We start from the raw sequence: 49,514 nt of genomic DNA, 5'->3' as shown, positions 1-49,514 counted from the left end.
GTGAGGGTCAGCAGCTCTTCGCCGCTGACCAGCGACACCGGGCAGCCGTGGGTGGCGGTGTGGGCGGCGGTATCGGCGCTGTCGCCGTTGGGGTTGGTGGCTTGCTTCGGGGCGTCGTCGTGGGGTTCCTGCCGACTCAGGCGTGTCTTGGCGTCAGTTTTGTTCCGGGCAATGGCGACGGGATTTTCCACCAAAACATCCGCCGAACCTGCCGCACTGATGCGAAGCGGCACGGCCGGCGCAGGTTTCAGGGGGGCGTTTCGGGCCTTGACCATCAGCGGCTTGAGGGCGCCGGCGTGAGCGGTCAGATCAGAGCGGCTTGTCAGTTGAGCCAATCGCAGGGCCGCCGCAGCCAGCCAGCGCCGGGCACGCTCGGACTTGATCTTGCCCAGCACCCTGGTGCTCAAGCCGAGCTTCAGGCCGGCAGGACCGGTCAAGCACACCAGCAGGAAACTGATCAGCAACTCCGTCCGAATTTCCGCCACGACTTCGGCGATGTACTGCGGTGGCAACATCTTCAGCCAACTGGTGAATGCAGCCAAATGAATGAACATCAACGGCTCGTCGCTCAATACCAGCAACAGATTGGCGATGGCCTCGGTCGACGCATTCAGCAGCGCCTCAAGTTCGGCTTCGGTCAGGTATTCAAGGAGCCTGGTGCTGTTGGCCTGCAGGTCCGAGAGCAGGGCATAGAGCTGTTTAACGTCGTCCCACAATCCGTTGAGCGATTGCTCGAAGCCGCGCCAATCCGCGCGTTGCAGCATGCCGTAGCGTTGCGTGAAATCCGCTGTGGAAAACCCGGCCCACTGCGCTTGGAGCTCGCTTGTCCACTCGTCGCGCAACCAACCTTCAAGCTCGCCGATGACGCCTTGATAGGAGGCGTAAAGTGCCTTGACGTGATCACGGGTGACGTTGGGAAAGAAGGTGATGCGGTGACGATTGCCCCGCCAGCAATCGCGGACTTCGAGGATGCCGCTGGGGCCGATGGTGTCGTAAATCGGTTCACCGAACGTTGGCCCGTCCGGGCCTTCTGAAATCAGGGGTTCGAGCATCACCGGCGTATTGCCGATCGGCACGAAGCGCGCGGCTTCGAACATATGCACCAGGGTCAGCGGGCCGCTGGCGGGGCACATGGCGACGGTGGAACTGACGGGGGTGGTGGAGGCTTTCGGCGAGGTCAGGCGAACGTCGTTGCCAACCTTGAACACCTGGTCGACATCCAGTGCGCCGCCGGTCCAGAAGCTTTCCGCCCAGGCTTCGTAGTCGTTGAGACAAAGGCGGAACTCGGTGAGCAGCGCTTCGACATCCGGGTGTTCCGGATTCATGGCGGCGACTACCAGCAAGCCGATGGTGTTGTTCAGGGCCAGCAGCTTGTCAGGATCGAACATGCGCAGTGTTTCGCTCGGATGAAGGAGCGCGAAACTCTGCGGGGGATCAACGGGGAAAGAAGTCGGGAAAGGAGGTGTTTCGTGTAGGGAGATTCGCTAAATCATCAGCACCGCATCGAGCGAACCCGGGTTTTGCCCGTTGCTCTATGCCAACCGCGCTCGCTATGCTGCTGAAACCTTTAATCAGTCACTGAGCCGGCCGCACCCGAGCCGCCTGGGATGTCATTGAAAACGGATCAGATGCGATGAATGCAGCGCTCAATGAATTTGGCCCGATCAAGGCCGTGATTTTCGATATGGACGGCTTGTTGCTGGACACCGAGGGCATTTACACCGAAGTCACGTCCATCATTGCCGGGCGCTATGGACGCACCTTCGATTGGAGCATCAAGCAGAACATCATCGGTCGGGGCGCCGGTGACCTGGCGCGTTACGTGGTCGAGGCGCTTGAGCTGCCGATCAGCGCCGAAGAGTTTCTGGTGATCCGCGAACCGCTGATGCGCGAGCGTTTTGCTACCGCACAGGCGATGCCTGGCGCGCAGGAACTGGTGCGGCATCTGAAGGCCAACAACATTCCCATCGCGGTGGGCACCAGTTCGTCGAGCCAGTCGTTTGGTCAGAAAACCACGTTACATCGGGACTGGTTCGCTCTGTTCGACACCATCGTCACCGCTGATGATCCGGAAGTCGGCGCGGCCAAACCGGCACCGGATATCTTCCTGACCGCTGCGCGGCGCCTGGGAGTTGCCCCGCAGGATTGCCTGGTGTTCGAGGATTCGCCGTTTGGCGTCACGGCGGCGAAAGCGGCGGGGATGACGGCGATTGCCATTCCGGATGCGGCGATGGCCGACGAAAAATACGCACATGCCGATGGCATTCTTCGTACGTTGAAAGCGTTCAGGCCGAGTGCCTGCGGTCTGCCAGCGCTCGATTGGACTTGATGCAAAACCAACTGTGGGAGCGAGCCTGCTCGCGAAGGTGGTGTGTCAGACAACATTGATGTCGACTGAACTACCGCTTTCGCGAGCAGGCTCGCTCCCACAGGGGAGTGTGGTTGGCTCGCCTTTATCAGGCGCCGAAGCCACCGTCGATGGTCAGGCTTGCACCGGTGATGTAGCCGGCCTCCGGGCTGACGAGGTAGGCGACGAAACTGGCGATCTCTTCTGCCTTGCCGTAGCGCCCCACGGCCATCAACGGAATCAGGCTGTCGGCGAAGTCACCCTCGGCCGGGTTCATGTCGGTATCGACCGGGCCGGGCTGCACGTTGTTGATGGTGATGCCTTTCGGGCCGAGGTCCCGTGCCAGACCCTTGGTCAGGCCGACCAGCGCCGACTTGCTCATGGCGTACGGGCCGCCACCGGCGAAGGGCATGCGATCGGCGTTGGTACTGCCGATGTTGATGATGCGACCACCCTCGGTCATGTGCCGGGCCGCGGCCTGAGTCGCGATGAAGACGCTGCGTACGTTGATGGCCAGGGTCTGGTCGAAATCTTCGAGTTTGAAATCTTCCAGCGGTGCAACGGCCAGCACGCCGGCGTTGTTGACCAGGATGTCCAGTCGACCGAATGTTTCCACTGTCGCGTTCACGGCATTGCGGATGGCTTCGGCGTCGGCGCTGTCTGCCTTGATGGCCAAGGCTTTGCCGCCGTCGGCGATGATGCTGTCTTGCAGTGCTTCGGCCTTGGCTGTGGAGCTGACGTAAGTAAAGGCGACCGTCGCGCCTTCAGCGGCCAGGCGTTTGACGATGGCAGCGCCAATGCCGCGGGAGCCGCCCTGGATCAAAGCCACTTTGCCGCTGAGGTTCTGAGTAGTCATATCGATCTCCAAAGTCCCGAGGCAGGATGTCCCGGTTGATGGAGCCTAGTATCGATATCGGATGACACACTGTGTAGACGGTGATTGCGATAGTCTGTGTAAACCAAAAGTTTATAGTGGCGGCCATGGAAACCTTCAGCAGTATCGAATGCTTTGTCCGCAGCGCCGAGGTCGGCAGCTTCGCCGAGGCCGCGCGGCGCCTGAGCCTGACGCCGGCAGCCGTGGGTAAAAGCGTTGCCAAACTGGAAGCGCGGTTGGGTGTGCGACTCTTCCAGCGCAGTACCCGCAGCCTGACGCTGACCGAGGCGGGTCAGTTGTTTCTGAGTGAGGTCAGCGGCAGTTTGCACACCATCCAGAATGCCGTTGCCAACCTCGCCAGCGCCGGGGGACGTCCGGCAGGGACGTTGAAAGTCAGCATGGGCACGGTGTTCGGACGCTTGTACATCGTGCCGTTGCTCGGGGAGTTTTTGCGGCGCTTTCCGGCGATCAATCCAGACTGGCATTTCGACAACCGTCAGGTTGACCTGATCGGCCAGGGCTTTGACGCCGCCATTGGTGGCGGGTTCGAACTGCCCCAGGGGGTGGTCGCTCGCAGACTGACGCCGGCCCATCGTGTGTTGGTGGCTTCTGCCGACTATCTTGCGGCGCGTGAGGCGATCATTGAGCCGGACGATCTCAAGCATCACGAGGGCATCCTGATTCGCTCACCCCAGACGGGCCGCGTGCGTTCCTGGCAGTTGACCAGTCGTAGCCAACAGCACAATCCCTTGACCCTGAAAGCGCGGATGACCATGAGTGATTCGGAAGCAGCCTGCGCTACGGCCACTCAAGGCCTGGGCATCGCGCTGGTGAGCATGCCATTCGCCGTGGGCTATCTGGAAGCGGGGACGTTGCAGCGGGTGCTGCCGGACTGGTATGTCGATGATGGCAACATTTCCATCTATTACGCCGAGCACAAACTGCTGCCGGGCAAGACCCGGGCGTTTGTCGATTTCATTATTGAGCAGTTTGCGGAGCGGGGGTTGGGGCAGAGGTTCAGTGCCATTTAAGTCTGGCTCTGGATCGTGCAATGGCTATTCGCGAGCAGGCTCGCTCCCACAGGGGATGTGTGAACGGCACAGATCCAGCGTGGGAGCGAGCCTGCTCGCGAATGGGGGGACTCGGTTTATCGGGCAAACCGCTCCGCCCAGCCAATGATGCGTTTCGGCCGCGGCGTCGCATAGGTCCGCACCTTCGAGGTCGACAACCCCAACCGCACCAGCGATTCGGCAATGGTCACCGCCGCCGTCACACCATCCACCACGGGTACGCCGGTGCGCTGGCGAATTTGCTCGTCCAGCCCGGCCATTCCGCCGCAGCCCAGGCAGATCACTTCGGCCTTGTCCTGAGTCACCGCCAGTTCGGCCTGATGCACGATGGCCTCCAGCGCGCGTTGTGGCTCGTGTTCCAGTTCCAGCACCGCCAGGCCGCTGGCGCGCACCGAGGCGCAGCGGTCCCAGAGGCCGGATAGTTTGAGACGATCTTCAATCAACGGCACGGTACGGTCGAGGGTGGTGACCACCGAATAGGCATGGCCGAGGAACATCGCGGTACTCGCTGCCGCGTCGGTGATGTCCACCACCGGCACGTTGAGCAGTTCTTGCAGGCCTTCGCGGCCGTGTTCGCCGTAACCGGCCTGGATCACCGCATCGAAGGGCTGGTCGTAGGACATTACCCGGTCCATGACGGCAATGGCGGCCAGATAGCTCTCGAAGTTGCCTTCGACGGAATCGGCACCGAAGTGGGGTGTCAGGCCGACGATTTCCGTACCGGGAGAAGCGACGGCCTGCGCCGAGCGGGCGATAGCCTGGGTGATGGATTCGGTGGTGTTGACGTTGACCACGAGAATGCGCATGAGAAGTCCTTATAGCGGGGCAGTTCTGCAGCCCGATGCTGCCGGGCCGCGATGGAGTCAATGGCTGACGTTATCGACGGCGATGGATTCACCGCTGATGTCGGCGTAGTGGGGTTGGCGTTTGGCGATAATCAGATAAAGCATCCCGGCAATCCCGGCACCGATCAGCCAGGAGAAGGGCGAGACCAGGTGGAAGCCCGGCACCAGTGCCAGGACGATGGCGATCAAGGCGGCGGGAATGAACGCCGCCACGGCGCGCAAATTGACCCCGCGGCTGTAGTAATAAGCGCCGTTCGGGTCCTCGCTGTACAACTGCGGCACGTTGATCTGGCCTTTTCGCACAAGCCAGTAGTCGACCATGATCACGCCGTACAACGGGCCGAGCAGCGCGCCGAGGCCCGACAGGAAGTACACGATCACCAACGGGCTGTTGTAGAGGTTCCACGGCAGGATCAGCACGGCGATGGTGGCGCTGATGAGGCCGGCGCGGCGGAAGGTCAGATATTTGGGCGCCAGGTTGCTCAGCACGAACGCCGGGGCGACGAAGTTGGCCATGATGTTGACCGCCACGGTGACGATCAGGAACGCCAGGCAACCGAGCACCAGGAAGAAGGTGTTGGGAATGGAGGCGATGATCTCGGTAGGGCTTTCAATAATGTGGCCATTGATCTGGAACTGCGCGCCGCACAACAGGACGGTGATCGCCGCAAACACCAGAATGTTCACCGGCAAGCCCCAGAAATTTCCGACCTTGATCGTCTTGCGGCAAGGCGAGGAGCGGGCGAAATCGCAGAAATTCAGGATCAGCGTGCCGTAGATCGCGAGCCACAGCGCGCCGCCGGCAAAGATGTTGCGCCACATCTCACCGCCGGTCAGCGGTGCGCGGGTCGACCAGGCGATGGTTGCGTTGGCCTGGAAGTACATCCAGGCGGCGAGGGCGGCAACGGTCAGCAGAATCACTGGCCCGGCGAACGCCTCGTAGCGCCGCACCATCTCCATGCCGTAAGCAAGAATCGCCAGCTGCACGAACCAGATCGCCACGAAGCACACCCAGCCCAAGGTCGACAGACCGAGGATCGAGTCGTGGTCGTATTCGGCGAAGCCGGGGTGGACCGCCGTCAACAACACGCGAAACACCACCGAGGCCAGGTACGTCTGAATCCCGAACCAGGCGATGGCGATCACGGCACGGATCAACGCGGGAATCTGCGCACCGTGGATACCGAAACTGATCCGGCTGATCACCGGAAACGGTACGCCGGTTTTCTGCCCCATGTAGCCGGACAGGTTCATGAAGAAGTACACCAGCGCCGCGCCGATGCCTAGCGACAGCAGAATCTGCCAACCACCCAGACCCAGGGCGTACAGGCCGATGGCGAACGAGTAGTTGGCGATGTTGTGAACGTCGTTGGTCCACAGGGCGAAAATGCTGTATTTGCCCCAACGCCGGCCTTCGACCTTGGTCGGCGCCAGGTCTTTATTGTGCAGGCGCGGGCTGAGCACCACGGGGCAATCAAAGGTTTGATCGCCGGTTTGAGTGGAAGGGGAGGAGGGCAGATCCAGCGCAATATTGTTGTTGGAGAGACTTGTACGCATTCCGGCAGGCTCCTGATGCTCGACGCCGCGATGACTGTGCATGAGCGTTGGGCTCGGCAATCTTCGTCGCGGGTGGCGAATATCATTGGTTACGGGGCATCTGCAGCCTGTACGGGATAGGGCGCTTCAGGCTTGCGGATCTAAAGTGTTTTTATGTTTTGAGGTGATTGTATACAAAACATGTATGCACTTAAGCCAGATCTGTGCCAGTCCGGAATCTATGGAATCCGTGACTGATTTCGTTTTGTTATCAGCGGGCACTAAACCGCTGAAAACCGGGCGATATAAGCTGACCGATCGAGCAGGTATTTATTTTTGTGGGCCGGTTTAAGAAGGGTGTTGCGGGGGAGTGTCAGGCAGGAAAATGTAACTTTTGGGGGCGTAGAAACAAAAAGTGCACACATAAATGGCACCGATGGTGACATTTGTGTGTACACATTTTTAAGGCTGGATGCTGACACCTGTGGGAGCGGGCTTGCCCGCGATGGTCGTCAACGATAACGCTGGGAGCCTGATACCCCGCGGCGTTCTCGGGCTCATCGCGAGCAGGCTCGCTCCTACAGTGGGTTTACGCTTTCGACTTGCTGATGATGTTGCCAGCGTGCAGCCCGCATTCCTTCTGCGTGGCCTCTTCCCACCACCAGCGACCTTCGCGCTCGTGCTGGTTTGGCAGCACCGGTCGGGTGCACGGCTCACAGCCGATGCTGATGAAACCGCGTTCATGCAGGCTGTTGTACGGCAGCTCCAGCATGCGGATGTAACCCCAGATCTCCTCACTGGTCATCTGCGCCAGCGGGTTGAATTTGTACAGGGTGCGCTCCGGGGTGGAGAAGGCGGTGTCGATTTCCATCACCGCGACGGCGCTTCGAGTGCCCGGGCTCTGGTCACGACGCTGGCCGGTGGCCCAGGCCTTCACGCCGGACAGCTTGCGACGCAGCGGCTCGATCTTGCGGATGCCGCAGCATTCGCCATGGCCGTCCCTGTAGAAACTGAACAGGCCTTTTTCCTTCACGAACGGTTCAAGTTTGGTGTAGTCCGGCGACACCAGTTCGATGTCGATCTTGTAGTGCTCGCGCACCTGATCGATGAAACGGTAGGTCTCGGGGTGCAGGCGACCGGTGTCGAGGCTGAACACCTTGACGTTCTTGTTCAGCTTCCAGGCCATGTCCACCAGCACCACGTCCTCGGCGCCGCTGAAGGATATCCACAGGTCATCGCCGAACTCGGCGAACGCGAGCTTAAGGATGTCCTGGGCAGATTTGTTGGCATAGGTCGTGGCGAGTTCCACGACGTCGAACGTTGGGCTCATCAGGGCGGCTTCCTACAGGTCGGTGGCGCTGGGCGCTCTATATGGGGCCGATGGTAACAAAAAGCTGCGCCGGCCGGGGCCTCCTCTGCGTTGCGTGGCGGGAAGGGAGTCGCTAGAGTTCGGGCTCGCTCGACTCAATAAACAATACAAATGGGAGTGTCTTGTGGAAATTGCCTGTCTGGATCTTGAAGGTGTGCTGGTCCCGGAAATCTGGATCGCGTTTGCCGAAAAAACCGGGATTGAATCCCTCAGGGCCACCACCCGGGACATTCCCGACTACGACGTGTTGATGAAGCAGCGCCTGCGGATTCTCGATGAACACGGCCTGAAGCTCGCCGATATCCAGGAAGTGATCGCCACGCTCAAGCCGCTGGACGGCGCCATCGAGTTCGTCAACTGGCTGCGCGAGCGCTTTCAGGTGGTGATCCTGTCGGACACCTTCTACGAGTTTTCCCAGCCGCTGATGCGTCAACTCGGCTTCCCGACCTTGCTCTGCCATCGCTTGATTACCGACGATACCGGGCGGGTGACGGGCTATCAGCTGCGTCAGAAAGATCCGAAGCGTCAGTCGGTTCTGGCGTTCAAGAGTCTGTACTACCGGGTGATTGCCGCAGGGGATTCCTACAACGACACCACGATGCTGGGCGAGGCGGATGCCGGGATCCTGTTCCATGCGCCGGATAACGTGATCCGCGAATTCCCGCAGTTTCCGGCGGTGCATACGTTTGAAGAGTTGAAACAGGAGTTCATCAAGGCTTCGAATCGTACCTTGAGCCTGTAACACCCCTTGCAGGAGCGAGCCTGCTCGCGATGGTCGTCAACGATAACACGGGATGCCTGACACCCCGCTGCGTTCTTGGGGTCATCGCGAGCAGGCTCGCTCCTACAGGTTTTGCAGGGTATCGAGCAGCACTTTTACCTTGGTGATCGACTCCTGGTACTCGGCCTGCCATTCGGAATCGGCCACAATCCCGCCGCCCCCCCAGCAACACACCTGCCCATCCTTGACCAGCAAGCTGCGAATGGCGATGGAGCTGTCCATCTCGCCGCGCACGTCCAGGTATAACAGTGAGCCGCAATACAAGCCGCGTCGGGTCGGCTCCAGTTCGTCGATGATCTGCATTGCGCGAATCTTCGGCGCGCCGGTGATCGAGCCGCCGGGGAAGCTGCCGGCGATCAGGTCCAGCGCATCCCGGTCATCCGCCAGTTCGCCGGTCACGCTGCTCACCAGATGATGCACGTTGGGGTAGCTTTCCAGGCTGAACAACTCCGGGACACTGACCGAACCGGTGCGGCAGGTGCGACCGAGGTCGTTGCGCAGCAGATCGACGATCATCAGGTTCTCTGCGCGATCCTTGGGGCTGGCCAGCAGTTCGGCGGCGTTAGCGGCATCTTCGGCCGGCGTCAGGCCGCGAGGGCGCGTGCCTTTGATCGGGCGGGTTTCCACGTGACGTTCGCTGACTTTGACGAAGCGTTCCGGTGACAGGCTCAGCACGGCACCGCCATCAGGCAGGCTCTGGAAACCGGAAAACGGCGTCGGGCAGGCCAGGCGCAGCGCGGAATAGGCTGCCCAGGGATCACCTTCACAAGGCGCGCGGAAGCGTTGGGCGAAGTTGACCTGGTAGCAGTCACCGGCCTGGATGTATTGCTGAATGCGCTCGATTGCCTGGTGATACTGATCCGCGCTCAGGTCGGCCTTCATCGGCGCTTGCAGCTTGAACGGCTCGGGCGTTTCAGGCACTGCCTGGCTGAACAGCTGGATCAGGCGCTGGCGCTCGCTGTCGACCAGCGTCGGATGGAACACCAATTGGCTGGTGGCCTGGTGGTGATCGCTGATCAGTGCCCAGTCGTACACGCCGAATCTTGCATCCGGCAGTTGCAGATCATCCAGGGCCTGGCTTGGCAGATTTTCCAGGTGGCGGCCGAAGTCGTAACTCAGGTAGCCGATCAAGCCGCCAACGAATGGCAGTTCGTAAGGTGCGGGCAGGGAGGCTTCACCCAGTCGCGTCAGGTTATCGCGCAGGCGTTGCAGGAAATCGCCACCGCTTTCGTCAGGCGCCACTGCCAGTTGTTCCAGCGGCCAGGCGCTGAGCAGATCAAACCGGCCACGCTCGGCGCTGGGGCGGCCACTGTCGAGCAGCACGGCACCGGGGGCATGACGAATGGCCGCGAAGTAGTCGGCAGGGTTGGCGCGATAGGGCAACGGGTGTACGGAACAGGTCAGCATGGGGGGATTGGGTCGGCCATCGAGGCGGGGTGGCGATTGTAGTCCCCTCGGGGAATTGCTCCTAGAGGGGATGTCGGGGATTGGCAGATTGGGGGCAGGGCTGGAGATCGTGGTGACGGTCAGTCAGCTTTCGCGAGCAGGCTCGCTCCCACAGGGGATCGCGCAGTTCCTGTGGGAGCGAGCCTGCTCGCGAAGGACGCAACTCGGTCCAGGATCAACCCTCGACCGGCGGAATATGCCCAAACATCTCCTGCACAAACGCCACGCGCTCCTCGACGCTTTCAGTCACGCCGCGGGCCTTCATCTCTTCCAGTCGTGCCTCCACCGCATGGGTGCGCAAGGTCAGACCGCAATCATTGGCAATCTGGATGTTCAAGCCCGGTCGCGCATTGAGCTCAAGAATCAGCGGGCCTTTTTCCTGGTCGAGCACCATGTCGACACCGATATACCCCAGGCCGCACAGCTCATAGCACCCGGCGGCGAGTTTCATGAAACCGTCCCAGTAGGGCAGTTGCACGCCGTCCACCGCGTTAGTGGTGTCCGGGTGCTTGGCGATGATGTTGTTCAGCCAGGTGCCACGCAGGGTCAGGCCGGTGGCGAGGTCGACGCCGACGCCGATGGCCCCTTGGTGCAGGTTGGCCTTGCCGCCGGACTGGCGGGTCGGCAGGCGCAGCATGGCCATGACCGGGTAGCCCATCAGCACGATGATGCGGATGTCGGGCACGCCTTCGTAGCTGATGCTCTTGAAGATCTGGTCCGGAATCACGCGGTATTCGATCAGCGCCCGGTCGCGGTGCCCGCCGAGGGAGTAGAGACCGGTCAGGATGCTGGAAATCTGATGCTCGATTTCCTCGTGGCTGATGATCTTGCCGGACACGGTGCGATAGCGACCTTCAAAGCGGTCGGCGATCACCAGGATGCCGTCGCCGCCGGCGCCCTGGGCCGGTTTGATCACGAAGTCGCTGCGCCCGCCGATGATTTCGTCGAGCTTGTCGATTTCCTTCTCGGTGGAGATGATCCCGTACAGCTCCGGCACGTGGATGCCGGCGGCGATGGCGCGTTCCTTGGTGATGATCTTGTCATCCACAATCGGGTACAGGCTGCGCTTGTTGTACTTGAGCACGTAGTCGGCATTACGCCGATTGATGCCCATGATGCCCCGGGCTTCCAGGGCCTTCCAGGTCTTCCAGAAGCCGAACATCAAGCGTCAGCCTTTTTCAGGAAGGCCTTGAAACGCACCAGTTCGGTCAGGCGGTAGCCGCGATAGCGACCCATCGCCAACATGAAGCCCACCATGATCAGCAGGATCGCCGGGAAGGTGAACACGAAGTACACCAGCTCCGGAATGGTCATGATCAGGTGCGCCAGGGTCGCGGCGAACAGCGTGCCGATCGCCACTTTCATGGCATGGCCGGCGCCACGCTCTTCCCAGGTGATCGACAGGCGTTCGATGGTCATGGTCAGAATCACCATCGGGAACAGCGCCACCGACAACCCGCGCTCCAGACCGAGTTTGTGGCTGAGCAGGCTGATGGCCGCGATCAAGACCACCACGAACGTCAGCACCACCGACAGCCTCGGCAGCATTTGCAGCTTCAGGTGTTCAAGGTAGGAGCGCAGCGACAGCCCCAGGGCCGTGATGATCGTAAACAGCACGATACCGAAGCCGAGCTGGGTTTCGCGGAAGGCCAGGGCGATCAGCACCGGGGTGAAGGTGCCGAGGGTCTGCAGGCCGATCAGGTTGCGCAGGATCAGGATCACCAGCACGCCGATGGGGATCATCACCATGATCATGAAGGTTTGCTGGGTTTGCAGCGGCAAACCGTACAGCGAGTACTCGAGGAAATTGGCGTCGGTGTTTTCGTCGGTCAGCTTGGCCAGGCGAATGGCGTTCATTTCGCTGTTGTTCATGCTGAAGGTGACAGTGGCTTTCTTGCCGCCATCGACGGTGATCAGGTTTTCGTCACCGGTCCACCACAGCAGGCGGTCGGTCGGCAGGCCTTGTTCACCGGTTTCCGGGTTGAAGTACAGCCAGTCGGTGCCGTTGAAGCTGCGCAGCCAGAGTTCAGGCGTCTGCGGTTGATCGGACACCAGGCGAATGGTGTGGACTTTTTCCACTGGCACATGGGCGATGGACAGCACCAGTTCGACGATCCTGGCTTTTTGCGCCGTAGACGGATCGCCTGCCAACAGCAGCTTCACGTTGTCGTCGTTGACATTGTTGACACGTTTGATCGCTTCGCCGACGAAGGTTTCGACGTCGGCCGAATGCTGGCGGATCGGCGCGAGCAGGGCTTCGGCGGCGATTTTTTCAGGACCTTCGATGGCGATGCTGTCGCGGAAGGTCGGGCCTTTGATCTTGGACTTCTCGGCGCTGTAGCGTTTGGTCAGCACCAGACGGTAGTAAAGGGTCTGGTTGCCCTTGGCCCGACGTGCCGACCAGGTGACCTTGCGGTTGCCGTCGACCCGGTTGACCGCCACACCGTAGTTATTGGAAATGAAGCTTTCGTTGAGACTGACGTAATCGCGGCTCAGCGGCGGCACGAACATCTGAATCTTGACCGGGTCCTTGGCACTGGCGACGAACTCGACCTTGGCGTCGATGTTCCACAAGTCGTCGGTGGCGTCCTCGGTCACGGGAATGCCCAGCACGAAGATCTGATAGGCCGTGACTGAAATGCCCAGCACCACCAGGATGGCGATCAGCATTTTCAGATGAAGGGTAAGAGAGCGCATTGGAATTACTCTGCGGTATGAGCGTCGGTGGCGCAGGCGGGTTTGCCGGCAGCGTATTTAAGACTGGGGTCGACCAGCGCATCGAAGCGTTTGAGCGCTTCGGAGCCAATCAAAAGCGGATATTGGAACGCGCTACGGTCGGTCAGGTTCACTTCGATGCTGCGTAAGGCCGAGCCCATGCAGATATCCAGTTCGATCACCGGGCGGGCAGTGTACTTCTTGCCTTCTTCCGGGTCGTAGTCGCCGGCCCGGCGCTTGATCTTGCTGACGCGGGCCAGCGGGCGTTCGATCGGGTGCGAATGGGCCGCGTCGATGGCCAGGTAGAAGCGCACCCAGGATTCGCCATTGCGTTTGAAGCGCTTGATGTCCCGGGCACTCAGCGAGGCGGTTTTTGCCCCGGTATCGAGTTTGGCTGCCACTTCCAGGTCGATGCCGCCCAACGACGCGTACTCATTGAGGCCATACACAGTCTTTTCCCCCGCCACGGCGACGCCTGGCAGGCAAAGAAAATAAAGGAATGCAGGGAAGGGCTTGAGTCTCATAAATCCTGGTGCGCAGCGGTCCGTGTTTCGATTCAAGACCCTGGCATTGCTGCGCAAGCTCCTCGTATGCCTATCAGAGTTTTATGACAGACAGTGCAGATGTGACAAACAAATGCGGGCGGCATTCTAGCACGGTGTTTTTATGGCGCCAGCGCTGCCGGGCGACTATAAACAGGCTTGCTGCGTCTTTATGGTGCAGGTGGTTATTAGACGATTGTCGACAATATCCAATTATCCTTTGACTGTGGCGCCGGTATTCGTTAGTTTTTGCGGCATTGGCTTTCAAGGTGTCGACAATATGCTGGACCAACTCGAACCCCCGGTTTCACTTTCAGACGATACTGAAACGCTTTCCGAGAACGTATTCCGGCGTATTCAGGCGGCCATCGTCAAAGGTGAGATTGCCCCGGGCAGCAAAATCTCCGAACCGGAGCTGGCGCGTACCTATGGCATCAGCCGCGGCCCGCTGCGCGAGGCCATCCACCGCCTGGAGGGTCAGCGCCTGCTGGTTCGCGTGCCGCACGTCGGCGCACGGGTTGTGTCGCTCAATCACGCCGAGCTGCTGGAACTCTACGAAATCCGCGAATCCCTCGAAGGCATGGCCTGTCGCCTGGCCGCCGAGCGCATGAGCGTTGAAGAAATCGACGAACTGCGCCGCGTCCTCGAAACCCACGAGCGCGATGAAGCGTTTCAGGCGGGTCGAGGCTATTACCAGCAGGAAGGCGATTTCGACTTCCACTACCGAATCATCCAGGGCAGCGGTAACCGCACCCTGACGCAAATGCTCTGCGGCGAGCTGTATCAATTGGTGCGCATGTACCGCATTCAGTTTTCCACCACGCCCAATCGCCCGCACCAGGCCTTTGCCGAACACCACCGAATTCTCGATGCCATCGCCGACCGTGACGGTGAACTGGCCGAGTTGTTGATGCGCCGTCACATCGGCGCGTCCAAACGCAACATCGCCCGTCATTACCAGGACGGCGCCAATCCGACAGCCAAACGAGGTGAGTCATGAGTTCCAACAAGAGCACTCCAGGCCAGCGTTTCCGCGATGCGGTCGCCAGCGAGCATCCATTGCAAGTGGTCGGCGCGATCAATGCCAACCACGCACTGCTGGCCAAGCGTGCCGGTTTCAAGGCCATTTACCTGTCCGGTGGCGGCGTCGCGGCCGGCTCACTTGGTGTGCCGGACCTGGGTATCACGGGGCTGGATGACGTACTGACCGACGTGCGTCGCATCACCGACGTTTGCGACCTGCCGCTGCTGGTGGACGTGGACACCGGTTTCGGTTCCTCGGCGTTCAACGTCGCCCGTACCGTCAAGTCGATGATCAAGTTCGGCGCGGCGGCGATTCACATCGAAGACCAGGTTGGCGCCAAGCGCTGCGGCCACCGTCCTAATAAGGAAATCGTTTCGCAGCAGGAGATGGTCGACCGCATCAAGGCCGCCGTCGATGCCCGTACCGATGACAGCTTCGTGATCATGGCCCGTACCGACGCCCTGGCGGTGGAAGGTCTGGAGTCCGCACTGGATCGCGCTGCGGCCTGCATCGAAGCCGGCGCCGACATGGTGTTCCCGGAAGCCATCACCGAACTGGAAATGTACAAGCTGTTCGCCAGCCGCGTGAAAGCGCCGATCCTGGCCAACATCACCGAATTCGGCGCGACACCGCTGTACACCACCGAACAACTGGCTGGCGCGGATGTGTCGCTGGTGCTGTACCCGCTGTCGGCGTTCCGCGCCATGAACAAGGCTGCGGAAAACGTCTACACCGCGATCCGCCGCGACGGCACGCAACAGAATGTCATCGATACCATGCAGACCCGCATGGAGCTTTACGATCGTATCGACTACCACACCTTCGAGCAGAAGCTCGATGCGTTGTTTGCCGCGAAGAAGTAATGAACACCCTGTACCTGTAGGAGCTCGCTCGCGATGGACGTCAACGATAACGCTGTGTCCCTGATGCACAGCGGTGTGCCATCCAGCATCGCGAGCAAGCTCGCTCCTACAGGCAAGTTTCCCTAACAAATTCAAAAATTGGAGACAGCAATGGCCGAAGCAAAAGTACTCAGTGGCGCCGGGCTCCGTGGCCAGGTTGCCGGGCAAACCGCACTGTCCACCGTGGGCCAGTCGGGCGCAGGGCTCACCTATCGCGGCTACGACGTTCGCGAACTGGCGGCTGACGCACAATTCGAAGAAGTCGCCTACCTACTGCTTTACGGCGAACTGCCGAGCAAAACACAGCTGGCCGCCTACATCAGTAAGCTGAGCAAGCTGCGCGACCTGCCGCAAGCGCTGAAAGAAGTGCTGGAACGCATCCCCGCCGACGCCCATCCGATGGACGTGATGCGCACCGGTTGCTCGTTCCTGGGCAATCTGGAACCGGAGCACAACTTCTCCGAGCAACACGACAAGACCGACCGCCTGCTGGCCGCCTTCCCGGCGATCATGACCTACTGGTATCGCTTCAGCCACGAAGGCAAGCGCATCGAATGCGTGAGCGACGAGCAGTCCATCGGCGGCCACTTCCTGCACCTGCTGCACGGCAAGAAACCGAGCGAGTTGCACGTCAAGGTGATGAACGTTTCGCTGATCCTCTACGCGGAGCACGAATTCAACGCCTCGACCTTCACCGCCCGCGTATGCGCCTCGACCCTGTCCGACCTGTTCTCCTGCGTCACCGCAGCCATCGGTTCGCTGCGCGGTCCACTGCACGGCGGCGCCAACGAAGCAGCGATGGAAATGATCGAGCGCTTCTCGTCGCCGGAAGAGGCGATCCAGGGCACCCTCGGCATGCTCGAGCGCAAGGACAAGATCATGGGCTTCGGCCACGCGATCTATAAGGACAACGATCCGCGCAACGAGGTGATCAAGGGCTGGTCGAAAAAACTCGCTGAAGAAGTGGGCGACAAGGTGCTGTTCCCGGTCTCCGAAGCCATCGACAAGACCATGTGGGAACAGAAGAAACTGTTCCCGAACGCCGACTTCTACCATGCCTCGGCGTACCACTTCATGGGCATCCCGACCAAGTTGTTCACACCGATTTTCGTCTGCTCGCGCCTGACCGGCTGGGCCGCTCACGTGTACGAACAACGCGCCAACAACCGAATCATCCGCCCGAGCGCCGAGTACGTCGGCGTCGAACAGCGCAAGTTCGTGCCAATCGAACAACGCTGAATGGTGGGGGCTAGTGCGCTGGTTACTGAGTGAACCGGTGACCAATGTGGGAGCGGGCTTGCTCGCGAAGACGGACTGACATTCAACATTGATGTCGACTGATACACCGCTTTCGCGAGCAAGCCCGCTCCCACATTTGACCGAGTTCTCTTCAGTTTTGGCGCCAGGCCCCACCCTTTGTAATTACCGTGACCGAGTCCTGACGATGAACACTGAATTCCGTAAACCGCTGCCTGGCAGCCATCTGGATTATTACGACGTGCGTGCGGCGGTCGAGGCCATCCAGCCCGGTGCCTATGACACCCTGCCGTACACCTCCCGCGTGCTGGCGGAAAACCTGGTGCGTCGCTGCGACCCGGCCACGCTCACCGAATCCCTCAAGCAATTCATCGAGCGCAAGCGCGACCTCGATTTCCCGTGGTTCCCGGCCCGCGTGGTGTGCCACGACATTCTCGGCCAGACTGCGCTGGTGGACCTCGCCGGCCTGCGCGACGCCATCGCCCAGCAAGGCGGTGACCCGGCGCAAGTCAACCCGGTGGTGCCGACCCAACTGATCGTCGACCACTCCCTGGCCGTCGAGCGTGGCGGTTTCGATCCCGAGGCGTTCGAGAAGAACCGCGCCATCGAAGACCGTCGCAACGAAGACCGTTTCCACTTCATCAACTGGACCAAAAAGGCGTTCAAGAACGTCGACGTGATCCCGCCAGGCAACGGCATCATGCACCAGATCAACCTGGAGAAAATGTCTCCGGTGATCCAGGTGCGTGACGGCGTCGCGTTCCCCGACACCTGCGTCGGCACCGACAGCCACACCCCGCACGTCGATGCGCTGGGCGTGATCGCCATCGGCGTCGGTGGCCTGGAAGCCGAGAGCGTGATGCTCGGTCGCGCATCGTGGATGCGTCTGCCGGAAAGTGTCGGTGTCGAATTGACTGGCAAGCTGCAACCGGGCATCACCGCCACCGACATGGTGCTGGCGCTGACCGAGTTCCTGCGCAAGCAAAAAGTGGTGGGTGCGTGGCTGGAATTCTTCGGTGAAGGCGCCGCCGCGCTGACCCTCGGCGACCGCGCCACCATTTCCAACATGGCCCCGGAATACGGCGCCACCGCTGCGATGTTCTACATCGACCAGCAGACCATCGACTACCTCAAGCTGACTGGCCGTGAAGACGAGCAGGTGCAGTTGGTTGAGAGCTACGCCAAGCAGGTCGGCCTCTGGGCGGACAGCCTGAAGGGCGCGCAGTACGAGCGCGGCCTGACCTTCGATCTGTCCTCGGTCGTGCGCAACATGGCCGGCCCGAGCAATCCGCACGCCCGCGTCGCGGTGTCGGATCTGGCGGCCAAAGGCATCTCCGGGCAGTGGGAAGACGTTCCAGGCCAGATGCCGGATGGCGCGGTGATCATCGCCGCCATCACCAGCTGCACCAACACCAGCAACCCGCGCAACGTGATCGCCGCCGGCCTGCTGGCGCGCAACGCCAACAAGCTCGGCCTGACCCGCAAGCCATGGGTCAAATCGTCCCTCGCGCCGGGTTCGAAAACCGTGGCGCTGTACCTGGATGAAGCCGGCCTGACCGATGAGCTGGAACAGCTCGGTTTCGGCGTCGTGGCTTTCGCCTGCACCACCTGCAACGGCATGTCCGGTGCGTTGGACCCGGTGATCCAGCAGGAAATCATCGACCGCGATCTTTACGCCACCGCTGTGCTGTCGGGCAACCGTAACTTCGACGGTCGGATTCACCCGTACGCCAAGCAGGCATTCCTCGCTTCGCCGCCGCTGGTGGTCGCTTACGCCATTGCCGGTACCATCCGTTTCGACATTGAAAAGGATGTGCTGGGCGTGGTCGATGGCAAGGAAATCCGTCTGAAGGACATCTGGCCGAGCGACGAAGAAATCGACGCCGTGGTGAAAGCCTCGGTGAAGCCGGAGCAGTTCCGCCAGGTCTACATCCCGATGTTCGCCATCCACGAAGACACCGGCCCGAAAGTCGCGCCGCTGTACGACTGGCGCGAGATGAGCACCTACATCCGCCGTCCGCCGTACTGGGAAGGCGCACTGGCCGGGGCGCGTCCGCTCAAGGGCATGCGCCCGCTGGCGGTGCTGCCGGACAACATCACCACCGATCACCTGTCGCCGTCCAACGCGATCATGCTGGACAGCGCCGCTGGCGAGTACCTGGCGAAAATGGGCCTGCCGGAAGAGGACTTCAACTCCTACGCGACCCACCGTGGCGACCACTTGACTGCACAGCGCGCAACCTTCGCCAACCCGAAACTGTTCAACGAAATGGTCCAGGAGAACGGCAAGGTCAAGCAGGGCTCCCTGGCCCGCGTCGAGCCGGAAGGCAAAGTGATGCGCATGTGGGAAGCCATCGAAACCTACATGGACCGCAAGCAGCCGCTGATCATCATCGCCGGCGCCGACTACGGTCAGGGCTCGTCCCGCGACTGGGCAGCCAAGGGCGTGCGTCTGGCGGGTGTGGAGGCGATTGCCGCCGAAGGTTTCGAGCGCATCCACCGCACCAACCTGGTGGGCATGGGCGTGTTGCCGCTGGAGTTCAAGCCGGGCACCAACCGCCATACCCTGGCCATCGACGGCAGCGAGACCTACGACGTGATCGGCGATCGCACGCCGCGCGCCGAACTGACGCTGGTCATCCATCGCAAGAACGGCGAGCGCGTCGAGGTGCCGGTGACCTGTCGCCTCGACACCGCTGAAGAAGTGTCGATCTACGAAGCGGGCGGCGTGTTGCAACGCTTCGCCCAGGACTTCCTCGAAGAATCGGCGGTTGCCGTTTAACACAAGCAGTACAGACACGGGGCTTTTGAGTCCCGTGTCTGTTTTGAAGGAGCACTCATGTCTCACGCACCTCAGATTAAAATTCCAGCCACTTACATGCGTGGCGGCACCAGTAAAGGCGTGTTCTTCAGCCTCCAGGACCTGCCCGAAGCGGCGCAGGTTCCGGGCCCGGCCCGCGACGCCCTTTTGTTGCGTGTGATTGGCAGCCCCGACCCCTACGACAAGCAAATCGATGGCATGGGTGGCGCGACCTCCAGCACCAGCAAAACCGTGATCCTGTCGAAAAGCATCAAGGCCGATCACGACGTCGATTACCTGTTCGGTCAGGTGTCCATCGACAAGCCTTTCGTCGATTGGAGCGGCAACTGCGGAAACCTCTCGGCGGCGGTCGGTTCGTTCGCCGTCAGCAACGGTCTGGTGGACGCCAGCCGCATCCCGCACAACGGTGTGGCCGTGGTTCGCGTGTGGCAGGCCAACATCGGCAAGACCATCATCGCCCATGTGCCGATCACCAACGGTGAAGTCCAGGAAACCGGCGATTTCGAACTCGACGGCGTGACCTTCCCGGCGGCCGAAGTGCAGCTCGAATTCCTCGACCCGGCAGCGGAAGAAGAGGGCGCCGGCGGTTCGATGTTCCCTACCGGTAACCTGATCGATGAGCTGGAGGTGCCGGGCGTCGGGACGTTCAAGGCCACCATGATCAATGCCGGCATCCCGACGATTTTCGTCAATGCCGAAGACATCGGATACAAGGGCACCGAGTTGCAGGGCGCGATCAATGGCGATCCGAAAGCGCTGCTGATGTTCGAAACCATCCGTGCTTATGGCGCATTGCGCATGGGCCTGATTTCCAACATTGACGAAGCGGCCAAGCGGCAGCACACGCCGAAGGTGGCGTTCGTCGCCAAGCCTGCGGACTACGTTGCTTCCAGCGGCAAGGCGATTGCGGCGGGGGATGTCGACCTGCTGGTGCGTGCGTTGTCCATGGGCAAGCTGCACCACGCGATGATGGGCACGGCAGCGGTGGCGATCGGCACGGCGGCGGCGATTTCCGGCACCCTGGTCAACCTCGCGGCCGGCGGTGTCGAGCGCAATGCGGTGCGCTTCGGCCACCCGTCCGGCACCTTGCGCGTCGGCGCCGAGGCCAGCCAGGTCAACGGCGAATGGACTGTGAACAAAGCCATCATGAGCCGCAGTGCGCGGGTGTTGATGGAGGGGTTTGTTCGGGTGCCAGGCGATTCTTTCTGATCGAGCACTGAACCCTTGTGGGAGCGAGCCTGCTCGCGAAGACGGACTGACATTCAACATGGATGTCGACTGATACACCGCTTTCGCGAGCAGGCTCGCTCCCACAGTTGATCGAATTTCAAAATAAGAAAGTAGTCATTCGCTGAGATTGCCCTGAACCGAGGTCCCATCAACGAACCACTTGCAGAGTGAATCGAACATGAGCGCCAACGTTGACCTGAACAACCGTCCCGACTACGACCAGGTCCTGCAGGACATTGCCGATTACGTTCTGGACTACAAGGTCGAGTCCAGTGAAGCCCTGGACACCGCCCGTAACTGCCTGATGGACACCCTGGGCTGCGGCCTGCTGGCGTTGCGTTTTCCCGAGTGCACCAAACACTTGGGGCCTGTCGTCGAAGGTACTGTCGTTCCATTCGGCGCACGCGTGCCTGGCACCTCGTTTCGGCTGGATCCGGTCAAGGCAGCGTGGGACATCGGTTGCATCGTGCGCTGGCTCGACTACAACGACACCTGGCTTGCCGCTGAGTGGGGTCACCCGTCGGACAATCTGGGTGGCATCCTTGCAGTGGCTGACCATTTATCACAAAAGCGCCTGGCCAATGGCGATGCGCCGCTGACCCTTCGCTCGGTGCTTGAAGCGATGATCATGGCTCACGAGATTCAGGGGGTGATCGCACTCGAAAACTCCTTCAACCGTGTCGGCCTCGATCACGTCATTCTGGTGAAAGTTGCCTCGACGGCGGTCACCGCCAAACTGATGAGGGCCAACCGCGAGCAGTTGCTCTCGGCGTTGTCCCATGCCTTTGCTGACGGCCAGGCATTGCGCACTTACCGTCATGCGCCGAATGCTGGGTCGCGCAAATCCTGGGCGGCCGGCGATGCTTCAAGCCGTGGCGTGCGCCTGGCCGACATCGCGATGCGTGGCGAGATGGGGATTCCCGGTGTCTTGAGTGCCAAACAGTGGGGCTTTTACGACGTATTGTTCAGTCACACCAACAGCGATCTGGCACTCAAGCCCGAGGACAAGCGCGCCTTCAGTTTCTCCCGTCCCTACGGCAGCTATGTGATGGAAAACGTGCTGTTCAAGATCAGCTTCCCGGCCGAGTTCCATGCGCAAACCGCCTGCGAAGCGGCGGTGACGCTGCACCCGCAAGTGCGCAACCGTCTGCACGAGATCGACAGGATCGTCATCACCACCCACGAATCGGCGATCCGCATCATTTCCAAGGTTGGCCCGCTGGCCAATGCCGCCGATCGCGACCACTGCATCCAGTACATGACGGCGGTGCCGCTGGCCTTCGGCAATCTGGTGGCCGAACACTACGAGGATGATTTCCACAGGGCGCATCCGATCATCGATGTACTGCGCGACAAAATGGTGATCGTCGAAGACCCACGCTTTACCCGTGAATATCTGGAGGCCGACAAGCGCTCCATCGCCAATGCGGTGCAGGTGTTTTTCAAGGATGGGTCCAGTACCGGGAGCGTGGTGGTGGAGTACCCGATCGGCCATCGTCGGCGCCGTGTCGAGGGCATTCCGTTGCTGGAAGAGAAGTTCAAGGCGAACCTGGCGACGCGGTTCACGACGCAGCGAAGCGAGGAGATTTTTGCGTTGTGCAAGGACCAGGCGCGGCTTGAGGCAACGCCGGTGAACCGGTTTGTGGATTTGTTTGTGATCTGAAGGACAGCGTTATCGTTCTTCGCGAGCAGGCTCGCTCCCACAGTGGTTCCGCGTTGAATGCAAACTTTGCAAACAAAGATGAACCCTGAGGGAGCGAGCCTGCTCGCGAAGACGGCGGATCAAACGCAGAAAATTTACTTGAACCGCCGCTCGACGCCTTTCTCCACCAGAATCTTCGCGGAGATCTCTTCCACCGAGAAATGCGTGGAGTTGATATTCGGAATGTTCTCGCGGCGGAACAGGTTTTCCACCTCGCGCACTTCGAACTCGCACTGGGCGTAGCTTGAATAGCGACTGTTGGGCTTGCGCTCGTTGCGGATCGCGGTCAAGCGGTCCGGGTCGATGGTCAGGCCGAACAGCTTGTGCTGGTGGGCGCGCAGGGCGCTTGGCAGGGTCAGGCGCTCCATGTCGTCTTCGGTCAGCGGGTAGTTGGCCGCGCGGATACCGAATTGCATGGCCATGTACAGACAGGTCGGGGTCTTGCCGCAACGCGACACGCCCACCAGGATCAGGTCGGCCTTGTCGTAATAATGCGTACGGGCGCCGTCGTCGTTGTCGAGGGCGAAGTTGACCGCCTCGATGCGCTCCATGTAGTTGGTGTTGGCACCGATGGAGTGGGATTTGCCGACGGTATAGGAGGAATGCTCGGTCAGTTCCTGTTCGAGAGGGGCCAGGAAGGTCGAGAAAATGTCGATCATGAAACCATTGGAAGTCGCGAGGATCTCACGAATATCCTGATTGACGATGGTATCGAAGATGATCGGGCGAAAGCCGTCGGTTTCGGCGGCCTTGTTGATTTGTTGTACCATGGCCCGCGCTTTGTCCACGCTGTCGATGTACGGCCGCGTGACTTTGCTGAAGGTAATGTTTTCGAACTGCGCCAGGAGGCTTTGACCCAGGGTTTCGGCAGTAATGCCGGTGCCATCGGAGATAAAGAAAGCAGATCGTTTCATTTGCACCTTGGGCCTTAAGCTAATGAGCATTCTTGGATATGATAGGCGCGGTTTGCCGGCCGCCAATGGCCCGCATTCTCACTTATTTTCCAGGTCCAGGCCATACAGCTGGCAAACGCTCCCCCGAGCAGCCGGCTTCTGAGCTTTTCCAACACAGTTAGTGGAGAGATCACCTTGGTAGAGTACGTAGTTTCCCTCGATAAGCTCGGCAAACACGATGTTGAGCATGTGGGGGGCAAGAACGCATCCCTGGGCGAGATGATCAGCAACCTTGCAGGTGCCGGTGTATCGGTGCCCGGTGGCTTCGCCACGACCGCTCAGGCTTATCGCGACTTCCTGGAACTGAGCGGCCTGAACCAGCAGATTCACGACGCCCTTGATGCCCTGGATGTCGACGACGTGAATGCCCTGGCCAAGACCGGCGCCCAGATCCGCCAATGGATCATGGAAGCCGAGTTCCCTGAAAAACTGAACGCCGAAATCCGCGCCGCCTTCGCCACACTGTCCGCCGGCAATCCCGACGTGGCCGTGGCCGTGCGCTCTTCCGCTACCGCCGAAGACCTGCCGGACGCTTCCTTCGCCGGTCAGCAGGAAACCTTCCTGAACATCCGTGGTGTCGAAAACGTCATTCGCGCCGCCAAGGAAGTATTCGCCTCCCTTTTCAACGATCGCGCGATTTCCTACCGCGTGCATCAGGGCTTCGACCACAAGTTGGTAGCCCTGTCGGCCGGCGTACAGCGCATGGTCCGTTCCGAAACCGGTACTGCCGGCGTGATGTTCACCCTCGATACCGAATCGGGCTTCCGTGACGTGGTGTTCATCACCGGGGCCTACGGCCTGGGTGAAACCGTCGTACAAGGCGCGGTGAACCCGGATGAATTCTATGTCCACAAAGGCACCCTGGCCGCCGGTCGCCCGGCGATCCTGCGCCGCAACCTGGGCAGCAAGGCCATCAAGATGATCTACGGCGACGAGGCGAAGGCCGGTCGTTCGGTCAAGACGGTCGACGTGGACAAGGCCGAACGCGTGCGTTTCTGCCTGACCGACGCCGAAGTCAGCGAGCTGGCCAAGCAGGCGATGATCATCGAGAAGCACTACCAGTGCCCGATGGACATCGAATGGGCCAAGGACGGTGACGACGGCAAGCTGTACATCGTGCAGGCCCGTCCGGAAACCGTGAAGAGCCGCACCCAGGCCAACGTCATGGAACGTTACCTGCTGAAAGAAACCGGCACCGTGCTGGTGGAAGGTCGTGCCATCGGCCAGCGCATTGGCGCCGGCAAGGTCCGCATCATCAAGGACGTGTCCGAGATGGACAAGGTCCAGCCAGGCGACGTACTGGTCTCCGACATGACCGACCCGGACTGGGAACCGGTCATGAAACGCGCCAGCGCCATCGTCACCAACCGGGGCGGCCGTACCTGCCACGCGGCGATCATCGCTCGCGAGCTGGGCATCCCGGCGGTTGTCGGTTGCGGTAATGCCACCCAGCTGTTGAAAGACGGCCAGGGCGTGACCGTTTCCTGCGCTGAAGGCGACACAGGCTTCATCTTCGAAGGCGAGCTGGGCTTCGACATCAAGAAGAACTCCGTGGACGCCATGCCGGAGCTGCCGTTCAAGATCATGATGAACGTCGGCAACCCGGACCGCGCCTTCGACTTCGCCCAGCTGCCGAACGCCGGTGTGGGCCTTGCCCGTCTGGAGTTCATCATCAACCGCATGATCGGCGTGCACCCTAAAGCGCTGCTGAACTATGACGGCTTGCCGCAGGACATCAAGGAAAGTGTCGACAAGCGCATCGCCGGCTACAACGACCCGGTCGGCTTCTACGTTGACAAGCTGGTCGAAGGCATCAGCACCCTGGCCGCGGCGTTCTGGCCGAAAAAGGTCATCGTGCGTCTGTCGGACTTCAAGTCCAACGAATACGCCAACCTGATCGGCGGCAAGCTCTACGAGCCGGAAGAAGAAAACCCGATGCTGGGCTTCCGTGGCGCTTCGCGTTACATCAGCGAATCGTTCCGCGACTGCTTCGAGCTCGAATGCCGCGCCCTCAAGCGCGTGCGCAACGACATGGGCCTGACCAACGTCGAGATCATGGTGCCGTTCGTTCGCACCCTGGGCGAAGCGAGCCAGGTGGTGGACCTTTTGGCCGAAAACGGCCTGGCACGTGGCGACAACGGTCTGCGCGTCATCATGATGTGCGAACTGCCGTCCAACGCGATCCTGGCTGAAGAATTCCTCGAATTCTTCGACGGTTTCTCCATCGGTTCCAACGACCTGACCCAGCTGACCCTGGGCCTGGACCGTGACTCCGGGATCATCGCGCACCTGTTCGACGAGCGTAATCCGGCGGTCAAGAAGCTGTTGGCCAATGCCATTGCCGCGTGCAACAAGGCCGGCAAGTACATCGGCATTTGCGGTCAGGGTCCTTCGGACCACCCGGACCTGGCCAAATGGCTGATGGAGCAAGGCATCGAAAGCGTTTCGCTGAACCCTGACTCCGTACTGGAGACCTGGTTCTTCCTGGCTGAGGGTCAGGCTTCGGCTTGATCGTGTGTGAATCGGCTCGCTCTCTGTAGGAGCGAGCTTGCTCGCGATGGTCGCTAACGATGACGCGTTTTTCCTGGATGAACGCGTTGTCCCGGCCTCCTTCGCGAGCAGGCTCGCTCCCACATTGGCCGCAGCTTTGAGATTGAAGTAGGGCGGGCTCCTCTGGATGCCGCCCTTTTTTGTGCAAGAGATTATGCAAAGCAGCAGCAACCTATTTCCTGTCGCCCTGATCAGCGCCGAGCGGCGCGGTGATCTGAGCGAAGATGTCTATCGTTTGAAGCCTGCTAACAGCCCTGACGGGACTGTCGAGTTGGCAGTGACGCGCCTGGGCTTGGCCGATGAGCCAGCGGTGCGTGGTGTGCCGGTGATCCTGTTGCACGGCAGCTTTTCCAATCGACGCTTCTGGTTTTCCCCCAAGGGCCTGGGTTTGGGCGCTTATTTGACGCGCCTGGGGTTCGATGTGTGGATTCCGGAAATGCGCGGTCACGGCCTGTCCCGGCGCAACCAGGACTACCGCAAGAACCGTGTCGCCGACTATGCGCGCTACGATCTACCGGCCATTGGCGCATTTGTTCGCGAGCAAACCGGGCAGGTTCCGCATTGGGTCGGTCATTCACTGGGTGGCATTACCCTGGCGGCAGCGTTGGGTGGTGAGTACATCGGCGAGCCGGTGGTTGCGTCCGCGGCGTTTTTCGGCACGCAAATCAGCCGTACTTACTGGCCGTTGAAAATTCCCCCGGTCGAGTGGAGCGGGCGCTTCATTCTCAAGCGGTTTGCCCAATTGTCCGGTTCGCGGCTCAAGCGTGGTCCGGAGGACGAACCCATTGGCCTGGCCCTGGAAAGCATGCGTTGGTACGGCTTGTTCGGGCGCTTTGGCGATGCTGACAAAGACTGGTGGGCGGGTCTGGCCGAGGTCAAAATACCGGTGTTGGCGGTGAGTGCCGTGGGTGACCATCAGGACCCGGCCTGGGCTTGTCGCAAGTTGTTCGACCAGGTGGGGTCCGAGCACAAGCAATTTATCAACCTGGGCCGCGAGCAGGGCTTTGGCGATAATTTCGGTCATGTTGAGATGCTGGTCAGCAAGCCCGCTCAGGCCGAGGTCTGGCCTTTGGTGGCCCGCTGGCTGGCGGATCAACAAACGCCGCTGATGGGTGAACAAGCGGATTTGGCTGCGGCAATCTAAGCTGGACGCTCTATCAGGGGCATTTCGCTCTGATCGGCTTGCGGCTAAGATATGACGAATTGAGCTGTTCCGGTCATTTTCGATGATTGAATCATCAGTGATGTTCGTGCTGTCTTCCTCTTTTACAGGAGTTTTTCGATGATCCATTACCTTACGCCTGACCTGTGCGACGCCTACCCGGAGCTGGTACAGGTGCTGGAACCGATGTTCAGCAATTTCGGTGGCCGTGATTCCTTCGGTGGCGAAATCGTTACCATCAAGTGCTTCGAAGACAACTCGCTGGTCAAGGAACAGGTCGAACTCGACGGCAAGGGCAAGGTACTGGTGGTTGATGGCGGTGGTTCCCTGCGTCGCGCACTGCTGGGCGACATGCTGGCCGAGAAAGCCGCCAAAAACGGCTGGGAAGGGCTGGTGATCTACGGTTGCATCCGTGACGTCGACGTCATCGCGCAAACCGACCTGGGGGTTCAGGCGCTGGCCAGCCACCCGATGAAAACCGACAAGCGCGGTATCGGCGACCTTAACGTTGCCGTGACCTTCGCCGGCGTGACCTTCCATCCAGGCCAGTACATCTATGCGGACAACAATGGCGTGATCATCTCGCCAAGCCCGCTTGCCATGCCTGAGTAAGATTCAGCCGACTTTTTTGAAGAATGGAATGCGGATGTTCGAGGAAGAAAACGCGCAGTGGGGGTTGGTACATGCCCTGGTGCTGGACGGTAAAGGCGGTGCGCGTTCGATAGCCCGGACAGAACTCGATGACTTGCAGCTGCAGGCCCATGAAAGCCTGTGGTTGCACTGGGATCGCAGTCACCCGCAAACCCAGACCTGGTTGCGCAAGACCAGCGGTCTGAGTGAGTTCAGCTGTGACTTGTTGCTGGAAGAAAACACCCGTCCGCGTCTTTTACAGCTTTCGGACAGCGAACTGCTGCTATTTTTGCGTGGGGTGAACCTCAATCCGGGGGCCGAGCCTGAAGACATGGTGTCGGTGCGGATCTTCGGCTCCGCCCAGCGGGTGATTTCCCTGCGTTTGCGTCCATTGCGCGCCACCGAAGAACTGCTGGTGCAACTGGCCGACGGCAAGGGACCGAAAACCGCCTCCGAACTCATCCTTTATATGGCGCAATACCTCACCAACAAGGTGCAGGATCTGGTCAGCTGCCTCTCGGAAGTGGTCGATGAGGAAGAGGAAAAGCTGGATGCCGACGAACGGTATACACCCGAGCATGGAGAGGTATTACAGATCCGTCGCCGGGCCGCTGCGTTGAAGCGCTTTCTCGCTCCGCAGCGGGATATTTTCGGTCAGCTGACACGGATCAAGTTGCCTTGGTTCGTCGAGGACGACGGGGATTATTGGAACGAGTTGAACAACAGCCTGACCCGCTATTTAGAGGAGCTTGAGTTAACGCGGGAGCGGGTGGGGCTGGTCCTGGAGGCTGAGGACCGACGATTGAGCGTGCGTATGAACCGCACGATGTATCGCTTCGGGATCATCACCGGGATTTTTTTGCCGATGAGTTTTTTGACCGGTCTTTTGGGGATAAACGTCGGGGGTATTCCATTTTCTCAAAGCCCCTATGGCTTCCTCGTCGCCTGCCTGCTGATGGTTTCGGTAGCGCTCGGGCAGTGGTGGTTATTCCGACGTTTGCGCTGGGTTTGACAGTGAGCCATGTGACCCGACCAAATTTGACCGCGTCTTTCACAGACATCACGAGAGGTGCGTATGCACGATCCGTTTGAACAGTCTTTGCGTGACATGCTCAAGGCAACACCGTCCACCCGGGACGACGATGCCTGCCTTGGTCGTGTACTGAAAACCGCCAACCGCCAGGTCGGCGCCGGCGATCTGTTCAGCCTGCTGGGCCGCTGGCTGCCCGCGCTGATGATCGCCCTGAATAACGGATCGGCCCATGTGGCGCCGGTGTCCCGTCTTCGTAAACCTACCGCTCGCACTGCTGATAAGGCTGATTGAATATGGAACTTGATCTCTGGACACAGAGCCTCGTCACTGCAATGACTGCGTTATGGACCAAGGTTGCGAACTTCATTCCGAACCTGTTTGGCGCACTGGTTGTGCTGCTGTTGGGTTTCGTCGTGGCCAAGCTGTTGGACACGCTGTTGTCCAAATTGCTCGCCAAACTGGGCCTTGATCGCCTGATGGGCGGTACCGGCCTGACCAAGTTGCTGTCGCGCGCCGGCCTTCAAGTACCCATTTCCACGCTGATCGGTAAAATCGTCTACTGGTTCGTTCTGCTGATTTTTCTGGTTTCTGCCGCAGAATCCCTTGGACTTGAGCGAGTTTCAGCTACGCTGGATATGCTTGCGTTGTATTTGCCGAAGGTATTCGGCGCGGCGCTGGTGCTGTTGGTGGGTGTCTTGCTGGCGCAACTGGCCAATGGCCTGGTGCGCGGAGCGGCAGAAGGCGTAGGCCTGGACTACGCTTCCGGCTTGGGGCGAATTGCTCAGGGCCTGGTGATCATCATCAGTATCTCGGTTGCGATCAGCCAGTTGGAGGTCAAGACTGACCTGCTCAACCACGTGATCGTAATCGTATTGATTACCGTTGGTCTGGCGGTTGCGCTGGCCATGGGGTTGGGAAGCCGGGAAATTGCCGGTCAGATTCTTGCGGGAATCTATGTGCGTGAGTTGTACCAGGTTGGGCAACAAGTGCGTGTTGGCGAGGTCGAAGGGCAGATCGAAGAGATCGGCACGGTTAAAACCACATTGCTGACCGATGAGGGTGAGCTAGTCTCTCTTTCCAATCGGATTCTCCTTGAACAGCATGTGAGTAGCCGCTAACCCGGCAAACCCTGCTAATGTATGCCGCCGCAAAATGCCTGCTGATGCTGGCTGCGGCGGACATTGACCTGACTGTCGGCCCGACTTGTTTTGAATAAAGCCCAATCGCTATCCACGCGCTACGACCCCCGCGAGCTCTCTGATGAGGAGTTGGTCGCGCGCTCGCATACCGAGCTGTTTCATGTTACGCGCGCCTATGAAGAACTGATGCGGCGTTACCAGCGAACATTATTTAACGTCTGTGCACGGTATCTCGGGAACGATCGCGACGCAGATGATGTCTGTCAGGAAGTGATGTTGAAGGTGTTGTATGGCTTGAAGAACTTCGAGGGCAAATCGAAGTTCAAGACATGGCTATATAGCATCACGTACAACGAGTGCATCACACAGTATCGGAAGGAACGGCGAAAGCGTCGCTTGATGGACGCCTTGAGTCTGGACCCCCTCGAAGAAGCGTCCGAAGAAAAGGCGCCGAAACCCGAGGAGAAGGGCGGGCTTGATCGCTGGCTGGTGTATGTGAACCCGATCGACCGTGAAATTCTGGTGCTACGATTTGTCGCAGAGCTGGAATTTCAGGAGATCGCAGACATCATGCACATGGGTTTGAGTGCAACAAAAATGCGGTACAAACGCGCTCTAGATAAACTGCGTGAGAAATTTGCAGGCATTGCCGAAACTTAGTTCGGCGCAAATATCTCTTACGTGTAGGCAAGTTCTGTTAGACTTGCCGCCGAGTTGTCCCCCGGTTTGCGGGACTGCTTCACAATCACCAGATGGGGATTTAACGGATGAAACTGAAAAACACCTTGGGCTTGGCCATTGGTTCTCTTATTGCCGCCACTTCGTTCGGCGCTCTGGCACAGGGCCAAGGCGCAGTTGAAATCGAAGGCTTCGCAAAGAAAGAATACTTTGACAGCACCCGTAACTTCAAAAACGACGGCAACCTGTTCGGCGGTTCCGTTGGTTACTTCCTGACCGACGACGTTGAACTGCGTCTGGGCTACGACGAAGTTCACAACGTCCGTGCTGACGACGGTAAGAACGTAAAAGGCGCTAACACCGCTCTGGACGCTCTGTACCACTTCAACAACCCAGGCGACATGCTGCGTCCTTACGTCTCGGCCGGTTTCTCCGACCAGAGCATCGACCAGAACGGTTCGAACGGTCGTGACCGTTCCACCTTCGCCAACGTTGGTGGCGGCGCCAAGCTGTACTTCACCGACAACTTCTACGCCCGTGCCGGCGTTGAAGCTCAGTACAACATCGACCAGGGCAACACCGAGTGGGCTCCTAGCGTCGGTATCGGTGTGAACTTCGGTGGCGGCTCCAAGCCAGCTGCTGCTCCAGTTCCAGCACCGGCTGAAGTCTGCTCCGACAGCGACAACGATGGCGTATGCGACAACGTTGACAAGTGCCCGGACACCCCAGCCAACGTAACCGTTGACGCTGATGGCTGCCCAGCAGTTGCTGAAGTTGTACGTGTAGAGCTGGACGTGAAGTTCGACTTCGACAAGTCGGTCGTCAAGCCAAACAGCTACGGCGACATCAAGAACCTGGCTGACTTCATGAAGCAGTACCCATCCACCACCACTACTGTTGAAGGTCACACTGACAACGTCGGTCCTGACGCTTACAACCAGAAACTGTCCGAGCGTCGTGCAAACGCCGTTAAGCAAGTTCTGACCAACCAGTACGGTGTTGAATCGTCCCGCGTTCAGTCTGTTGGCTACGGCGAATCCCGCCCAGTTGCTGACAACAAAACTGACGCTGGCCGCGCTGTAAACCGTCGCGTAGAAGCGCAGGTTGAAGCTCAAGCTAAGTAATTAGCTCGCCGCTCCGAGAAAAGCCCGGCTCAGGCCGGGCTTTTCTTTGCCTGCGATTTGGTGGAAAGGTGTTCAATCAGGAAGATTCAGGCCGAATGAGCAGCCGTCATTGCGGGCAAGCACTGCTCATACAGGGACGATGTTGCTCGGGCAGCCACGGTTCCAATCACCAGAATGGCGGGGCTCTTGAGCTGGAAGTTATCGGCATCCTCTTCCATGGCTGTCAGATCACTGCGGCATTCGCGCTGATGTGGCAGTGAAGCGTTTTCAATCATTGCCACCGGCATGTCCGCGGCCATGCCTCCGGCCAGCAACTGCTCGCGGATTTCACTGAGTTTGGCCACCCCCATGTAAATCACCAGGGTCGTACCACTCTGGGCCAGTGCTTGCCAGTTCAGGCTGCTGCCGTCCTGGGTATGAGCAGTGACCAGTGTCACGCCTCTGGCCACGCCGCGCAGGGTCAAGGGGATATCGCATTGTGTGGCGCCAGCAAGCCCGGCGGTAATGCCGTTGACCAACTCGACTTCAATCCCGCGTTCGCGCAGCCACTGAGCCTCTTCACCGCCGCGCCCGAAAATGCACGGGTCGCCGCCCTTGAGGCGCACCACGCATTTGCCGTGGCGCGCGTAACGCAGCATCAGGCGATGGATGAACGCTTGTGGCGTTGAGCGGCAACCGCCGCGTTTACCCACGGGAATGATCCGGGCGCCGGTGCAGTGCTCAAGGACTGCATCATTCACAAGATCATCAATCAGCACGACGTCCGCTTCTCTCAACGCCCGCACGGCCTTCAGCGTCAGCAATTCCGGATCACCAGGTCCCGCACCGACCAGCCAGACTTTTGCGTTCATCGTGTTTTCCTCATGTGTAACGGTAATGGAGCAGGTCGAAAGCATTGCAGCGTCATTCAGTTCGTCTTCGCGAGCAGGCTCGCTCCCACAGGGGATTTTTGAGCGCTGAAGTTCCATTGTGGGAGCGAGCCTGCTCGCGAAAGACGCACCTCGGTCCTATCCATGAAATACAAAAAACAACAGCACCAGATTGATCAGCAGTGACCCCAACGCCAACGTCCGCCACACCTTCAACGGCTCTCGCTCCAGCAAGGGCCTGGGGCGTACGCTCAAGCTATGGCGCTCACCTTGTTCCATCAGCAGCAACCATTCCTCGGCTGTTTCAAAGCGCTGGGCCGGATCTGCCGCGACCGCCCGTTCCAGGCTTTGTGTCAGCCACTCCGGCAAGTCGGGTCGATAGCGGTTGGCACTCACCGGAGCCCCGAATCGTGGACGCTGGAAAGCTTCGATTTCGCCGTAGGGAAAATGCCCGGTAAGCAGGTAATACAGGGTCACACCGACGGCATACAGGTCCTGTTGCGGCGCAGGTCCTTCGCCGCGAAACGCTTCTGGCGCGATGTAGCTGGGCGTGCCGGGCAAGGCCGAGGGCTGGTCTTCGGACAAGCCGGAACACCAGGCAAGTCCGAAATCCAGCAGGCGCAATTCACCGTCGTCACCCAGCAGCAGGTTTTCCGGTTTGATGTCTCGATGCAGGATCTGCCGTCGATGCAACAGGCCGACAGCCTTGAGCAGGCGTTCGGCCAGGTCCTGCCACTGTGCCAGCGGTAACGGACCGATCTGTGCGAACAGTTGCGCAAGGGTCGAGCCAGAATATTCGCGCATCACGTAATACAAATGCTGCCGCTGACTGGCCGCATGGACTTCAGGGAAATGCCGTCCGGCCACACGCTTGAGAAACCATTCTTCCGATAACAATGCTTGCCCGGCCAAGTGATCATCGCGCAGCGCGCCGGGCAGGGTTTTCAGCAGCCAGGGTTGCCGCTGACTGTCGCGTACCCGATAGAGCAGCGACTGCTGGCTCTGGCCGAGCATGGCTTCAACCTGCCAGCCCTCGAAGTCCTGGCCTGGTTTCAGCGAAGGCGGCAGCGGCCATTGCTGCAAATGAATCAGCGCATCGCCGATGCTGGTTTCACCGAGGGCATCGACCCGCACCAGCAGGGCGCTGGCGTTATCCTGGCTGCCGGCCAGGTGGGCGGCGTTGACCAGGGTCTGCGCCGCGCTTTGAAGGTCCGGTTGATCGCGCAGAATCGCGGCAATCGCCGTATCGCCCAAGACCGCCCAGATACCGTCGCTGAGCAGCACGAAGCTCTCATCGAGGCGCAATTCACCGTCGAGAAAATCCAGTACCAGATGTTGATCGAGCCCTAGCGCCCGCTTGAGCACATGCTGCATGCCCGGCTGGTCCCAAACGTGGTCTTCGCTGACTCGCTGCAATTGTTCGGCATGCCAGCGATAGACCCGGCAATCACCGACATGGGCCAGGGTAAAACGTCGGCCACGCAAGACCAGGGCACTGACCGTGGTCAGCAAGGGTTGCCCGCTACCATTGGCCTGCAACCAGCGGTTCTGTGCCAGCAGCAGACGATCCAGTGCCTGGGCAACGCCCCAGGTTTCCGGGGTGGCGTAGTAATCCAGGGCCAGGGCCTGCAACGTCGAACGGGCGGCCAGGCCGCCATCGGCGCATTGGCTGACGCCGTCGGCGATGGCGAACAGGTAACCCTTGCTCGCCGCCAGGGCCGGGGCCGGTGTGACCAGGCGCAAGGCGTCCTGATTTTCCTCCCGCGGACCGGTGGCGCTGGCTTCGGCAAAACTCAGTTGCAGGCTCATGGCCGTGTCAAACCCGTGCAGCGGTCACGGCGGCCGAGCCCCAGGTGGTTCTCCAGCGACGTTTCACGCCGTGCAGGCCAAACCAGGCAAGGATCGCGAGACTGGCGAACAGCCACAGCGCCATCTGGTAGCTGCCGGTGCTTTGCTTGATCGCGCCCATGCCTGCGGCCAGCGCAAAACCGCCGATGCCGCCGGCCATGCCGATCAGGCCGGTCATCACGCCGATCTCCCGGCGGAAGCGCTGTGGAACCAGTTGGAACACTGCACCGTTACCTGCCCCAAGACCGAGCATGGTGCAGACGAACAGTGCCAGGGCTGCATAGGAACTTGGCAGGTTGAAACCCACGGCAGCGATGCAGATCGCCGCCACGGTATACATCCCCAGCAAGGTACGGATGCCGCCGAAGCGATCAGCCAGGGCGCCGCCCAAAGGACGCATCAGGCTGCCACCGAACACGCAGGCGGCAGTGTAGTAGCCGGCGGTCACCGGGCTCAGGCCGTACTGGTCGTTGAAGTAACCGGGCAGGGCGCTGGCCAGGCCGATGAAGCCACCGAAGGTCACGCTGTAGAAAAACATGAACCACCAGCTGTCGCGGTCACCCAGTGCCTTGAAGTAGTCGGCCATCGACTTGGCCTTCGGTCGCTCTGGGGCGTTTTTGGCCAGCCAGGCGAAGACGATCAGGGTCAGGATCAGCGGGATCAGGGCGAAGCCGAACACATTGCTCCAGCCAAACGCTGCCGCCAGCACCGGTGCAATCAACGCGGCCAGCACAGTGCCCGAGTTACCCGCCCCGGCGATGCCCATGGCTTTGCCTTGGTGCTGCGGCGGATACCATTGCGATGCCAGGGGCAGGGCGACGGCGAACGAGGCGCCAGCCATGCCCAGGAACAGCCCCAGGAGCAATGCTTGCTCGTAGCTGTGGATCCCGAGCTTCCAGGCGCCGAACAACGCGCATATGACGATCACCTGACCGATCAGTCCGGCGGTTTTCGGTGACAGGCGATCAGCCAGCATGCCCATCACAAAGCGCAGTATGGCTCCCGCCAGAATAGGCGTCGCCACTACCATTCCGCGCTGTTGGGTGGTCAGGTGCAGATCGCCGGCGATTTGCACCGCCAGGGGGCCGAGCAGGTACCAGACCATGAAGCTCAGATCGAAGTACAGGAAGGCTGCGAACAGGGTCGGGGTATGGCCGGATTTCCAGAAGCTTGAATTCATCGCGCACCTCAACTGATAGGAGTCTCGAACGGGAGTCATGCAGGTGGGGCGCCGCAGGGCCGCACCACCGGCCCCGGGCAATGGGGCCAAAACAAAAAAACGCCGCTACCCGATTCGCCAGGGGCAAATGGGGTGAGCGACGTCTTTGTCGTAGGTGGGGCAACCGCCGTTGGTTACCTGTGGTGATTACTTAGCGAGATTTGTGCCAACAGCTGAAATCGGGTTGTTGCCGTTCGCGAGCAGGCTCGCTCCCACAGTTGATTTGTGTGAGGTGCAATTCCCTTGTGGGGGCGAGCCTGCTCGCGAAGGCGATCGAAGATTCACCACAAGGCTTCAACCCAGCAACTCACTCATGGCAATGATCTGCTCCGCCACCTGGATCAACTTCTGCTGGCGGCTCATCGCCTGGCGGCGCATGAGGGTGTAGGCCTCTTCTTCGTTGCAGTCCTTCATCTTCATCAGCAGCCCCTTGGCCAGCTCGATACGCTTGCGCTCGGCCAGTTGCTGGTCGCGGGCGTGCAGCTGGGCGCGCAGGGCCTGGTCGCTTTCGAAGCGTGCCATGGCCACGTCGAGAATCGGCTGCAGGCGTTGTGCGTGTATGCCTTCGACAATGTAGGCACTGACCCCGGACTTGATCGCCTGGCGCATCACATCGGGGTCGTGTTCGTCGGTAAACATCACGATCGGCCGTGGCTGGTCGCGGCTCACCAGCACCACTTGTTCCATGACATCGCGGCCCGGTGACTCGGTATCGATCAGGATCACGTCCGGGCGCACCGTTTCGACGCGTTCGGGCAGGTCGATGGTCAATCCGGATTCGTCGATCACCTCAAAACCGGCCTCGATCAGGGCCGCTTTCAGGCGCCCGACTTTTTTCGCGGTGTCGTTGATCAGCAGGATACGCAACATGTTCGCAGTCTCCTGTCAGCGGCTGGCGAAAAGGGGCGAGCTGTCGCTCATGGCGTGCAGTTTGAAACTGCGGGCATAACCGGCCGGATCAGAACCGTCCCAGACCTTGCCATCGATCAACTGGCTGCTGCGCATTTCCTTGTCCGTAGCGGCAACGCCGACCGCGGTGGCCGCCTCTCGATACAAGTCTAGTTGCTGGACCTGACGGGCCACCGCCGGGTAATCCGGATCGTCACGCAACAACCCCCAGCGGCGGAACTGGGTCATGAACCACATGCCATCGGACAGGTACGGCAGATTCACCTCGCCTTCACCATGGAAACGCAAGGCGTGCGGGTCTTGCCAGCGATTGCCGAGACCGTCGGCATAATCGCCCAACAGGCGCGGTTCGATGCAGTCGAGCGGGGCGTCGAGGTATTGCGGCGCGCTGAGCAATTGCGCGGTGCTGCGGCGGTTCTCGGTGCTGTCTTCGATGAAGCGGCTGGCTTGTAGAATCGCCATCACCAACGCCCGGGCGGTATTGGGGTATTGCTCGACGAAGGCGCGGGTGCAGCCCAGGACCTTTTCCGGGTGATCGGGCCAGATGGTCTGGGTCGTCGCCAGGGTAAACCCGAGATCCTGCTGCACCGCGCTGGCGGACCATGGCTCGCCGACGCAGAAACCGTCGATGCGGCCCGCTTGCAGGTGCGCAACCATTTGCGGCGGTGGCACCACCACACTGTCGACATCCTGCAACGGATGAATCCCCTGACTGGCGAGCCAGTAATACAGCCACATGGCGTGAGTGCCGGTGGGGAAGGTCTGGGCGAAGGTCAGTTTTGGGCGAGTTTGGTGCACGTGCCGATGCAGTGCCTCAGGACCGGTCACGCCCAGGCCCTGTAAGCCGTGGGAGAGGTTGATGCTCTGGCCGTTCTGGTTCAGGCCCATGAGCACGGCCATGTCAGTCGCGGCCACGCCGCCGATGCCCAGGTGCACGGCGTAGATCAAGCCGTACAGGCTGTGGGCGGCATCGAGTTCGCCGCTGACCAGCTTGTCCCGCAAATTGGCCCAGGACGACTGGCGCTTGAGGTTCAGGGTCAGGCCGTAGGGCTGGGCAAAGCCCTGAGTGGCGGCGACCACTACCGAGGCGCAGTCGCTCAGGGCCATGAAGCCGAGGTTGATTTCGGTCTTTTCCGGGGCATCGCTGCCATTGACCCAGGCCAGAGGGCCGGCTGACGGTTCGTTCATCGCATGTTCACCTTGCAAAAAAAAGCGTCGTCCCGGGGCCTTGCACGCGCAAGGGCGGGTGACGACGCCATTGTCCTGGCACACATTCCGCCATTGGCATGGGTGCTGATGCCTGGACGGGTGCAAGGCATATGCCATCGTGGGCTGTTTTTCTTGTGCGCCTCGCCTGTGGACCTGTGCCCGGCTATAATCGCCGCCACTTTTCGCCGCCTGAGTCCAACTCGCCCATGTACACCCTGGCCCGTCAGCTGTTGTTCAAACTTTCCCCGGAAACTTCCCACGATCTGTCCCTGGACCTGATCGGCGCGGGTGGGCGTCTGGGGCTCAACGGCTTGCTGTGCAAGGCGCCGGCGAAGTTGCCGGTGAATGTCATGGGCCTGGACTTCCCGAACCCGGTGGGTCTGGCGGCCGGTCTGGACAAGAACGGTGCAGCCATCGACGGCTTTGCGCAGCTGGGTTTCGGTTTTGTCGAAATCGGCACCATCACTCCGCGCCCGCAGCCGGGTAACCCGAAGCCGCGTTTGTTCCGCCTGCCGGATGCCGAGGCGATCATCAATCGCATGGGCTTCAACAACCTCGGTGTCGATCACCTGCTGGCCCGCGTTGCGGCAGCCAAGTACAAGGGCGTGCTGGGCATCAACATCGGCAAGAACTTCGATACCCCGGTCGAGCGTGCGGTCGACGATTATCTGATCTGCCTGGACAAGGTCTATGCCCACGCCAGCTACGTGACGGTCAACGTCAGCTCGCCCAACACTCCGGGCCTGCGCAGCCTGCAATTCGGCGACTCGCTCAAGCAGTTGCTGGCTGACCTGGCCACGCGCCGGGCGGAGTTGGCGCTGCGTCACGGCAAGCACGTACCGCTGGCGATCAAGATCGCCCCGGACATGACCGACGAGGAAACCGCCCAGGTCGCCCAAGCGTTGATCGAAACCGGCATGGACGCGGTCATCGCCACCAACACCACCCTGAGCCGCGTGGGTGTCGAAGGTCTTGAGCATGGTGACGAAGCCGGTGGTCTGTCGGGCGCACCGGTTCGGGACAAGAGCACCCACACCGTGAAAGTGCTGGCGGCGGAGCTGGGCGGTCGCTTGCCGATCATCGCGGCGGGCGGTATCACCGAGGGCAAGCACGCGGCCGAGAAAATCACCGCGGGCGCAAGCCTGGTGCAGATCTACTCGGGCTTTATCTATAAAGGCCCGGCGTTGATTCGTGAGTCGGTCGACGCTATCGCAGCCCTGCGCTGATCCCTGTAGGAGCGAGCCTGCTCGCGAAGACTTCCTGTCGGGCGGCATCCATGTCGGATCTGATGGCCTCTTCGCGAGCAGGCTCCCACAGGTGCGTTTGCGGCTTCAGGTTGATTTAGCAGGCATAAAAAAGGGCCCCTCAAAAGGAGCCCCTGGGCCGTAGCCCGCCGTCCGGATGGGACGTGCGTGGTTAATTCGTTGCGTACTCAGATTGTCGTGTCGGAGTGTGTGCCCTGTGTTAGCCGACGGCGTGAAGTTCGTTGAGTCTGTGGATTCCCGCAGTGCCGGTCATACCGTCCCAGTTGTCGCCGCGTCCTTCTCGCCAGCCGTTAATCCAGGCTTGACGTACCGACGGTAGAGTAAATGGGCAAAGCTCACGGGATTTACCACCTACGCCATATTGATATCCGCGCAAAAATGCTCTTTCCAACGGATCACGCTTAAGTCTTCTCATAGGGTGTAGCCCTCACTTGTTGACTGTTTTTATCGCGTCGACCTCAATCGAGGTCAGGCAGAAAAACTCTGCCGTTGGGGGCTCGCTGCCGGCGTGGCGAGCCAAGGTGTTGGCGTCATTGCGGCGCCAACCTGTATTGAGTTCTAACCAATGCGTCACATCGAGGGAATGATCGTTTTGTCATAAGGACGTAACTATTAATGTGCTAAGGCCATAAGTAACTCGATGTTCCTTGCGTATTTATGAGTTAAAGCCCTGTATGATCGGCCCCCCGCAGGATGAAGGGGTTAATCCTTTGGTGAGAATGCCTCGCGTTGCTGCGAGCATTTTTCGACGAAGGGTCGACTTATGACATTTTGTTGCATCAACTTTTTTATCTGTCCTTGCATCTAAGCTCATTTAACCCGAGCAGCAGGGGTGGAACGGCACACCTTCGTGCCACGCGGGCGCTCTTCGAGAAAAGCGCCTGATTGAAAACCGGGCCGGCAATGCGTTGCCGGTTCACTCAGCCAAAGGCGCAGAAACCCTCATGTCCGATCGTTTTGAACTCTTCCTCACTTGCCCAAAAGGCCTTGAAGGCCTGCTTATCGAGGAAGCCGTCGGGCTTGGCCTTGAGGAAGCACGTGAGCACACCTCTGCCGTGCGCGGCATGGCCACCATGGAAACCGCTTATCGCCTGTGCCTGTGGTCGCGCCTGGCCAACCGGGTGCTGCTGGTACTCAAGCGTTTCCCGATGAAAGACGCCGAAGACCTCTATCACGGCGTGCTGGATATCGACTGGCAAGACCACATGCTCAATGACGGCACACTGGCCGTGGAATTCAGCGGTCACGGCTCGGGGATCGACAACACCCACTTCGGCGCCCTGAAGGTCAAGGATGCGATCGTCGACAAACTGCGCACACCGCAGGGTGACCGTCCGTCCATCGACAAACTCAACCCGGACCTGCGCATTCATCTGCGCCTGGACCGTGGCGAAGCCATTCTCTCCCTCGATCTTTCAGGCCACAGCCTGCACCAGCGCGGCTATCGCTTGCAGCAAGGTGCGGCGCCGCTGAAGGAAAACCTCGCGGCGGCGATCCTGATCCGTTCCGGCTGGCCACGTATCGCGGCCGAAGGCGGCGCACTGGCGGACCCGATGTGTGGTGTGGGTACCTTCCTGGTTGAAGCCGCGATGATCGCCGCCGATATCGCGCCGAACCTGCGCCGTGAGCAATGGGGTTTCACCGCCTGGCTGGGCCACGTGCCGGCGCTGTGGAAAAAACTCCATGAAGAAGCCTCCGAACGCGCGGCGGCCGGTCTGGCCAAGCCGCCACTGTGGATTCGTGGTTATGAAGCCGATCCGCGCCTGATTCAGCCGGGCCGCAACAACGTCGAACGTGCCGGCCTGAGCGAATGGATCAAGATCTACCAGGGCGAAGTCGCGACCTTCGAGCCGCGCCCCGACCAGAACCAGAAAGGCCTGGTGATCTGCAACCCACCGTACGGCGAGCGTCTGGGCGACGAGGCGAGCCTGCTCTACCTCTACCAGAACCTTGGCGAGCGTCTGCGTCAGGCCTGCCTGAACTGGGAAGCGGCGGTGTTCACTGGCGCGCCGGACCTGGGCAAGCGCATGGGCATCCGCAGCCACAAGCAGTATTCGTTCTGGAACGGCGCCTTGCCGTGCAAGCTGCTGCTGATCAAGGTGCTGCCGGATCAGTTCGTCACCGGCGAACGTCGCACCCCGGAACAGCGTCAGGCCGAGCGTGAGCAGGCTGAATATGATCAGGCGCCGAGCGAGCCGCAAGAACGCAAGTACAACAAGAACGGCAACCCGATCAAGCCGGCTCCTGCGCCCGCGCCGGTGGTCGAGCAGCCGCGCCTGAGCGAAGGCGGGCAGATGTTTGCCAACCGCCTGCAAAAGAACCTCAAGGCCCTGGGCAAGTGGGTCAAGCGTGAAGGTATCGACTGCTATCGTGTCTACGATGCCGACATGCCGGAATATTCCATGGCCATTGACCTGTATCAGGATTGGGTCCACGTCCAGGAATACGCCGCGCCGAAATCCATCGATCCGGAAAAAGCCTCCGCACGCATGTTCGATGCCCTGGCCGCGATTCCGCAGGCGTTGAACATCGACAAGAGCCGCGTGGTGGTCAAGCGCCGCGAGCGCCAGAGCGGCACCAAGCAGTACGAGCGCCAGGCGGCACAGGGCAAGTTCGTCGAAGTGAACGAAGGCGGTGTGAAGCTGCTGGTGAACCTCACCGATTACCTCGACACCGGCCTGTTCCTCGACCATCGGCCAATGCGCATGCGCATTCAGAAAGAGGCGGCCGGCAAGCGCTTCCTCAATCTGTTCTGCTACACCGCCACCGCCAGTGTTCATGCGGCCAAGGGCGGTGCGCGCAGCACCACCAGCGTCGACTTGTCGAAAACCTACCTGGACTGGGCGCGGCGCAACCTGTCGCTGAACGGTTTTTCCGACAAGAACCGTCTGGAGCAGGGCGATGTGATGGCCTGGCTGGAAGCGAGCCGTGACGAGTACGACCTGATCTTCATCGACCCGCCGACCTTCTCCAACTCCAAGCGCATGGAAGGCATTTTCGACGTGCAGCGTGACCAGGTGCAATTGATCGACCTGGCCATGGCACGGCTGGCAACCGGTGGTGTTTTGTACTTCTCCAACAACTTCCGCAAGTTCGAGCTGGAGGCCAATCTCAGCGAGCGTTATGCGATCGAGGAGATCACTGCCCAGACCCTCGATCCGGATTTTGCCCGTAATGCCAAGATCCACCGCGCCTGGAAAATCACGGCTCGTTGACGCTTAGTGTGATTGGATCCACAGAGCCTTGATTTTCAAAGGCTCTTGGATTCTTTCAGCGCTGGTCAAATTAGTGGCTAATAGCTATAACTCAACTCACGGCCAAAGGGCTTTCCCGCACCTGGCGTTTTGAGTTGCGTTTTATGTCGTTGCACGCCGTGCGCCCAAAGATCCTGGGGTTTATCAGCGAAGATGTCTCGGCCTGGCTGGTCGTGCTCCTGGTATTGTTCGTCGGCGGGATTCTCACCGGGTTGCTGGCCTGGTCGACACTCAATCTGTTTCACCATCAATTACGGCAACGTTTCCAGCTGCTGGCCAGTGAACGTTACAGCCGTATCGAAGAACGTTTCGAAGACCAGGAGCAGCGCCTCGATGGCCTGCGCCGGTTCTTTGCCAATTCCGATTCGGTCTCCCGAGAGGAATTCAACGGCTACACCCAACCCCTGTTGCACCGTACCCAGGCGTATTCGTACGCTCAACGGGTTAGTGGCGAGCAGCGGGCGGCATTCGAGCAGCATGCCCGAGATGAGGGCCTTACGGGTTTTACCTTGCGCGAACTCAATGCCGACGGCCAACTGCAATTGGCCGCTGAACGGGATGAGTACGTGGCGGTGCTGTACAGCCAGACGCAAAGCAAACTCGGCGCGCCGCTCGGCTACGACCTGCTGGCCCAACCGATGCGCCGCGCCACGCTGGAGCGTGCCGACCAGCATGGGCGCATGGCGGTGTCGCAACCGATGCACCTGGTCAGCATCGAGCCGGCCTATGCGCGGGGCGTGCTGCTGGTCGCGCCGGTCATGCCGCGCAATCACCCGGGTGGTGCGACTGCCAAACCGTTCGGTTATGTCATGGCGGTGATCAGCATGCGCCAGTTGCTGGCGGACGGTTTGCCGGAGGCGGGCCGTGATTATCTCTCGGTGCGTATCCTCGACTTGTCCACAGAGGAACAGCACGAAGTGCTGTTTGAGTCGCCGAACGCGCCTGCCATCAGTGAGTTGTCCGCGACCCGGCTGCTGCGCCTGGCTGATCACGATTATCAGGTCGACATCCAGCCCAGCGAGGTTTTTCTGCAGGCCAACCATTCGTCCGTCACCACGATGGTGGTGCTCGGCGGATTGCTCAGTGTGTTGCTCAGTGCGCTGCTTTACGTGCTGGTCAGCCAGCGGCAACGAGCGTTGAGAATGGTCGAGCAGCGGACCCAGGAATTGCACGCCCGCGAACAGGAGTTGCGGGGAACCCACGGCCAGTTGCGCGGCGTGCTCAATGCCGCCACCCAAGTGGCGATCATCGCCACCGACCTGCGCGGGGTGATCAGCACCTTCAATGCCGGTGCCGAACAAATGCTCGGCTACGCCGCCGCCGATGTGGTGGGGCACATGACGCTGGAAAACCTGCATCTGCCCCGGGAACTCGCGGCGCGGTCCGCCGAGTTGAGCGCGCGATTCGGCAAACCGGTGCCGACCTGCCACGCGATGCTGGTCGAGAACAGCATCGAGGGTGGGCACGCGGCACGGGAATGGACGCTGGTGCGCGGCGATGGCAGCCACTTGGCCGTCAACATGCTGGCCACGCCGGTGCTTGATGAGCAGGGGCTATGGGTCGGGCACCTGGCCGTCTGCATCGACATCACCGAGCGCAAGCGCGTGCATGAGGCGCTGGCTGCGCGGGACCTGCTGTTGAAGAAACTCAGTGCCCACGTGCCCGGCGGGATTTACCAGTTCAAAATGGAGTTCGACGGTCGCTTCAGCGTCATCTACGCCAGCGACGGTATCCGCGAGATCTATGAACTCGACCCGGACGTGTTGTTGCTGAATGCCGAGGCGATCTTCACGCGAATCCACCCTCAAGACACGACGCGCGTCCGCGCCTCGATCCGGGCGTCGGCGGACAATCTCAGTCCGTGGCGCGAAGAATATCGCGTGCAACTGCCCGAGCGCGGCCTGCGCTGGGTTCGGGGCGAGGCGACCCCGGAGGAGCTGCCCGGTGGTGGCGTGCTGTGGCATGGCTATATCTCGGACATTTCCGATATGAAACGGGTGGAGGAAGAGCTGCGCGCTCTGTCCATCACCGACTCCCTGACCGGTATTCACAACCGCCGCTATTTCCAGGAACGCCTGACGACCGAGATGGCCCGGGTCGAGCGCGGTGGTGGCGAACTGTCGGTGATCATGCTCGACATCGACCACTTCAAGCGCATCAACGACCAGCACGGCCATGCCGTGGGAGACCGGGTGTTGCAGGCGCTGTGCGAACGCATCGGCCAACGGTTGCGCCGCACGGATGTGTTCTGCCGCTTGGGTGGCGAAGAGTTCATGGTGCTGTGCCCGGACATCGGTGGCGAACAGGCCCATGTGCTGGCGCTGGAGTTGTGGCAAAGCTTGCGCGGTGCACCGATTGACGAAGTGGGGGTTGTCACGGCCAGTTTCGGCATTGCCAGTTGGCGGGTCGGCGAGGGCGCGGATGCGCTGCTGCTGCGGGCGGATTCGGGGGTTTATGCGGCGAAGCAGGCGGGCAGGGATCGGGTGCAGGGGGAGATGAACTGAGCCAGGTCTGAACACAATCACTGTGGGAGCGAGCCTGCTCGCGAAAGCGGTCTATCAGTCACATCGATGTTGAATGTGCTGCCGTCTTCGCGAGCAGGCTCGCTCCCACAGTTGATTGAGGCGTGCTTACAAAACCGAAGCCGTCTGCGGCGCTTTCGGCTGGCGATACAGGTCCAGCAGCACCTGATCGAGCACCGACGATGCACCGAACGGGGCCTTGTCGTTGAGGATCGCCACCACCGCCCAGGTATTACCGTTGACGTCGCGGCTGAATCCGGCAATCGCGCGCACCGTGTTCAAAGTGCCGGTCTTGACGTGGGCTTCACCGCGCATCGCAGTGGTTTTCAGGCGTTTGCGCATGGTGCCGTCCGTGCCGGCAATCGGCATCGAACTGATGTACTCGGCGGCGTATGGGCTGCGCCACGCGGCTTGCAGCATCGAGGCCATTTCCCGGGCGCTGACGCGTTCGGAGCGGGACAGGCCGGAGCCGTTCTCCATCACCAGGTGCGGGGCGGTGATGCCTTTCTTCGCCAGCCACTGCCGGACCACGCGTTGGGCGGCCTTGGCATCGTCGGCGTCGGCGTCGGTGCGGAATTTCTGGCCCAGGCTCAGGAACAGCTGCTGGGCCATGGTGTTGTTACTGTATTTGTTGATGTCGCGGATGATCTCCGCCAAATCCGGCGAGAACGCCCGCGCCAGCACCTTGGCATCTTTCGGCGTTGGCGCCAGTACATCCCTGCCCTGAATGCTGCCACCCAGCTCCTTCCAGATCGCACGCACGGCGCCGGCGGTGTAGGTCGCATGGTCAAGCAGCGACAGGTAGGTCTGCGAGCTGCAGCCTTCACCCAACTGACCGCCGACCGTGACCGTCACGCTGCCATCGGCCTGGGGCACCGGGTTGTAACGCACGCCGCCGGTGCATTGCTTGGAATTGATGGCCTTGACCTGGTTGTCGATGCGAATGCTGGCGATGGGTGGCTCGACCGATACCAGCACCTTGCCCGAGTCGTTGCGTGCAACGAAGCGCAGGGCCTTGAGGTTGACCAGCAACGCGTCGGGTTTAACGAGAAACGGTTTGTTCTCGTCGTTGCCGTCGTCGTTGAACTCGGGCAGTTGCGGTTGCACGAAGAAGTTTTTATCCAGCACCAGGTCGCCAGTGACCTGGGTCACGCCGTTGGCGCGCAGGTCACGCATCAGCAGCCAGAGCTTTTCCATGTTCAGCTTCGGATCACCGCCACCCTTGAGGTAGAGATTACCGTTGAGGATGCCGCCGCTGAGGGTGCCGTCGGTGTAGAACTCGGTTTTCCACTGGTGGTTCGGGCCGAGCATTTCCAGGGCCGCGTAGGTGGTGACCAGTTTCATGGTCGAGGCCGGGTTGACCGACACGTCGGCGTTGAAAATGGTCGGGGTGCCGGGGCCGTTGAGGGGAATCATCACCAGCGACAGGGCGTTGTCCTGCAACTTGCTGGCCTTGAGAGCTTTTTCAACGTTGGGCGACAAGGCGGTGTTGATCGGGTCAGCGGAAACGGGGAGGGCCAGCGGGAACAGGAGGCTGGCCAGCAGCAGTGGACGTAACGATTTGATCATGTGAAATAAAACCCTGCAGCCGAGGGGAAATAGACGAGGGCATGAACATGAAAGCCCTCAGCGGTCATTAAAGTGTCGGCATTATGCCCCAAGGTATCCTGGCTTGTGCCGTGCCTTGGTCTTGTTATCGGCTATTTTTTTACCGGCGGTAGGGTGCGCGCCGTTCAGAGGCGGGCAATCGGCGCCTTAAACTGCTAAAGTGCCGGCCGTTATTACTTAAGAGGATTGTTCCAATGGCGACTAACCGTTCCCAGCGTCTGCGCAAAAAACTGTGCGTCGATGAATTTCAAGAGCTGGGTTTCGAGCTGAACCTGGATTTCAAAGAAGATTTGGCTGACGAAGCCATTGATGCTTTCCTCGATGCGTTCCTCAAAGAAGCCATGGAAGCCAACGGTCTGGGCTATGTTGGCGGCGACGACTACGGTCTGGTTTGCCTGCAGAAGCGTGGCTCGGTCAGCGCTGAACAGCGCGCTGCCGTTGAAGCCTGGCTCAAAGGCCGCACCGAGCTGACCAGCGTTGAAGTCAGCCCGCTGCTGGACGTCTGGTACCCGGAAAAGCCGATCAATCCGGTAGCTTGATGTTCTAAAAAACGGCGGCCCGAGGGTCGCCGTTTTTTTATGCCTGCTTTTTGTAGGAGCGAGCTTGCTCGCGATGGACTTAAGAGCACCGGGTTTATCCAGGAAACACGCGTTTTCGTTAACGACCATCGCGAGCAAGCTCGCTCCTACAGGCCATCAGGCCTTGCGCCAATTGAGGATCACCAGCGTCACCACCCCCGCCACAATCCCCCAGAACGCCGACCCGATGGAAAACAGCGTCAGCCCCGATGCCGTGACCATAAAGGTGATCAGCGCCGCTTCACGCTCCTTCACTTCGCTCATGGCAATGCTCAAACCGTTGATGATCGAGCCGAACAACGCCAGTGCGGCAATCGACAGCACCAGTTCCTTGGGCAGCGCGGCAAACAACGCTGCCAAGGTCGCGCCGAATACGCCGGCGATCCCGTAGAAAACGCCACACCAGACCGCGGCGGTGTAGCGTTTGTTGCGATCCTCATGGGCGTGCGGCCCTGTGCAGATCGCTGCGCTGATGGCGGCAAGGTTGATCCCGTGGGAGCCAAAAGGCGCGAGTAATAAGGAAGCGATACCGGTGGTGGTGATCAGCGGCGAGGCCGGCACGGTGTAACCGTCAGCGCGCAGCACGGCGATGCCCGGCATGTTTTGCGAGGTCATCGCCACCACAAACAACGGTATGCCGATGCTGATCGTGGCGGCGAGGGAGAAGTGCGGTGTGGTCCAGACCGGCGTGGCCACTTCCAGGTGGAAACCGCTGAAATCCAGCAGCCCCATGAATCCCGATATCGCCGTGCCGATCAACAGCGCAGCCAGTACCGCATAGCGCGGTGAGAGGCGCTTGACCACCAGGTAGGTGAAAAACATGCCCAGCACCAGCGCGGTCCGATGCTGGGCGGCGACGAAGATTTCGCTGCCGATCTTGAACAGGATCCCCGCCAGCAACGCCGCCGCCAGCGACGCGGGGATTTTTTTCACCAACCGTTCGAAGCTGCCGGTCAGGCCACAAATCGTCACCAGCACCGCGCAGGTGATATAGGCCCCGATGGCTTCGCCATAGCTCACGCCGCCCAGGCTGGTGATCAGCAACGCCGCGCCGGGGGTCGACCAGGCAATGGTGATGGGGGTGCGATAACGCAACGACAGGCCGATCGAGCACACCGCCATGCCAATGGAAATCGCCCAGATCCACGAGGAAATCTGCCCGCTGGTCAGGCCCGCCGCTTGCCCGGCCTGAAACATCAGGACTAGGGAGCTGGTGTAGCCGGTCATCATGGCGATGAACCCGGCGACGACGGCCGACGGTGAGGTATCGGCCCAGGGGCGGAGTTGAGTGTGCGTGGCGTCGTTCATGACGGCGATGTTCCTTATACATATGAAGATGTCCGCAGCAGCACAACCCTCTGTGGGAGCTGGCTTGCCAGCGATGGCGTCCTGAATCACGCTGCAAGGCTGGATGGCCTCATCGCTGGCAAGCCAGCTCCCACAGGGGGCGGCGTGGGCCGCGAATTCTGTGAACAAGCCTAAACTCAAATGTAAGCAGGCATTGCTATACAGCAGAAGCGACAAACAGCCGTACAGTCGTGTTGCCACCATCCATTGTGTACAATTGCAGTGTTTTTTACGCGATACTTGCCAGCGACCCACTGTGCCGTATTACAGTCACGGTCAATTCGCCGCAGTTCTCCCGACTCGAGTGCCCATGAACGAACAGTTGCAACCCCTCAAGAAACAACCGCGAGCAGGCAAAGCCGGCCGCAGCGGTACCCAGGACGATATTGTCTACGCGCATATCTTCGAGGCCATCCTCGAACAGCGTCTGGCGCCCGGCACCAAGTTGAGCGAAGAAGCGCTGGGGGAAATCTTCGGGGTCAGCCGCACCATCATTCGCCGTGCGCTGTCGCGCCTGGCCCATGAAGGCGTGGTGCTGTTGCGGCCGAATCGCGGCGCCGTGGTTGCAAGTCCCAGCGTGGAAGAGGCGCGTCAGGTGTTCATGGCCCGACGTCTGGTCGAACGCGCGATCACCGAGCTGGCGGTTCAACACGCCACCGCCGAGCAGATCGCCGAGTTGCGACAGATGGTCAACGACGAGCGCGACAGTTTCTCCCGTGGCGATCGTGGCGCCGGTATCCGCCTGTCGGGCGAGTTCCACCTGAAACTGGCCGAAGCGGCGAAAAACGCGCCGTTGATCAGCTTCCAGCGCAGCCTGGTGTCCCAGACATCGCTGATCATCGCCCAATACGAAAGCGGCAACCGCTCCCACTGCTCCTACGACGAGCACACCCAATTGATCGACGCCATTGAGAAGCGTGACGCTGAACTGGCAGTCAACCTGATGATGCATCACATGGATCACATCGACAGCAAGCTCAACCTTGACGAGGAAAGTGCTTCGGATGATTTGCATGCGGTGTTTTCGCATTTGTTGCAGACCAAGAAGCCGGGGCGGTCGCCGGCGAAAATCTGATAGACCGCATCGCGCCCTTCGCGAGCAGGCTGAACTGGTCAAGTAATCCCGGACACCGTTTACGGTGCTTATGCCGCTTTT

Annotated in this window: 39 protein-coding genes and 1 pseudogene; 22 read left to right on the top strand and 18 right to left on the bottom strand. The window is 60.4% G+C overall.

Features of this window, described 5'->3' with window-relative positions:
• Positions 1–1,388 (bottom strand): annotated as a pseudogene (locus HNQ83_RS24185) (type IV secretion protein Rhs); the annotation flags it as partial.
• Between the two features lie 245 nt (positions 1,389–1,633).
• Here HNQ83_RS24185 and HNQ83_RS24180 point away from each other — a divergent pair.
• Positions 1,634–2,329, top strand: coding sequence for an HAD-IA family hydrolase (locus HNQ83_RS24180; protein ID WP_175391269.1), 696 nt, complete (start codon positions 1,634–1,636; stop codon positions 2,327–2,329).
• 127 nt (positions 2,330–2,456) lie between these two features.
• Here the strand turns inward: HNQ83_RS24180 and HNQ83_RS24175 are convergent, their stop codons facing one another.
• Entirely contained in the window at positions 2,457–3,203 is a 747-nt protein-coding gene (locus tag HNQ83_RS24175; protein ID WP_175391268.1) for a 3-oxoacyl-ACP reductase family protein, read from the bottom strand.
• Between the two features lie 125 nt (positions 3,204–3,328).
• On the opposite strand from HNQ83_RS24175, the gene HNQ83_RS24170 reads away from it, so the two are divergent.
• Positions 3,329–4,252, top strand: a complete 924-nt coding sequence (locus HNQ83_RS24170) for a LysR family transcriptional regulator (RefSeq protein WP_175391267.1) — start codon at positions 3,329–3,331, stop codon at positions 4,250–4,252.
• A 116-nt stretch (positions 4,253–4,368) separates the two neighbouring features.
• Here the strand turns inward: HNQ83_RS24170 and HNQ83_RS24165 are convergent, their stop codons facing one another.
• The 3 genes from HNQ83_RS24165 to HNQ83_RS24155 form a co-directional block, all read right to left on the bottom strand.
• Positions 4,369–5,097, bottom strand: a complete 729-nt coding sequence (locus HNQ83_RS24165) for an aspartate/glutamate racemase family protein (protein WP_175391266.1) — start codon at positions 5,095–5,097, stop codon at positions 4,369–4,371.
• 57 nt (positions 5,098–5,154) lie between these two features.
• The gene (locus tag HNQ83_RS24160) at positions 5,155–6,693 is read right to left on the bottom strand and encodes an NCS1 family nucleobase:cation symporter-1 (RefSeq protein WP_175391265.1); all 1,539 of its coding nucleotides are present in this window, start codon (positions 6,691–6,693) and stop codon (positions 5,155–5,157) included.
• A gap of 568 nt (positions 6,694–7,261) precedes the next feature.
• A complete protein-coding gene (locus HNQ83_RS24155; RefSeq protein ID WP_175391264.1) occupies positions 7,262–8,002 on the bottom strand; it encodes a phosphoadenylyl-sulfate reductase in 741 nt (246 codons plus the stop codon).
• Between the two features lie 163 nt (positions 8,003–8,165).
• Between HNQ83_RS24155 and thrH the strand changes: the two genes are divergently transcribed.
• A complete protein-coding gene (thrH, locus tag HNQ83_RS24150) occupies positions 8,166–8,783 on the top strand; it encodes a bifunctional phosphoserine phosphatase/homoserine phosphotransferase ThrH (protein ID WP_175391263.1) in 618 nt (205 codons plus the stop codon).
• 102 nt (positions 8,784–8,885) lie between these two features.
• On the opposite strand, the gene pabB is transcribed toward thrH, so the two are convergent.
• The 4 genes from pabB to HNQ83_RS24130 form a co-directional block, all read right to left on the bottom strand.
• Positions 8,886–10,229 carry an aminodeoxychorismate synthase component I gene (pabB, locus tag HNQ83_RS24145; RefSeq protein WP_175391262.1) on the bottom strand — a complete coding sequence of 448 codons (1,344 nt, stop codon included), beginning with the start codon at positions 10,227–10,229 and terminating at the stop codon, positions 8,886–8,888.
• Between the two features lie 214 nt (positions 10,230–10,443).
• Complete coding sequence (locus HNQ83_RS24140) at positions 10,444–11,430, bottom strand: alpha-L-glutamate ligase-like protein (protein WP_175391261.1); 987 nt, start codon at positions 11,428–11,430, stop codon at positions 10,444–10,446.
• The gene (locus HNQ83_RS24135; RefSeq protein ID WP_175391260.1) at positions 11,430–12,965 is read right to left on the bottom strand and encodes an inactive transglutaminase family protein; all 1,536 of its coding nucleotides are present in this window, start codon (positions 12,963–12,965) and stop codon (positions 11,430–11,432) included. The genes HNQ83_RS24140 and HNQ83_RS24135 overlap by 1 nt, the downstream gene beginning before the upstream one ends.
• Before the next feature lie 5 nt (positions 12,966–12,970).
• Positions 12,971–13,507: an ATP-dependent zinc protease gene (locus HNQ83_RS24130; protein WP_175391259.1), complete on the bottom strand. Its 537-nt coding sequence runs from the start codon at positions 13,505–13,507 to the stop codon at positions 12,971–12,973.
• Positions 13,508–13,805: 298 nt separating this feature from the next.
• Between HNQ83_RS24130 and HNQ83_RS24125 the strand changes: the two genes are divergently transcribed.
• From HNQ83_RS24125 to prpD, 6 genes are all read left to right on the top strand, one after another.
• Positions 13,806–14,525: a GntR family transcriptional regulator gene (locus HNQ83_RS24125; protein WP_372241929.1), complete on the top strand. Its 720-nt coding sequence runs from the start codon at positions 13,806–13,808 to the stop codon at positions 14,523–14,525.
• The gene (gene prpB / locus HNQ83_RS24120) at positions 14,522–15,412 is read left to right on the top strand and encodes a methylisocitrate lyase (protein ID WP_077045475.1); all 891 of its coding nucleotides are present in this window, start codon (positions 14,522–14,524) and stop codon (positions 15,410–15,412) included. The genes HNQ83_RS24125 and prpB overlap by 4 nt, the downstream gene beginning before the upstream one ends.
• Before the next feature lie 150 nt (positions 15,413–15,562).
• Positions 15,563–16,690, top strand: a complete 1,128-nt coding sequence (gene prpC, locus HNQ83_RS24115; protein WP_175391258.1) for a 2-methylcitrate synthase — start codon at positions 15,563–15,565, stop codon at positions 16,688–16,690.
• A 205-nt stretch (positions 16,691–16,895) separates the two neighbouring features.
• Positions 16,896–19,490 carry a Fe/S-dependent 2-methylisocitrate dehydratase AcnD gene (gene acnD, locus HNQ83_RS24110; protein ID WP_175391257.1) on the top strand — a complete coding sequence of 865 codons (2,595 nt, stop codon included), beginning with the start codon at positions 16,896–16,898 and terminating at the stop codon, positions 19,488–19,490.
• 57 nt (positions 19,491–19,547) lie between these two features.
• Positions 19,548–20,738: a 2-methylaconitate cis-trans isomerase PrpF gene (gene prpF, locus HNQ83_RS24105; protein WP_175391256.1), complete on the top strand. Its 1,191-nt coding sequence runs from the start codon at positions 19,548–19,550 to the stop codon at positions 20,736–20,738.
• Positions 20,739–20,937: 199 nt separating this feature from the next.
• Positions 20,938–22,422, top strand: a complete 1,485-nt coding sequence (gene prpD / locus HNQ83_RS24100) for a 2-methylcitrate dehydratase (protein ID WP_175391255.1) — start codon at positions 20,938–20,940, stop codon at positions 22,420–22,422.
• A 134-nt stretch (positions 22,423–22,556) separates the two neighbouring features.
• Here prpD and HNQ83_RS24095 read toward each other — a convergent pair whose 3' ends face one another.
• Positions 22,557–23,375, bottom strand: coding sequence for a pyruvate, water dikinase regulatory protein (locus tag HNQ83_RS24095; RefSeq protein WP_175391254.1), 819 nt, complete (start codon positions 23,373–23,375; stop codon positions 22,557–22,559).
• 174 nt (positions 23,376–23,549) lie between these two features.
• Between HNQ83_RS24095 and ppsA the strand changes: the two genes are divergently transcribed.
• The 8 genes from ppsA (at position 23,550) to HNQ83_RS24055 (ending at position 31,730) form a co-directional block, all read left to right on the top strand.
• On the top strand, positions 23,550–25,925 hold the full coding sequence (gene ppsA, locus HNQ83_RS24090; protein WP_175391253.1) for a phosphoenolpyruvate synthase: 2,376 nt from the start codon (positions 23,550–23,552) through the stop codon (positions 25,923–25,925).
• 193 nt (positions 25,926–26,118) lie between these two features.
• Positions 26,119–27,108 (top strand): alpha/beta fold hydrolase, encoded by a 990-nt coding sequence (locus tag HNQ83_RS24085; protein ID WP_175391252.1) that lies wholly within the window; start codon positions 26,119–26,121, stop codon positions 27,106–27,108.
• Positions 27,109–27,249: 141 nt separating this feature from the next.
• Entirely contained in the window at positions 27,250–27,738 is a 489-nt protein-coding gene (gene rraA / locus HNQ83_RS24080) for a ribonuclease E activity regulator RraA (RefSeq protein ID WP_175391270.1), read from the top strand.
• A 34-nt stretch (positions 27,739–27,772) separates the two neighbouring features.
• The gene (locus HNQ83_RS24075; RefSeq protein ID WP_175391251.1) at positions 27,773–28,768 is read left to right on the top strand and encodes a zinc transporter ZntB; all 996 of its coding nucleotides are present in this window, start codon (positions 27,773–27,775) and stop codon (positions 28,766–28,768) included.
• Positions 28,769–28,831: 63 nt separating this feature from the next.
• Positions 28,832–29,080, top strand: a complete 249-nt coding sequence (locus HNQ83_RS24070; RefSeq protein WP_175391250.1) for a CrfX protein — start codon at positions 28,832–28,834, stop codon at positions 29,078–29,080.
• A 2-nt stretch (positions 29,081–29,082) separates the two neighbouring features.
• On the top strand, positions 29,083–29,907 hold the full coding sequence (locus HNQ83_RS24065) for a mechanosensitive ion channel domain-containing protein (protein WP_008048604.1): 825 nt from the start codon (positions 29,083–29,085) through the stop codon (positions 29,905–29,907).
• A gap of 90 nt (positions 29,908–29,997) precedes the next feature.
• Positions 29,998–30,588, top strand: a complete 591-nt coding sequence (sigX, locus tag HNQ83_RS24060; RefSeq protein WP_017337463.1) for an RNA polymerase sigma factor SigX — start codon at positions 29,998–30,000, stop codon at positions 30,586–30,588.
• Positions 30,589–30,695: 107 nt separating this feature from the next.
• Positions 30,696–31,730 carry an OmpA family protein gene (locus HNQ83_RS24055; protein ID WP_175391249.1) on the top strand — a complete coding sequence of 345 codons (1,035 nt, stop codon included), beginning with the start codon at positions 30,696–30,698 and terminating at the stop codon, positions 31,728–31,730.
• A gap of 86 nt (positions 31,731–31,816) precedes the next feature.
• On the opposite strand, the gene cobA is transcribed toward HNQ83_RS24055, so the two are convergent.
• The 5 genes from cobA to HNQ83_RS24030 form a co-directional block, all read right to left on the bottom strand.
• Positions 31,817–32,581, bottom strand: a complete 765-nt coding sequence (gene cobA, locus HNQ83_RS24050) for a uroporphyrinogen-III C-methyltransferase (RefSeq protein WP_175391248.1) — start codon at positions 32,579–32,581, stop codon at positions 31,817–31,819.
• A gap of 156 nt (positions 32,582–32,737) precedes the next feature.
• Complete coding sequence (locus tag HNQ83_RS24045; RefSeq protein WP_175391247.1) at positions 32,738–34,408, bottom strand: bifunctional protein-serine/threonine kinase/phosphatase; 1,671 nt, start codon at positions 34,406–34,408, stop codon at positions 32,738–32,740.
• Between the two features lie 7 nt (positions 34,409–34,415).
• Positions 34,416–35,627, bottom strand: a complete 1,212-nt coding sequence (locus HNQ83_RS24040; RefSeq protein ID WP_175391246.1) for a NarK/NasA family nitrate transporter — start codon at positions 35,625–35,627, stop codon at positions 34,416–34,418.
• Positions 35,628–35,960: 333 nt separating this feature from the next.
• The gene (locus HNQ83_RS24035; RefSeq protein WP_175391245.1) at positions 35,961–36,536 is read right to left on the bottom strand and encodes an ANTAR domain-containing response regulator; all 576 of its coding nucleotides are present in this window, start codon (positions 36,534–36,536) and stop codon (positions 35,961–35,963) included.
• A gap of 15 nt (positions 36,537–36,551) precedes the next feature.
• The gene (locus tag HNQ83_RS24030; RefSeq protein ID WP_175391244.1) at positions 36,552–37,763 is read right to left on the bottom strand and encodes a CmpA/NrtA family ABC transporter substrate-binding protein; all 1,212 of its coding nucleotides are present in this window, start codon (positions 37,761–37,763) and stop codon (positions 36,552–36,554) included.
• Between the two features lie 227 nt (positions 37,764–37,990).
• Here HNQ83_RS24030 and HNQ83_RS24025 point away from each other — a divergent pair, with 227 nt between their 5' ends.
• Positions 37,991–39,010, top strand: a complete 1,020-nt coding sequence (locus HNQ83_RS24025) for a quinone-dependent dihydroorotate dehydrogenase (protein WP_175391243.1) — start codon at positions 37,991–37,993, stop codon at positions 39,008–39,010.
• A gap of 238 nt (positions 39,011–39,248) precedes the next feature.
• On the opposite strand, the gene rmf is transcribed toward HNQ83_RS24025, so the two are convergent.
• On the bottom strand, positions 39,249–39,464 hold the full coding sequence (rmf, locus tag HNQ83_RS24020; RefSeq protein ID WP_003223300.1) for a ribosome modulation factor: 216 nt from the start codon (positions 39,462–39,464) through the stop codon (positions 39,249–39,251).
• 529 nt (positions 39,465–39,993) lie between these two features.
• Between rmf and rlmKL the strand changes: the two genes are divergently transcribed.
• Complete coding sequence (gene rlmKL / locus HNQ83_RS24015) at positions 39,994–42,264, top strand: bifunctional 23S rRNA (guanine(2069)-N(7))-methyltransferase RlmK/23S rRNA (guanine(2445)-N(2))-methyltransferase RlmL (protein WP_175391242.1); 2,271 nt, start codon at positions 39,994–39,996, stop codon at positions 42,262–42,264.
• A 143-nt stretch (positions 42,265–42,407) separates the two neighbouring features.
• A complete protein-coding gene (locus tag HNQ83_RS24010; RefSeq protein ID WP_175391241.1) occupies positions 42,408–44,807 on the top strand; it encodes a GGDEF domain-containing protein in 2,400 nt (799 codons plus the stop codon).
• Between the two features lie 126 nt (positions 44,808–44,933).
• On the opposite strand, the gene dacB is transcribed toward HNQ83_RS24010, so the two are convergent.
• Positions 44,934–46,394 carry a D-alanyl-D-alanine carboxypeptidase/D-alanyl-D-alanine-endopeptidase gene (dacB, locus tag HNQ83_RS24005; RefSeq protein ID WP_175391240.1) on the bottom strand — a complete coding sequence of 487 codons (1,461 nt, stop codon included), beginning with the start codon at positions 46,392–46,394 and terminating at the stop codon, positions 44,934–44,936.
• Positions 46,395–46,627: 233 nt separating this feature from the next.
• Here dacB and HNQ83_RS24000 point away from each other — a divergent pair, with 233 nt between their 5' ends.
• Positions 46,628–46,972, top strand: a complete 345-nt coding sequence (locus HNQ83_RS24000; RefSeq protein ID WP_007971486.1) for a YggL family protein — start codon at positions 46,628–46,630, stop codon at positions 46,970–46,972.
• Between the two features lie 156 nt (positions 46,973–47,128).
• Here the strand turns inward: HNQ83_RS24000 and HNQ83_RS23995 are convergent, their stop codons facing one another.
• A complete protein-coding gene (locus HNQ83_RS23995) occupies positions 47,129–48,319 on the bottom strand; it encodes a benzoate/H(+) symporter BenE family transporter (protein WP_175391239.1) in 1,191 nt (396 codons plus the stop codon).
• 349 nt (positions 48,320–48,668) lie between these two features.
• On the opposite strand from HNQ83_RS23995, the gene HNQ83_RS23990 reads away from it, so the two are divergent.
• Entirely contained in the window at positions 48,669–49,433 is a 765-nt protein-coding gene (locus tag HNQ83_RS23990; RefSeq protein WP_007971481.1) for a GntR family transcriptional regulator, read from the top strand.
• The last annotated feature ends 81 nt before the right edge of the window (positions 49,434–49,514 follow it).

The sequence above is a fragment of the Pseudomonas sp. C2B4 genome, assembly GCF_013359695.1.
In the GTDB taxonomy this organism is placed as follows: domain Bacteria; phylum Pseudomonadota; class Gammaproteobacteria; order Pseudomonadales; family Pseudomonadaceae; genus Aquipseudomonas.
Note: the sequence above shows the minus strand (reverse complement) of the source record. Positions and strands in the feature narration are given on the sequence as shown.

Coding starts and splice junctions, on each gene's coding strand:
- prpF (WP_175391256.1), top strand. CDS start 19,548: ATGTCTCACGCACCTCAGATTAAAATTCCAGCCACTTACATGCGTGGC.
- HNQ83_RS24160 (WP_175391265.1), bottom strand. CDS start 6,693: ATGCGTACAAGTCTCTCCAACAACAATATTGCGCTGGATCTGCCCTCC.
- HNQ83_RS24045 (WP_175391247.1), bottom strand. CDS start 34,408: ATGAGCCTGCAACTGAGTTTTGCCGAAGCCAGCGCCACCGGTCCGCGG.
- rlmKL (WP_175391242.1), top strand. CDS start 39,994: ATGTCCGATCGTTTTGAACTCTTCCTCACTTGCCCAAAAGGCCTTGAA.
- HNQ83_RS24000 (WP_007971486.1), top strand. CDS start 46,628: ATGGCGACTAACCGTTCCCAGCGTCTGCGCAAAAAACTGTGCGTCGAT.
- HNQ83_RS24125 (WP_372241929.1), top strand. CDS start 13,806: ATGCTGGACCAACTCGAACCCCCGGTTTCACTTTCAGACGATACTGAA.
- HNQ83_RS24175 (WP_175391268.1), bottom strand. CDS start 3,203: ATGACTACTCAGAACCTCAGCGGCAAAGTGGCTTTGATCCAGGGCGGC.
- cobA (WP_175391248.1), bottom strand. CDS start 32,581: ATGAACGCAAAAGTCTGGCTGGTCGGTGCGGGACCTGGTGATCCGGAA.
- dacB (WP_175391240.1), bottom strand. CDS start 46,394: ATGATCAAATCGTTACGTCCACTGCTGCTGGCCAGCCTCCTGTTCCCG.
- pabB (WP_175391262.1), bottom strand. CDS start 10,229: ATGCTGACCTGTTCCGTACACCCGTTGCCCTATCGCGCCAACCCTGCC.
- HNQ83_RS24025 (WP_175391243.1), top strand. CDS start 37,991: ATGTACACCCTGGCCCGTCAGCTGTTGTTCAAACTTTCCCCGGAAACT.
- HNQ83_RS24130 (WP_175391259.1), bottom strand. CDS start 13,507: ATGAGACTCAAGCCCTTCCCTGCATTCCTTTATTTTCTTTGCCTGCCA.
- HNQ83_RS24065 (WP_008048604.1), top strand. CDS start 29,083: ATGGAACTTGATCTCTGGACACAGAGCCTCGTCACTGCAATGACTGCG.
- prpD (WP_175391255.1), top strand. CDS start 20,938: ATGAGCGCCAACGTTGACCTGAACAACCGTCCCGACTACGACCAGGTC.
- HNQ83_RS24155 (WP_175391264.1), bottom strand. CDS start 8,002: ATGAGCCCAACGTTCGACGTCGTGGAACTCGCCACGACCTATGCCAAC.
- HNQ83_RS24040 (WP_175391246.1), bottom strand. CDS start 35,627: ATGAATTCAAGCTTCTGGAAATCCGGCCATACCCCGACCCTGTTCGCA.
- HNQ83_RS24035 (WP_175391245.1), bottom strand. CDS start 36,536: ATGTTGCGTATCCTGCTGATCAACGACACCGCGAAAAAAGTCGGGCGC.
- HNQ83_RS24075 (WP_175391251.1), top strand. CDS start 27,773: ATGTTCGAGGAAGAAAACGCGCAGTGGGGGTTGGTACATGCCCTGGTG.
- HNQ83_RS24070 (WP_175391250.1), top strand. CDS start 28,832: ATGCACGATCCGTTTGAACAGTCTTTGCGTGACATGCTCAAGGCAACA.
- rmf (WP_003223300.1), bottom strand. CDS start 39,464: ATGAGAAGACTTAAGCGTGATCCGTTGGAAAGAGCATTTTTGCGCGGA.
- HNQ83_RS23995 (WP_175391239.1), bottom strand. CDS start 48,319: ATGAACGACGCCACGCACACTCAACTCCGCCCCTGGGCCGATACCTCA.
- acnD (WP_175391257.1), top strand. CDS start 16,896: ATGAACACTGAATTCCGTAAACCGCTGCCTGGCAGCCATCTGGATTAT.
- HNQ83_RS24180 (WP_175391269.1), top strand. CDS start 1,634: ATGAATGCAGCGCTCAATGAATTTGGCCCGATCAAGGCCGTGATTTTC.
- prpB (WP_077045475.1), top strand. CDS start 14,522: ATGAGTTCCAACAAGAGCACTCCAGGCCAGCGTTTCCGCGATGCGGTC.
- HNQ83_RS24030 (WP_175391244.1), bottom strand. CDS start 37,763: ATGAACGAACCGTCAGCCGGCCCTCTGGCCTGGGTCAATGGCAGCGAT.
- HNQ83_RS24095 (WP_175391254.1), bottom strand. CDS start 23,375: ATGAAACGATCTGCTTTCTTTATCTCCGATGGCACCGGCATTACTGCC.
- HNQ83_RS24055 (WP_175391249.1), top strand. CDS start 30,696: ATGAAACTGAAAAACACCTTGGGCTTGGCCATTGGTTCTCTTATTGCC.
- HNQ83_RS23990 (WP_007971481.1), top strand. CDS start 48,669: ATGAACGAACAGTTGCAACCCCTCAAGAAACAACCGCGAGCAGGCAAA.
- HNQ83_RS24140 (WP_175391261.1), bottom strand. CDS start 11,430: ATGTTCGGCTTCTGGAAGACCTGGAAGGCCCTGGAAGCCCGGGGCATC.
- HNQ83_RS24085 (WP_175391252.1), top strand. CDS start 26,119: ATGCAAAGCAGCAGCAACCTATTTCCTGTCGCCCTGATCAGCGCCGAG.
- prpC (WP_175391258.1), top strand. CDS start 15,563: ATGGCCGAAGCAAAAGTACTCAGTGGCGCCGGGCTCCGTGGCCAGGTT.
- HNQ83_RS24010 (WP_175391241.1), top strand. CDS start 42,408: ATGTCGTTGCACGCCGTGCGCCCAAAGATCCTGGGGTTTATCAGCGAA.
- HNQ83_RS24165 (WP_175391266.1), bottom strand. CDS start 5,097: ATGCGCATTCTCGTGGTCAACGTCAACACCACCGAATCCATCACCCAG.
- HNQ83_RS24135 (WP_175391260.1), bottom strand. CDS start 12,965: ATGCGCTCTCTTACCCTTCATCTGAAAATGCTGATCGCCATCCTGGTG.
- HNQ83_RS24170 (WP_175391267.1), top strand. CDS start 3,329: ATGGAAACCTTCAGCAGTATCGAATGCTTTGTCCGCAGCGCCGAGGTC.